Origin of the sequence: Streptomyces kronopolitis, assembly GCF_014646275.1 — a bacterium.
Taxonomy (GTDB): domain Bacteria; phylum Actinomycetota; class Actinomycetes; order Streptomycetales; family Streptomycetaceae; genus Streptomyces; species Streptomyces kronopolitis.
Window position 1 is genome coordinate 1 of record NZ_BMND01000026.1, and the last position, 56,175, is coordinate 56,175.

At 72.2% G+C, this 56,175-nt stretch carries 50 protein-coding genes, 1 tRNA gene and 1 pseudogene (1 of these 52 only partly in view); 22 read left to right on the forward strand and 30 right to left on the reverse strand.

Annotated elements, in window-relative coordinates:
• Positions 1-354: 354 nt before the first annotated feature.
• Positions 355-678 carry a hypothetical protein gene (locus IEY78_RS24440; protein WP_189101866.1) on the reverse strand — a complete coding sequence of 108 codons (324 nt, stop codon included), beginning with the start codon at positions 676-678 and terminating at the stop codon, positions 355-357.
• Entirely contained in the window at positions 675-839 is a 165-nt protein-coding gene (locus IEY78_RS24445; protein WP_189101665.1) for a hypothetical protein, read from the reverse strand. The genes IEY78_RS24440 and IEY78_RS24445 overlap by 4 nt, the downstream gene beginning before the upstream one ends.
• A gap of 103 nt (positions 840-942) precedes the next feature.
• Here IEY78_RS24445 and IEY78_RS24450 point away from each other — a divergent pair, with 103 nt between their 5' ends.
• Positions 943-1,578 carry a TetR family transcriptional regulator gene (locus IEY78_RS24450; RefSeq protein ID WP_189101667.1) on the forward strand — a complete coding sequence of 212 codons (636 nt, stop codon included), beginning with the start codon at positions 943-945 and terminating at the stop codon, positions 1,576-1,578.
• Between the two features lie 69 nt (positions 1,579-1,647).
• Here IEY78_RS24450 and IEY78_RS24455 read toward each other — a convergent pair whose 3' ends face one another.
• Entirely contained in the window at positions 1,648-2,895 is a 1,248-nt protein-coding gene (locus tag IEY78_RS24455) for a M6 family metalloprotease domain-containing protein (RefSeq protein ID WP_189101669.1), read from the reverse strand.
• 418 nt (positions 2,896-3,313) lie between these two features.
• On the opposite strand from IEY78_RS24455, the gene IEY78_RS24460 reads away from it, so the two are divergent.
• Both IEY78_RS24460 and IEY78_RS24465 read left to right on the forward strand, forming a co-directional pair.
• Positions 3,314-3,976, forward strand: a complete 663-nt coding sequence (locus tag IEY78_RS24460) for a TetR/AcrR family transcriptional regulator (protein WP_189101671.1) — start codon at positions 3,314-3,316, stop codon at positions 3,974-3,976.
• A gap of 204 nt (positions 3,977-4,180) precedes the next feature.
• The gene (locus tag IEY78_RS24465) at positions 4,181-5,707 is read left to right on the forward strand and encodes an MFS transporter (RefSeq protein ID WP_189101673.1); all 1,527 of its coding nucleotides are present in this window, start codon (positions 4,181-4,183) and stop codon (positions 5,705-5,707) included.
• 189 nt (positions 5,708-5,896) lie between these two features.
• Here the strand turns inward: IEY78_RS24465 and IEY78_RS24470 are convergent, their stop codons facing one another.
• The 3 genes from IEY78_RS24470 to IEY78_RS24480 form a co-directional block, all read right to left on the reverse strand.
• Positions 5,897-6,394, reverse strand: coding sequence for a MarR family winged helix-turn-helix transcriptional regulator (locus IEY78_RS24470; protein WP_189101675.1), 498 nt, complete (start codon positions 6,392-6,394; stop codon positions 5,897-5,899).
• A gap of 489 nt (positions 6,395-6,883) precedes the next feature.
• Positions 6,884-7,465, reverse strand: a complete 582-nt coding sequence (locus IEY78_RS24475) for a hypothetical protein (RefSeq protein WP_189101676.1) — start codon at positions 7,463-7,465, stop codon at positions 6,884-6,886.
• A gap of 150 nt (positions 7,466-7,615) precedes the next feature.
• Positions 7,616-8,239: a GNAT family N-acetyltransferase gene (locus tag IEY78_RS24480; protein ID WP_189101678.1), complete on the reverse strand. Its 624-nt coding sequence runs from the start codon at positions 8,237-8,239 to the stop codon at positions 7,616-7,618.
• A gap of 187 nt (positions 8,240-8,426) precedes the next feature.
• On the opposite strand from IEY78_RS24480, the gene IEY78_RS24485 reads away from it, so the two are divergent.
• The gene (locus IEY78_RS24485; RefSeq protein ID WP_189101680.1) at positions 8,427-9,428 is read left to right on the forward strand and encodes a sigma-70 family RNA polymerase sigma factor; all 1,002 of its coding nucleotides are present in this window, start codon (positions 8,427-8,429) and stop codon (positions 9,426-9,428) included.
• 80 nt (positions 9,429-9,508) lie between these two features.
• Here the strand turns inward: IEY78_RS24485 and IEY78_RS24490 are convergent, their stop codons facing one another.
• Both IEY78_RS24490 and IEY78_RS24495 read right to left on the reverse strand, forming a co-directional pair.
• A complete protein-coding gene (locus IEY78_RS24490; protein ID WP_189101682.1) occupies positions 9,509-10,852 on the reverse strand; it encodes a L,D-transpeptidase in 1,344 nt (447 codons plus the stop codon).
• An 81-nt stretch (positions 10,853-10,933) separates the two neighbouring features.
• Positions 10,934-12,211, reverse strand: coding sequence for a CaiB/BaiF CoA transferase family protein (locus IEY78_RS24495; RefSeq protein ID WP_189101684.1), 1,278 nt, complete (start codon positions 12,209-12,211; stop codon positions 10,934-10,936).
• Positions 12,212-12,482: 271 nt separating this feature from the next.
• On the opposite strand from IEY78_RS24495, the gene IEY78_RS24500 reads away from it, so the two are divergent.
• Complete coding sequence (locus IEY78_RS24500) at positions 12,483-12,809, forward strand: hypothetical protein (protein WP_189101686.1); 327 nt, start codon at positions 12,483-12,485, stop codon at positions 12,807-12,809.
• A gap of 16 nt (positions 12,810-12,825) precedes the next feature.
• Here the strand turns inward: IEY78_RS24500 and IEY78_RS24505 are convergent, their stop codons facing one another.
• Positions 12,826-13,449, reverse strand: coding sequence for a Yip1 family protein (locus tag IEY78_RS24505; RefSeq protein ID WP_229700148.1), 624 nt, complete (start codon positions 13,447-13,449; stop codon positions 12,826-12,828).
• An 85-nt stretch (positions 13,450-13,534) separates the two neighbouring features.
• Between IEY78_RS24505 and IEY78_RS24510 the strand changes: the two genes are divergently transcribed.
• A complete protein-coding gene (locus IEY78_RS24510; RefSeq protein WP_189101688.1) occupies positions 13,535-14,251 on the forward strand; it encodes a VIT1/CCC1 transporter family protein in 717 nt (238 codons plus the stop codon).
• Positions 14,252-14,360: 109 nt separating this feature from the next.
• Here the strand turns inward: IEY78_RS24510 and IEY78_RS24515 are convergent, their stop codons facing one another.
• The 4 genes from IEY78_RS24515 to IEY78_RS24530 form a co-directional block, all read right to left on the reverse strand.
• A complete protein-coding gene (locus tag IEY78_RS24515) occupies positions 14,361-15,488 on the reverse strand; it encodes a P1 family peptidase (RefSeq protein ID WP_189101855.1) in 1,128 nt (375 codons plus the stop codon).
• Positions 15,481-16,314, reverse strand: a complete 834-nt coding sequence (locus IEY78_RS24520; RefSeq protein WP_189101690.1) for a L,D-transpeptidase family protein — start codon at positions 16,312-16,314, stop codon at positions 15,481-15,483. The genes IEY78_RS24515 and IEY78_RS24520 overlap by 8 nt, the downstream gene beginning before the upstream one ends.
• Positions 16,315-16,764: 450 nt before the next feature.
• On the reverse strand, positions 16,765-17,922 hold the full coding sequence (locus IEY78_RS24525) for a low temperature requirement protein A (RefSeq protein WP_189101692.1): 1,158 nt from the start codon (positions 17,920-17,922) through the stop codon (positions 16,765-16,767).
• 103 nt (positions 17,923-18,025) lie between these two features.
• Positions 18,026-19,060 (reverse strand): methyltransferase, encoded by a 1,035-nt coding sequence (locus tag IEY78_RS24530; protein ID WP_189101694.1) that lies wholly within the window; start codon positions 19,058-19,060, stop codon positions 18,026-18,028.
• Between the two features lie 243 nt (positions 19,061-19,303).
• Between IEY78_RS24530 and IEY78_RS24535 the strand changes: the two genes are divergently transcribed.
• A complete protein-coding gene (locus tag IEY78_RS24535; RefSeq protein WP_229700149.1) occupies positions 19,304-20,686 on the forward strand; it encodes an amidohydrolase in 1,383 nt (460 codons plus the stop codon).
• 88 nt (positions 20,687-20,774) lie between these two features.
• Positions 20,775-21,851: a MerR family transcriptional regulator gene (locus IEY78_RS24540; protein ID WP_189101696.1), complete on the forward strand. Its 1,077-nt coding sequence runs from the start codon at positions 20,775-20,777 to the stop codon at positions 21,849-21,851.
• A gap of 138 nt (positions 21,852-21,989) precedes the next feature.
• Here the strand turns inward: IEY78_RS24540 and IEY78_RS24545 are convergent, their stop codons facing one another.
• From IEY78_RS24545 to IEY78_RS24555, 3 genes are read right to left on the reverse strand one after another with little or no spacing between them, the layout of a single operon-like run.
• Entirely contained in the window at positions 21,990-23,204 is a 1,215-nt protein-coding gene (locus IEY78_RS24545) for an NAD(P)/FAD-dependent oxidoreductase (RefSeq protein WP_189101698.1), read from the reverse strand.
• A 56-nt stretch (positions 23,205-23,260) separates the two neighbouring features.
• Complete coding sequence (locus tag IEY78_RS24550; protein ID WP_189101700.1) at positions 23,261-24,127, reverse strand: sulfite exporter TauE/SafE family protein; 867 nt, start codon at positions 24,125-24,127, stop codon at positions 23,261-23,263.
• Positions 24,112-24,912 (reverse strand): GntR family transcriptional regulator, encoded by an 801-nt coding sequence (locus IEY78_RS24555; RefSeq protein ID WP_189101702.1) that lies wholly within the window; start codon positions 24,910-24,912, stop codon positions 24,112-24,114. The genes IEY78_RS24550 and IEY78_RS24555 overlap by 16 nt, the downstream gene beginning before the upstream one ends.
• Positions 24,913-25,135: 223 nt before the next feature.
• Here IEY78_RS24555 and IEY78_RS24560 point away from each other — a divergent pair, with 223 nt between their 5' ends.
• Complete coding sequence (locus IEY78_RS24560) at positions 25,136-26,680, forward strand: MBL fold metallo-hydrolase (protein WP_189101704.1); 1,545 nt, start codon at positions 25,136-25,138, stop codon at positions 26,678-26,680.
• 59 nt (positions 26,681-26,739) lie between these two features.
• Here IEY78_RS24560 and IEY78_RS24565 read toward each other — a convergent pair whose 3' ends face one another.
• Positions 26,740-28,440 (reverse strand): MFS transporter, encoded by a 1,701-nt coding sequence (locus tag IEY78_RS24565; RefSeq protein WP_229700150.1) that lies wholly within the window; start codon positions 28,438-28,440, stop codon positions 26,740-26,742.
• Positions 28,441-28,844: 404 nt separating this feature from the next.
• Between IEY78_RS24565 and IEY78_RS24570 the strand changes: the two genes are divergently transcribed.
• From IEY78_RS24570 to IEY78_RS24585, 4 genes are all read left to right on the forward strand, one after another.
• Positions 28,845-29,378 carry an AMP-binding protein gene (locus IEY78_RS24570; RefSeq protein WP_229700151.1) on the forward strand — a complete coding sequence of 178 codons (534 nt, stop codon included), beginning with the start codon at positions 28,845-28,847 and terminating at the stop codon, positions 29,376-29,378.
• Positions 29,379-30,786: 1,408 nt separating this feature from the next.
• Entirely contained in the window at positions 30,787-31,356 is a 570-nt protein-coding gene (locus IEY78_RS24575) for a hypothetical protein (protein ID WP_189101708.1), read from the forward strand.
• A gap of 424 nt (positions 31,357-31,780) precedes the next feature.
• Positions 31,781-32,350, forward strand: a complete 570-nt coding sequence (locus IEY78_RS24580; RefSeq protein WP_189101710.1) for a MepB family protein — start codon at positions 31,781-31,783, stop codon at positions 32,348-32,350.
• Between the two features lie 69 nt (positions 32,351-32,419).
• The gene (locus IEY78_RS24585) at positions 32,420-32,683 is read left to right on the forward strand and encodes a hypothetical protein (protein WP_189101712.1); all 264 of its coding nucleotides are present in this window, start codon (positions 32,420-32,422) and stop codon (positions 32,681-32,683) included.
• Positions 32,684-32,724: 41 nt separating this feature from the next.
• On the opposite strand, the gene mscL is transcribed toward IEY78_RS24585, so the two are convergent.
• The 5 genes from mscL to IEY78_RS24610 form a co-directional block, all read right to left on the reverse strand.
• On the reverse strand, positions 32,725-33,222 hold the full coding sequence (mscL, locus tag IEY78_RS24590; protein ID WP_189101714.1) for a large conductance mechanosensitive channel protein MscL: 498 nt from the start codon (positions 33,220-33,222) through the stop codon (positions 32,725-32,727).
• Positions 33,223-33,991: 769 nt separating this feature from the next.
• Positions 33,992-34,825, reverse strand: coding sequence for an S-methyl-5'-thioadenosine phosphorylase (locus tag IEY78_RS24595; protein ID WP_189101716.1), 834 nt, complete (start codon positions 34,823-34,825; stop codon positions 33,992-33,994).
• Between the two features lie 253 nt (positions 34,826-35,078).
• Positions 35,079-35,429 (reverse strand): FmdB family zinc ribbon protein, encoded by a 351-nt coding sequence (locus IEY78_RS24600; RefSeq protein ID WP_189101718.1) that lies wholly within the window; start codon positions 35,427-35,429, stop codon positions 35,079-35,081.
• Positions 35,430-35,544: 115 nt separating this feature from the next.
• Positions 35,545-36,846, reverse strand: coding sequence for an MFS transporter (locus tag IEY78_RS24605; RefSeq protein ID WP_189101720.1), 1,302 nt, complete (start codon positions 36,844-36,846; stop codon positions 35,545-35,547).
• A gap of 307 nt (positions 36,847-37,153) precedes the next feature.
• Entirely contained in the window at positions 37,154-38,671 is a 1,518-nt protein-coding gene (locus tag IEY78_RS24610) for a potassium/proton antiporter (RefSeq protein ID WP_189101857.1), read from the reverse strand.
• Between the two features lie 183 nt (positions 38,672-38,854).
• On the opposite strand from IEY78_RS24610, the gene IEY78_RS24615 reads away from it, so the two are divergent.
• Positions 38,855-41,566 (forward strand): penicillin acylase family protein, encoded by a 2,712-nt coding sequence (locus tag IEY78_RS24615; protein WP_189101722.1) that lies wholly within the window; start codon positions 38,855-38,857, stop codon positions 41,564-41,566.
• Between the two features lie 74 nt (positions 41,567-41,640).
• Here IEY78_RS24615 and IEY78_RS24620 read toward each other — a convergent pair whose 3' ends face one another.
• Positions 41,641-42,273, reverse strand: coding sequence for a 5-formyltetrahydrofolate cyclo-ligase (locus tag IEY78_RS24620; protein ID WP_189101745.1), 633 nt, complete (start codon positions 42,271-42,273; stop codon positions 41,641-41,643).
• Between the two features lie 80 nt (positions 42,274-42,353).
• Between IEY78_RS24620 and galU the strand changes: the two genes are divergently transcribed.
• From galU to IEY78_RS24655, 7 genes are all read left to right on the forward strand, one after another.
• Positions 42,354-43,256, forward strand: coding sequence for a UTP--glucose-1-phosphate uridylyltransferase GalU (gene galU / locus IEY78_RS24625; protein WP_189101747.1), 903 nt, complete (start codon positions 42,354-42,356; stop codon positions 43,254-43,256).
• 4 nt (positions 43,257-43,260) lie between these two features.
• Entirely contained in the window at positions 43,261-44,601 is a 1,341-nt protein-coding gene (gene glp / locus IEY78_RS24630) for a molybdotransferase-like divisome protein Glp (RefSeq protein WP_189101748.1), read from the forward strand.
• Between the two features lie 59 nt (positions 44,602-44,660).
• The gene (gene moaC / locus IEY78_RS24635) at positions 44,661-45,143 is read left to right on the forward strand and encodes a cyclic pyranopterin monophosphate synthase MoaC (protein ID WP_189101750.1); all 483 of its coding nucleotides are present in this window, start codon (positions 44,661-44,663) and stop codon (positions 45,141-45,143) included.
• Entirely contained in the window at positions 45,140-45,643 is a 504-nt protein-coding gene (locus tag IEY78_RS24640) for a MogA/MoaB family molybdenum cofactor biosynthesis protein (RefSeq protein ID WP_189101752.1), read from the forward strand. The genes moaC and IEY78_RS24640 overlap by 4 nt, the downstream gene beginning before the upstream one ends.
• Positions 45,644-45,657: 14 nt before the next feature.
• Positions 45,658-46,269, forward strand: a complete 612-nt coding sequence (locus IEY78_RS24645; RefSeq protein ID WP_189101754.1) for a GNAT family N-acetyltransferase — start codon at positions 45,658-45,660, stop codon at positions 46,267-46,269.
• Positions 46,270-46,424: 155 nt separating this feature from the next.
• Complete coding sequence (gene sepX, locus IEY78_RS24650) at positions 46,425-47,468, forward strand: divisome protein SepX/GlpR (RefSeq protein WP_189101756.1); 1,044 nt, start codon at positions 46,425-46,427, stop codon at positions 47,466-47,468.
• A gap of 75 nt (positions 47,469-47,543) precedes the next feature.
• Positions 47,544-47,616: transfer RNA gene (locus tag IEY78_RS24655), tRNA-Ala, on the forward strand.
• A gap of 256 nt (positions 47,617-47,872) precedes the next feature.
• Here the strand turns inward: IEY78_RS24655 and IEY78_RS24660 are convergent.
• Positions 47,873-49,549 carry a hypothetical protein gene (locus tag IEY78_RS24660; RefSeq protein WP_189101758.1) on the reverse strand — a complete coding sequence of 559 codons (1,677 nt, stop codon included), beginning with the start codon at positions 49,547-49,549 and terminating at the stop codon, positions 47,873-47,875.
• Positions 49,550-49,616: 67 nt separating this feature from the next.
• Positions 49,617-50,543, reverse strand: a complete 927-nt coding sequence (locus tag IEY78_RS24665; protein ID WP_189101760.1) for a hypothetical protein — start codon at positions 50,541-50,543, stop codon at positions 49,617-49,619.
• Positions 50,544-50,587: 44 nt separating this feature from the next.
• Here IEY78_RS24665 and eccCb point away from each other — a divergent pair.
• Positions 50,588-51,718, forward strand: a pseudogene (gene eccCb, locus IEY78_RS24670) (type VII secretion protein EccCb); the annotation flags it as partial.
• Positions 51,719-52,285: 567 nt separating this feature from the next.
• On the opposite strand, the gene IEY78_RS24675 reads toward eccCb, so the two are convergent.
• The 5 genes in view from IEY78_RS24675 to IEY78_RS24695 are tightly spaced (each overlapping or abutting the next) and all read right to left on the reverse strand, a layout consistent with a single transcriptional unit that may run on beyond the window.
• Positions 52,286-53,140, reverse strand: coding sequence for a class I SAM-dependent methyltransferase (locus IEY78_RS24675; RefSeq protein WP_189101762.1), 855 nt, complete (start codon positions 53,138-53,140; stop codon positions 52,286-52,288).
• Entirely contained in the window at positions 53,134-53,964 is an 831-nt protein-coding gene (locus tag IEY78_RS24680; protein ID WP_189101763.1) for an alpha/beta fold hydrolase, read from the reverse strand. The genes IEY78_RS24675 and IEY78_RS24680 overlap by 7 nt, the downstream gene beginning before the upstream one ends.
• Entirely contained in the window at positions 53,961-54,599 is a 639-nt protein-coding gene (locus IEY78_RS24685) for a LysR substrate-binding domain-containing protein (RefSeq protein ID WP_189101765.1), read from the reverse strand. The genes IEY78_RS24680 and IEY78_RS24685 overlap by 4 nt, the downstream gene beginning before the upstream one ends.
• Entirely contained in the window at positions 54,592-55,335 is a 744-nt protein-coding gene (locus IEY78_RS24690) for a DUF6182 family protein (RefSeq protein WP_189101767.1), read from the reverse strand. The genes IEY78_RS24685 and IEY78_RS24690 overlap by 8 nt, the downstream gene beginning before the upstream one ends.
• A protein-coding gene (locus IEY78_RS24695) for a hypothetical protein (protein WP_189101769.1) crosses the window boundary here: on the reverse strand, positions 55,332-56,175 show its 3' portion. Its footprint extends 308 nt past the window's final position; 844 of the gene's 1,152 nt are visible here — the last part of the coding sequence; its start codon lies off the right edge, out of view — the gene reads right to left on this strand; it ends in the stop codon at positions 55,332-55,334. The genes IEY78_RS24690 and IEY78_RS24695 overlap by 4 nt, the downstream gene beginning before the upstream one ends.

Genomic DNA, 56,175 nt, shown 5'->3' on the forward strand with positions numbered 1-56,175 from the left:
GCGATGGGCAGAGTGTTCCGGGAACGGGAGCGGAGCGTTTTCGGCAGCTTCCGCGGTAAGCCTCTGACCTGGGCTTCTAGGGTTTCCGTCAAGCCCCACGGAGCATGGGCTTGGACCCCTGACAGGGTAGCTGATGGGGGCGCTGGAGGTTGCTTGTGTTGGGGGTGTGGTCCGGGGTGGGGGCTGGGGCTTGGGGTGGTGGGGTTGGGCGTTTGTGTGGACGCGGGGGCATTTCTGGGGGAAGTGCCGTTGGGGAGGGGTGGTTGGGGTCCCGGTGTGCTGCTGGCGGTGGCCGAGTCGTCGGCCACCGCCAGGGGGGTGTGCGCCTGTCGATAGCGCAGTCGGGTGTCCCGGTCAGCCGCCGATGTGCCAGCTGACCGTGCCGTCCGTGGTGGTGAGGAGGGCCAGGAGGAGGAGGTCGGCGGCGCCGAGGGTGAGGCCCAGGAGGGCGCGGCCGCGGCGGGTGGTGCCGCGGGCCAGGGCCAGGGTGCCGAGGACCAGGGCGCAGGGGCCGAGGAGGAGGTTGAGGACCAGGGTGCCGAGCAGGCCGAGGATGAAGGAGGCCACGGCCATGCCGTCCGCGTGGGAGCGGAGGCGGGAGGCGGGCCGGTGGGGGGTCCGGGGCTCGGGGGCCGGGGTGGGCGGGAGTGTCCGGGCGGCTTCGCTGAGCGTGGTCATCGGGAGGTCACCTCGTGCTGGTGGCGGCGTTCGCGGAGGAAGAAGACGAGCAGCCAGCCGGCGATGACGGCGGCCGCGACGAGGGTGACGGGGAGGGGGAGGTGTGCCGCGGTGCCCAGCAGGATCCCCATCAGGAGGAGGGCTGCGACGAGGAAGAGCATGATCTTCCTTTCCGGTTCCAGAGGACAGTTGTTCACTCAGTTCCCTCAGTCTACGACCGTCCAGGAGTGGAGTAGTTCGGAGAACGGTTGTTTACTGGATGACATGAGTCACAGTCTTGGAGTGCGGCAGGCCCAGAAACAGAAGACCCGTCAGGCGTTGCTCGACGGGGCGCTCGGGCTGCTGGAGGAGCAGAGCCTGAGCAGCCTGGGACTGCGCGAGGTGACGCGGGTGGTGGGGATCGCCCCGACCGCGTTCTACCGGCACTTTCGCGACATGGGGGAGCTGGGTGTCGCGCTGGTCGAGGAGGCGCTGGGGAGCCTGCATGTGATGGTGCGCGCGATCCTCGCCGAGCAGGACGGGGCCGAGGAGCGGATCGACCGGACGGTCGCGGTCGTGGAGCAGCACGTGCGCCGGTATCCGCTGCACATCCGGTTCGTGGCGCGTGAGCGGCACGGTGGCGTACGGGCCGTACGGCAGGCCATCGCGGGGGAGCTGGACCGGTTCGCGGAGGAGGTCGCGGCGGCGCTGAAGACGCAGCCGGTGTCCGAGGGCTGGTGCGATGACGATGTGCGGATGCTGGCGGAGCTGTATGTGGACCGGCTGGTGATGACGGCCGCGGCGCTGCTCGATGCCGAGGCGGACGGTGTGGAGGGCGCGGCCGGGCAGGTGGTGCGGGTGGCGCGCCGGCAGCTGCGGCTGATCAGCATCGGCCGGCGGCACTGGCGGGAGGAGAAGTAGGCAGACCGGTGGGGGAGGGGGAGGAGTGAGGGGGCTCGTCGGTTTGGTTTCGCGTGGGGGCCCGGGGCGTCAGTCGCGGGCCGGGGTGACCCGTACGCGGTAGGTCCCGTCAGGGTTCTCCGTGAGGACGGTGACGGCCGCGCCGCTGGTGCGGTCGGTGAAGGTCTCGCCGGGGCCGAAGGTGGCGTCGGTCAGTTCCGGATCGACGTATTTGTTGTCCCGGTAGCAGCCGCCGCTGTGCGGGGTGGCGTCCACGATGCGGAGCGGCCCGCGGCCCGAGGGGACGTGGGTGGCGACGCGGTAGATGAGGACGCCGGGCCGGCAGACGGCCGGGTCGAGCAGGCCGCGGATGCGGGCCTCGACGACCAGGGCGGTGCGGTGGGAGGTCGGGATGACGACGATCTTGGTGCCGCCGGGGGTGGAGAGGGGCGTGAGGGTGTGCTCGCCGGGCGTCCCGTGGCGTGGCGCGCAGTGCACCTGCTCGGCGGAGAGCCAGCCGAGCTTCCACTTGTGCCAGCCGACGAAGTCGTTGCTCGGCCCCCAGTCCTCGTCCATCGGGTCCCAGTGGCCCGCGGGGGGCGAGTCGTCGCGGTCGTCGGTGTAGTAGAGGTCGGGCAGGCCGAAGCTGTGGGCGTTCTCGTGGTTGAGGACGCGGAAGGCGCTGGCCCCGGTCTGCCGGCTCCAGATGAAGGACGCGTTCCGGAACGGCACCCCGTCTGAGGTGTGCAGCCCCATGTCGCCACCACTGAAGGTGACCGACAGGACCGTGCGGGTCGCGGGCGGGCCCGCATTGGGGGTGGCGATGACGTTGATGACGTCGTAGTCGCGGAAGTCCACGAGCGGGTCGACGGCGCGGACCAGCTCCCGGGACAGGGCGTGGTAGCCGCCGTCCGAGGCCGGGTCGAAGCTGGCGCCCCGCCCGATGCCGTACGCCGCGAGCGGCCGTGACATCCGGATCCACCGGTATATCGGCATGGGGCGGTAGGTCAGCCTGCCGTAGGAGCTGATGCGGAAATACTCCGTCGCGGCCGGGAAGAACTCGGCGAAGCGGGCCCGGGGGGAGAGGGTCGCGTGCGCGTCCGGGAAGTCGATGAAGAGGGTGAGCGCCCGTACGGGACCGGACGATCGGGCGAAACCCCTAGGGGTCTCCGCGGACTCGGCGACGTCGTCGCTGATGCCGCGCAGGGCACACGGGCCACTCGGCGAGGCGCCGGGCCCGGTGGGTATGGCCACGGCGCTGGGCGGAGAGCCCAGGGCTATCGCCGCGGCAGCGGTGGCCGCTCCTGCGGCCAGCACCGCGGAAACCTTGTGCTTCATACCGATCACCTTGTGTCGCCGGGTGATCGCTCGCGCGCGGGATTACGTCAACCGGAGTCATGGCGGGGCCGGACGGGTCGGGCCTGGGCAGGGCGGTCCGGAGGAGCCCGGTGGGTCGGGCCGGAGGGGGCCCCGGCGGGTGGGCCGGAAGGGCCCGGTGGGTCGGTCCGGAGGGTCGGTCCGGAGGGGGCGGCCTCTTCCGGGGGCCGGGTGGCCGGGTGCCCGTGACCGGGGGCTGAGGCGGGGCGTCGGTGGGGGTGTGGTTCAGGTCACGTCAGGGCGTGAAATATCCGGGGAGGCGATCCCCGTTTGACCAGACGTCCGGATGAAACGGGGGGCGATTCCCCGGTTCGGCAGACCGCCGTCCGGAGACCCGCGTGGTCCGAGAAGTGCTGAGAGATGAGAGGAGTGAGCCGCCGTGGCCGCCACCACCGCAGGGGCGAAGTCCGGGACGGAGGGGCAGCAGCCCCGCCTGCGGGCCGATGCCCTGCGCAACCGGGAGCGGATCATCGCGGCCGCCCGCGAGACGATGGTCGAGTTCGGGGCCGAGGTCCCGCTCGATGAAATCGCTCGACGCGCGGGTGTCGGTAATGCGACGCTCTATCGTCACTTCGCGGATCGCCTGGAGTTGATCCACCACGTCACGCTGTCCGTCATGTCCCGCACCGCGGACCGAGCGGAGAGCGCCCTTGCCGAGGAGTCCGATGCTTTCCAAGCGCTGAGGCGCTTCGTGCACGCCGCAGTGGAGGAGCGGATCGGGGCGCTGTGCCCCCTGCTCTCCGACGGCGTCGACCGCGACCACCCCGACCTGCTCGCCGCGGGTGATCGTCTGGAGGCGGCCATCGAGGCCGTCATGGGCGCCGCACGCGACAGCGGTCAGCTGCGCACGGACATCGCCGTCGGCGATCTGATGGTCGCGCTGACCCAGCTGACCAGGCCGTTGCCGAGCAGCGGCTGCATGGACTTCGACAAGTTCGTGCACCGGCATCTGCAGCTGTTCCTGGACGGTCTGCAGGCGCCCGCCCGTTCCGAACTTCCCGGGTCCGCGGCGACCCTGGAAGACCTCCGGCGCCGCTCGTAGCCCGGCACCGCGCCGTCACACCTCCCACGTCCCGCCCGTCCCACCGCCCCACCCCGCCCCACCGTCAAGCTCGTCCGTCCGCTCCTCCGTCCCGTCCCGTCCCGCTTCCGTGCGTCCCTGCGTCCCCGCGTCCTGACGGCCGCCCGGTGCGCCGGTCCCGCTCCTGCTCTTGTTCGCTCACCGCACCACTAGGTGGATCCCGTCATGCCTGAAACGCCCACATACGTCGACCCGCGGCGCTGGAAAGCGCTGATATTCATCGCGCTGGCCCAGCTGATGGTCGTGCTCGACGCGACCATCGTGAACATCGCGCTGCCCTCCGCCCAGCAGGACCTCGGCATCACCGACGCCAACCGGCAGTGGGTGATCACCGCCTACGCGCTGGCCTTTGGCGGGCTGCTGCTCTTCGGCGGGCGCATCGCCGACCTGTGGGGACGCAAGCGGACCTTCGTCACCGGACTCATCGGCTTCGCGGTCGCCTCCGCGCTCGGCGGGGCCGCCGCCGACCAGGCCATGCTGATGGGCGCGCGGGCGCTTCAGGGCGTCTTCGGCGCGCTGCTGGCACCGGCCGCGCTGTCCCTGCTGGCCGTGACGTTCACCGAGGCCAAGGAGCGCGCCAAGGCGTTCGGCATCTTCGGTGCGATCGCGGGCGGCGGCGGCGCCGTGGGCCTGATCCTGGGCGGGGTGCTGACCGAGTACCTGAACTGGCGCTGGACGTTCTTCGTGAACATCCCGTTCGCGGTGATCGCCGCGACCGGTGCCCTGCTGGTCATCCGCGAGCCCGCGGAGAGCCGCAACACCTCCCGGCTGGACGTGCCCGGCGTCATCCTGGCCACCCTCGGCCTGGTCTCGCTGGTCTACGGCTTCACCCGCGCCGAGTCCGACGGCTGGCTGGCCGCTCCGACGCTCGGCCTGTTCGCCGCGGCCGTCGTGCTGCTGCTGACGTTCGTGCTGGTCGAGTCCAAGGTGAAGGCGCCGCTGCTGCCGCTGCGGGTGGTCGCGGACCGCAACCGCGCCGGCATCTATGCCTCGCTGGGCCTGGCCGTGATCGGCATGTTCGGCCTGTTCCTCTTCCTGACCTACTACCTCCAGATCGTGAAGGGGTACACCCCGGTGACGACCGGTCTGGCCTTCCTTCCGATGATCGTCGGCATGATCACCGGCTCGACGCAGATCGGTGCCCGGCTGATGACCCGGGTCCGGCCGCGGCTGCTGATGGCGCCCGGTTTCACGGTCGCCGCGCTCGGCATGCTGGTGCTGACCCAGATCGACCTGGACACGTCCTACCCCGCGCTGATCCTGCCCGGCTTCCTGCTGATGGGCCTCGGTATGGGTACGGCGTTCATGCCGGCCATGTCGCTGGCCACGCACGGTGTCCAGCCGCGCGACGCCGGTGTCGCCTCCGCGATGGTCAACACCTCGCAGCAGGTGGGCGGCGCGATCGGTACGGCCCTGCTGAACACCATCGCGGCCAGCGCCACCACCGCGTACGCCACCTCGCACGCGGCCGGTGCCCGCTCGCTCGACCTGCTCAAGCTCCAGGCGATGGTGCACGGCTACACCACCGCCATCTGGTGGGCGGTCGGCATCCTGGCCCTGGCGGGCGTGATCGCCTTCACCCTCATCAACACCGGGCGTCCCGGTGGCGGTTCGCCGGTGGCCTCGTCGCAGGACGGCGAGGGCGCGGCGCTGGGCGAGGACGAGGTGCCGGTGCCGGTGATGGCGCACTGAGCCCATCGGGCCGGCCCCGTCGGGGGTGATCCCGTAGGGGCTGGCCCCGTAGGGGTGGGGTGCGGGGTCGGGGGCGCTCGGAGCGTCGATGCCCCCCGGCCGTGCACTCTTACCGCATTCCTACCTTGCTCCTACGTGTGCCGGGGGTGCGTCCCGTAGGTGCCGGCTTCTTCCGGCTTCGCCGAATCGTCAGCGGAGCCAGGGGAGGTCGGCACCTTTCGGTTGCAGCCCCTCGGTCATGACCTGGCAGATCTCGGCCAGTTGCCCGACCTGCTCCGGGGAGAGCCGGTCGAAGATCGCGGCGCGTACGGCCGCGACATGGCCGGGGGCGGCCTTCTCCAGGACCCGCATCCCCTCGTCCGTGAGGTGGGCGTTCTGGCCCCGCTTGTCGGACGAGCAGTTCTCCCGCTGCACCCAGCCGTTGCGTTCCAGGCGGGCGATCGCGTGGGAGAGGCGGGAGCGGGTGATCTTGGCGTTCTGGGCCAGCTCGGTCATCCGCATCCGGCGGCGGGGGGAGCGGGAGAGCTGGACGAGCAGGCCGTAATAGACGTGCGGCATTCCGGCGTCGCGCTGCAGCTGACGGTCGAGGTGATCCTCCAGGAGCATGGTGGCGTGGAGGTAGCACTGCCAGGCGTATTGCTCCTCGTCACTGAGCCAGTGCGGCTCGGCTGCGGCTTCGCTGCTCATAGCATCCACTCTCTCACCACTCGGAGAGCTCTTTAAGTTTTAACAACGCCGTATGTGGACTTTCGGCGGCGACCGATCGCCGATGTCTGAATGTTCACGTTCTCGCCTACTGCCCAGTGTGACGCCATGAGGTGGTGAGGGGTGTAGCGCCGACTTCGCCGTCTCGGCCCGGCGTCTTAACTTCGCCATCTCGGGGACCGTGTGCGTTCATTCGGATACTCAGCGTGTCTAGTTGGGGTCGTGGTGCGACGGCGCGGCGGCTCGGTGCCGTGATGCGGTAGTCCGGGGGTGTGGTGCGGGTGCGGTGTGACAGTTGCGCGTCGGTCGACGGGCGGTGCGGCTGAACTCGGCATCGACGTAGGGGAGTTCGGCGGGAGTTCAGCGATGACTCAACTGACCGCTCAGGGCTGGTAGTTGAGCCGCGCGGTCGGCAGGCAGAAAGAGGGCGGGGCCCGTGCCCCGCCCTCGGCGGCTCAGTGGCTCGGTGGCTCAGTGCGTGGCGACCGGAAGGCTGTGGGACCGGCGGGCCTTGTGGGGGCGGTGTTCGCCGTGCGGCTCGCGGACGCGGTGGGTGCGGAAGACGTAGAGCGCGACGACGAACATCACGGCGCCCATGGTGAAGCCGAAGGCGCACGACTTGAGGATGGCTTCCCCGCCGAGGCTGTAGCACCAGCCCAGCGAGCCGCCGAAGACCACGCCGTAGGCGATCGCCCGGGTCTCGGTCAGCATGGACGACTGGAAGTGGGCCACGATCAGCCCGAGCGCCCCGGAGACCACGAACGCGGCCAGCCCGTACAGCATGGCCGGGCCGCCCTTGGTGCCGTCGGTGTGCGTGCGAAAGATCGTGAAGAGGCCGAAGGCGAGCGCCGTGATGATCGGCAGCGCCACCTTCGCCGGGACCCGCCCGGCCATTCCCGCCATCCCCGCCCGCCCCGTGGTCCGCCGCGGGGAGCCGGTCCGCCGCGGGGAGCCGGCCCGGTCGGTGGCCTGGGTCGTCGCGCCGTGTTCGGTCTCCACGGTGCCGTGCGAGCGGGCGGCCCGTGCGCCGTGCCGCCGAGCGATCCGGTCCATGACGGGCTCCTCTCGGTTGCCCCGCTGCCTTCCCATCCAGGCGACACCCGGGGGGCGTCCCCGTCAACCGGAGCGGCGGGCGGCGGCTGCGGCCCCGGCCCGGTCCCGTCCGCCTGTGACCGAGGGCCCGGGCCGTTCGTGCGGGCCGGTTCAGTCCAGGTCCTTCTGGTACCAGGCCACGTCCCAGTAGCGGCCGAATTTTCGGCCCACCTCCGTGTACGTGCCGAGGTGCCGGAAGCCGAATCGGGTGTGGAGCCGGGTGGAGGCCGTGTTCGGTGGGTTCCCCTGGGTGATCCCGGCGTACGCGCGGTGCACGTCCTCGTGGGACAGCGCCTCGAACAGGGCCTCGTACAGCAGCGTGCCGACGCCCCGGCCGGATGCGTGCGATGCGCAGTAGACGGTGACCTCGACGGAGGTGGCGTAGGCGGCCTTCGGGCGGAGCGGGCTGCTGGTCGCGTAACCGAGCAGGGCGCCGCCCGGGAGGCCGCTGCCCGGGAGGCCGTCGCCGGCGGCTGCGGGGGCCCCGGGGGAGCCGCTCACCGGCCCGTTGTGCGGGTTTTTCGTCCGTTCTGTCGCCTCCTGGGCAACCAGAAGCCGGTGCGGGCCGTCTTGGGGGTGGGAGAGCAACCACGGGCGGCGCTGTTCGGGGGTGAAGGGTTCCGTGTCGAACGTGATGCAGGTCTCGCGAATGTAGTGATTGTAGAGATCGGTAAGGGCCGGCAGGTCCGCCTCGGTGCCCGCTCTGACCTGCACTTCCCCGTGTCCCCGCAGCATGCGACCCCCCTGAACGGTGCCGCAGGGTACTGCATGATCAGAAAAATAGCGGGGCTCCGTGGGAATTCTGTCCGGATTCCAGCCGTTGTTTCCTTCGGACGGGCAGCTCGACAAGCATCGGTCTCCGATGGACGATCCGGCCCGCCCCACCGTCCCGCGACCGACTCATCGCAAAGGGAGCACACGCATGGCAACCCGTGCCGTCGCCCGGCGTCAGGACAGCAGCAGCGCGTCTGACGGGGCCCGCAGTGTTCGCGCAATAGGCGGGGAGATCGCCGACCGCGACCTGGTCGGCATGTACCTCGACGAGATCGCGCGTACGCCACTGCTCGACGCCGCCAAGGAGGTCGAGCTGTCCCAGACCATCGAGGCGGGCGTCTACGCCCAGCAGATCCTGGACGGGGAGGTCACCGACGGCAATGCCGCGGGTGCCAGCCCCGAGGAGCTGGAGGCGCTCGCCGGGGAGAGTGCCAAGGCCAAGGATGTCTTCATCCGCTCCAACCTCCGGCTGGTGGTCGCGGTGGCCCGCCGCTACCCGCGCGCGGGCCTGCCCCTGCTCGATCTGATCCAGGAGGGCAACGCCGGTCTGGTGCGTGCCGTGGAGAAGTTCGACTACGCCAAGGGCTTCAAGTTCTCGACGTATGCGACGTGGTGGATCCGCCAGGCCATCACCCGTTCCATCGCCGACCAGTCGCGCACGATCCGGCTGCCCGTGCACCTCGTGGAGGAGCTGGGCCGGATACGCCGGGTGCAGCGCGAGTTCAACCGTGAGAACGGCCGTGACCCGGAGCCGGCGGAGGTCGCCGGCGAGCTGGGCTCCACGCCCGCCCGCGTCACCGATGTCCTCGACTGGGCGCGCGACCCGGTCAGCCTCAACATGTCGGTGGACGACGACGGCGACACCCAGTTCGGCGATCTGCTGGAGGACACCTCAGCGGCCTCGCCCGAGCAGTCCGTCCTGACGCTGCTGCGCAGTGAGGAGCTGGAGGACCTGATAGACCGGCTCGACCACCGCACCGCCTCGATCATCAAGGCCCGCTACGGCATCGAGGACGGCCGTGAGCGCACCCTGACCGAGGTCGGCAAGCAGCACGGCCTGACCCGTGAGCGGATCCGCCAGATAGAGAAGCACGCGCTGCTGGAGCTGAAGCGGATGGCGCGCGACACCGGATTCGACGCGGCGGCGTAGCCCACCACGACGAAAGGCGGTGGCCGGCCCCCCAGGGGGAGCCGGCCACCGCCTTCACCTGTGCGCCGTGGGCGCCCGTGTCAGACCGCGCTGCCCGCCTGCCACTGGGACCACGACATGTTCCAGCCGTTGAGGCCGTTGTCCGGCTTGACGGTCTCGTCCTTCGAGTTCTTCACGATGACGACGTCGCCGATCAGCGACTGGTTGAAGAACCACTTGCCGGGGGTGTCACCGCCGCCGCCCTTCTGGTCGCGCAGACCGACGCAGCCGTGGCTGGTGCCGGAGGCGCCGAACACCGACGGCGAGCCCCAGTAGTTGCCGTGGATGAAGGTGCCGGAGGCCGACAGCCGCATGGCGTGCGGGACGTCCTTGATGTCGTACTCGCCCTTGCCGTCGGAGTTCTTGAAGCCGACGGTCGAGCCGTCCATCCGGGTCTGCTCGAACTTCTCCGAGATCACCATCTGGCCGTTGTAGGTCGGGTGCTCGGGGCTGCCGCCGGAGATCGGGATGGTCTTGTAGGTCTTGCCGTCGCGCTTGACCGTCATCTGCTGGGTGTTCATGTCGACCGTGGAGACCTGCGAGCGGCCGATGGTGAACGACACCGTCTTGGACTGGACGCCGGAGATGCCCTGGCCGCCCTTGACCCCGTCCAGGTCGATCTTCATGGTGACCTTGGAGCCGGCCTTCCAGTAGTCCTCGGGCCGGAAGTCCAGGCGCTGGGCGCCGAACCAGTGGCCGACGACCTTCTGGCCGCTGCTGGAGGTCACCGTGATGTGGGACTGGACGTCCTTCTTGTTGGTGATCGCCTTGTCGAAGTTGAACGACACCGGCATGCCGACGCCGACGGTCTTGCCGTCGTCGGGCGTGTAGGAGCCGATGAAGCTCTGCGCGTTGGAGACCGTCGTGAAGGCGGAGTTCTCGGTGGCCGTGCGGCCCTTGGAGTCCTTGGCCTTCGCCACGATCCGGTACTTGGTGCCGCGCTCCAGCTGCACGCCCGGCTTCCAGGAGGAGCCGTCGGGCGATATGGCACCGGCGACGTCCTTGCCGTTCGCGTCGGTGAGCTTCACCTCGGTCAACTTGCCGCCGGTGACCTTCACCCCGGTCTCGTTGATGCTGGCGTTGGTGGCGCCGTCGTCCGACGAGACCTTGATCTTGGCGTCGGAGGCGTTCTTGGCGGCCGCGGCGTCGGCGGCGGCCTGGCCGTTCTTGCCGTCGTCATTGCCCCCGGCCGAGGCGTCCCCACCACAGGCGGACAGGGACAGCGCACCCGCCGCGAACAGGGCCGTCACGGCGAGCGTGCGGCGCATCCGGCGGTGCCGGCGCGGCGTACCGGGCGCCGGCTGCTCGTCCGACAGGAGCAGCTGGTGCGGGGTGCGGGACCGAGCGGGCGCGGGGTTGTCCGGCGTTGTCACGAGCTGCTCCATACAGGGGGGTTGTGGTTCCGTGCTGGTAAACAGCACGAGCGGGCGGATTTGGTTGCGGGTGCGGCCTGCTTGTGAGGAAGGTCACGTGCGTGGCGGTAGGGGGTGGTCGGCCGACCCTGACAGCCAGGTTCGCAGCGCGGGGCCGTGTTCGTCCAGGCGGGGTGGCGCGAAGGGTTGGGCCACCGGGGTGCCCGAGAGGCGGAGAGGGCTGGTGACTTGGGGGATCCGGCCCTCGCCGACCGGGGTCACCGGATCGAGTCCGAGCCGCGCCGCCAACGACAGGGCCTGGGAGAGGGTGTTGACGGGGCCGCAGGGGACCGAGGCCGCGGTCAGCCGCTCGGACCAGGCCTCCGGCGTGTCGGCGGCCAGTAGGTTTTCGAGTGCTTTGATGAGGTCTGTACGGTTTTGTACGCGATCGTGGTTGCGGGCGAAGCGGGGGTCATCGGCCAGTTCCGGTGCGCCCATGGTCCGTACCAGCGCCCGGAACTGCCGGTCGTTGCCCGCCGCCACCGCGAGCGGCTCCCCGTCCCGGCAGGTCAGCGTCTCGTACGGGGCGATGCTCGGATGGCGGTTGCCCATGGGGGCCGGATCGAGGCCGGTGGCCAGATGGCCGGACGCCTGGTTGACCAGCGAACCCAGCAGCGAGGAGAGCAGGTTCACCTCCAGCAGCTGGCCCTCCCCGGTGCGGTCGCGGTGCCGCAGCGCGGCGAGGATGCCGGTGGCGGCGTCCTTCGCGGTCAGCACGTCCACCAGCGCGACGCCGGTCTTCAGGGGTGGCCCGTCGGGCTCGCCGGTCAGGCTCATCAGCCCGCCGACGGCCTGCACGACGAAGTCGTAGCCGGGCAGCCGGGCGCCCGGGCCGGCGCCGAAACCGGTGATGGTGCAGTGCACCAGGCCGGGGTTGGCGGCCCGGGTGGCGGTGTGGTCCAGGCCGTAGCGGGCGAGCGAGCCGGGGCGGAAGTTCTCGATGAGGACGTCGGCCCGCCGGGCCAACTCGCGGGCCGCGGCCGCGTCGTCCGGATCGCCCAGATCCAGGGCCAGGCCGCGCTTGGAGCGGTTCGCGGCGTCGAAATACGCCGCGGTGCGGTGCTGCCCGGGGCCGCCGCCGTCCGGCTCCGGGCCCTCGGGGGCGAATGGCGGGCCCCAGGCGCGGGTGTCGTCGCCGGTCCCCGGCCGCTCCACCTTGATCACCTCGGCGCCGAGGTCGGCCAGCGTCGCGGCGGCCAGCGGCCCGGCCAGCACCCGGCTGAAGTCCGCGACGAGGATGCCGTCCAGGGCGCGCGCGGGCGGCGCGCCGGGCGAACCGGCGGCAGGAGGCGGCGAGGTGGCGTCGGCGGGCGGCCGGGGCGGCTGCGGCACGGGGCGTTCTCCTCACGTCGCGGACGGGGTGCCGCCATCGTCCGGGACGATCTTCGCCGGGGGAAGGCGCCGGCGTGTCCAACGGGGTGGGGCGGTCCCTGCCAGGGTGGCGACCCGGGCCGCCGCAGGAAGGTGTCGAGCCGGAAATGTAGCGAAATGCCATAGGAGATGCGTCACTTCGGGACTTAAGTCCCAAGAGCCCCTGTCGAACGTCCCGGGGCGTGGTGTCTACTGGCGTCAGCCCAGCGCCTCATCCGTCCGGGAGGACCGCATGCTCCCCGCCTCGATTGTGCAGCAGATCGCCCTCGGCGTGGTGTTCGCGCTGGCCGTCGTCTGGACCGCCGGGCTGATCAGAATGCTGCGCCGGGGCCGGTACGAGGCGGCCATGTGGCGCGACCGGCAGGAGATGCGGGCCCGGTACGCGCCGCGGGGGCGGTCCGCGTGGCCGGGGCCGGACGCCCTGCCCGGCCGCCCGGAGCTGCTCGGTTCGGTGCCGCGGCAGACCGGTCCGGCCGGTCCGCCCGCGGAGTGCGTGGAGCTGAGCGAGGCCGAGCGCACCGCGTTCGAGGGGCTCGTCCGGCGGTTGACCGGCCCCTAGGGATGTCCGGGCGGCCTCAGCTGCCCGGGCTCAGCCGCAGCAGGGCCAGCGCGGTCAGCATCTGCACGGACACGGCGGCCGCCGACTTCCACGTCGGCAGGTGGTGCTGGCCCCGTATGAGCAGCACCGCCAGGAGGTAGCCGAAGCCCCAGGTCGTCCAGGTCGCGGCCTGCACGAAGGTGGCGTCGGTCGGCAGCCAGGCGGCGATCGCCAGCCGCGGCAGATCCGTCACCCAGAACAGCACGATGAACAGGCTGGCGGTCGGCGCGAACCGGCCTATGCCGCCGAGCGTGCGGGCGATGGCATGGGCGACCGCGCCCAGCACCAGGCTGGCGGTGAGCACCCCCGCCTCGGCCAGCCCGACGAGTTGCAGCGCCGCGTTCGGGTCGGCGGCCCACTGGGTGTGGAAGGCGTCCATCGACACCACCCCGATGCCGCCGCTGATCAGCGACAGCAGCACCGCGGCGCTCCAGGCGCTGCGGTCCCGCGCCTCGTCCAGCACCTCCACCGGCCGGTACCACAGCCCGAATATCAGCCGGTGCCACCACAGTCGGCGGCGTGGTGCGGGGGCGCGCGGAGCTGGCTGGAGGAGCGTGGGCGGCGGGTGCCGGTGAGCGGGGGAGGGGGGTGGTGCGGGCATAGAGCCGTTTCTACCACCGGCCAATTCGCCGCGGTGCGGGGGCGTCGGGCGCGACCACGGCCGGTACGGATGAGAGGCTCGGCCGATGACTGCGCAGACACCGGAGCACGACGAGGCGCACGGCGGCGGACTCGGCAGCCGGCTCAACTGGCTGCGGGCCGCGGTCCTCGGTGCCAACGACGGCATCGTGTCCACCGCCGGACTGGTCGTCGGCGTCGCCGGCGCCACCGACGAGCGGGCCGCGCTGCTGACGGCGGGGCTGGCGGGGCTGCTGGCCGGGTCCATGTCGATGGCGGCCGGCGAGTACGTCTCGGTATCCACCCAGCGGGACTCCGAGAAGGCCGCGCTGGCGACGGAGAAGCGGGAGCTGGCGACCGAGCCGCAGGCGGAACTCAGCGAGCTGACCGAGCTGTTGGAGGGCAAGGGGCTGGACGGCCGGCTGGCCCGGGAGGTCGCCGAGCAGCTCACCGAGCACGACGCGCTGCGCGCCCACGCCGAGGTGGAGCTGGGCATCGACCCCGACGAGCTGACCAACCCCTGGCACGCGGCGGGGGCGAGCTTCCTCGCGTTCACGGTGGGCGCGCTGCTGCCGCTGCTGGCCATCGTGCTGCCGCCTGCCGGGCAGCGGCTGTGGATCACGGTGCTGGCGGTGCTGGTGGCGCTGGCGCTGTGCGGTTGGAGCAGCGCCCGGCTGGGCGCCGCACCGGTGCGCCGCGCGATCCTGCGCAATGTCGCGGGCGGGGCGCTGGCGATGGGCGTGACGTATGCGGCGGGGTCGGTGCTGGGGGCCGTCGGGGTGTGACCGGACGCGTGCGCCGTGGTGGCGCGCTCGGCGGGGGACGGTCCCGGGGGCGGTCCGCGTCACCGGTACGAGTGAGCGGCCGAGGGCGGCTCGACGCCCCTCGCGCGGATCAGGCCCGGCCCGCCCCGTAGAGGTCGCGGTACGACGGGAAGAGTCCGCCGGGGCCGTCCACCGTCTCCGCCGCCAGGGCGCCGCGGACCACGGCCCGGGCCACCACGTCCGCGCCGGCGGCCAGGATCTCGTTCAGCGCCCCGACCTCCGCGTGGAGGCCGAAGGCGGCGTCGGTGCGGGCCTCTTCGGGCACCAGCGGGCGGGCGGCGGTGGACAGCGCGAAGACCGTGTCGCCGTCGTTCAGCAGGTGGACGGGGCGGATGGCGCGGGCCAGCCCGTCGTGGGCGGTGCCGGCGAGCTTGTGGGCCTGGGCGCGGGTGAGGGCCGCGTCGGTGGCGACCACCGCCAGGGTGGTGTTGAGCGGCGGACGCACGGACGCGGCCGAGCGGGCCAGGGACAGCTCCGCGGCCTCGGCCAGCCGGCGCAGCGCGGCCGCGTGCACCCCGGGGTCGGGCAGGTCGGTGCCGCCCTCGTACAGCCGCCCGTAGAGCGCGCCGGTGCGGGGGTCGGCGACGGAGCCCACGGCGTTGACGGCGGCCAGCGCGGCGACGGTGGTGCCCGACGGCAGGACCGCGCTCGCGGTGCCGATGCCGCCCTTGAGGCCGCCGGCCACCGCGCCCGTGCCGGCACCCGTGTTGCCCTCGCCGACCGGGCCACCCGGCGCGGTGACCGCCGCGGCCGTGACCGCCGCCCGGCCCAGCGCGGCGTCCGGCCGGGCCCGCCAGTCGCCGCCGCGCCCGAGGTCGAACAGCGCCGCGGCCGGCACCACCGGGACGACCTGGGCGGGGTCGGGCCCCACCCGGAAGCCGCGGCCCTGCTCCTCCAGCCAGGCGACGACACCGGACGCGGCGTCAAGACCGAAGGCGCTGCCGCCGGTCAGGACGACCGCCTCGATGCGCTGGACGAGGTTGCGCGGGTCCAGCGCGTCGGTCTCCCGGGTGCCGGGCCCGCCGCCGCGCACCTCCACGGCCGCGACGGCGCCGCCGTCGGGGGCCAGCACCACGGTGGTGCCGCTCAGGTGCCCGTCGCCGGTCCGCTGCGCGTGGCCGACCCGCAGGCCGAGGACGTCGGTCAGGGCGTCCTGCGGTCCCGCGGGGTGCGGCGCGCCCGGTGGCTGCTCAGTAATCGGCCGGTCCCATCACGATGACCGGGTGCAGGCTCGGGTCGAGGTCGCGCAGCAGTTCCTTCATCACCTTGGGCTTGAGGCTCACACAGCCCTGGGTGGGGCCGTCGTGGTCGACGTGCAGCCACACCCCGCCGCCCTTGGCGTCGCCCCAGGGACGCTGCTTGTCCAGGGGGGAGGTGCCGGCCTCCCGGTTGTAGTTGATGGCGATGACGTAGTCGAAGGCGCCGGCCAGCGGCTCGCCGTCCACCCCGGTGCCGTCGGCGACGAAGCTGTTGTTGCGGTCGTAGGGCAGCCGGGTGCCCTCGGGGGCGGTCAGCCGGCCGCCGGCGTCGGTGAGCGCGAAGACCCCGATGGGGGAGCGCAGGTCGCCGTAGCGGTGGTCGTCGGTCCAGCCGTGGGCGGCGTTGTGCGCGCCCCAGACGGGGCCCGGCACCCAGTCCTCGGAACCCTCCGCGCGGGTGTAGAGGACGACCCGGGACTGGAAGGAGTCCATCCCCTTGCCGGTGACGACCAGCACCTGTCGGGAGTTGGCCGGTATCCGCTTCCTGGCGGCGTCGCTCAGGCCGGGGATCTGCCGGGCGGCGGGGCCGTTCGGTGCGGCGTTCGGGGCGGTTTTCGGCGCGGCCGCGGGAGTACGTGGCGTGTCCGGGCCGGAAGCCGTCGCGGACGTGGTGCTCTTGGCGTCGGTCCCGCCGTTGTGGTCGTCCCCCGAGGCCGGCCACGCCCACAGGGCGGTCCCGACCAGGGTGGAGACGGCGAGACCGCTCACGGCCTTGCTGCGCCGGGACAGTCTCGTCCGCGCGCGGGACTGGGCATGGCGGGCCATGGCTGGCGTCTCCTCCAGTACGGACGGCGGTCTGCCCGGGGCTTTCGGTGGTTCTCCCACAGGCCACTCCCTGTCATAAAAAGGGCAATCTGCACCCTACCGCGTCGGCGTCGGTGCGCCTCCGCTGGCCCCCGCACCCCACGGCGAACACCGGCGTGCGGCGGGGAGAAGTGGGGTCCATTGGTGGGTAATTGACGGCCTGTGGGCGGGTTGTGCTCGGGGGCCGGCAGTCCCGCCGCGCTGGTGGCGGGCCCTCGCCCGGCCGGGGGACGAAGATGGCTCGATCTGATGCAGAATCAGGGCGCGGGCGGGGCTGTACGGCCGTTCGGCACGCTTATGGCGCAGCGGCGCGACGCGCCCGGGGGAGGGCGGCCGCCGGGGCGTGTCCCGGCCGCTCCCGAGATCGGTGCCGGTCCGCTCCCCGAGACGGGTGACGGCGCGGGGTGCCGGCTACTCCACCGGCGCCGCGCCCTGACGGGACGTGAGGTGGACGCCGGCCGCGACGGCCGCGGCCGCCACCAGGCCCGCCGCGGGCACCGCCGCGCGCCCGGCGAGGGTGCACGCCAGGACCAGCAGCGCCGACACCGGCAGCACCAGCTGCTGCGCCGCGCCGCGCTTGTGGTGCCGGGAGTGGATCAGCCACACCGTGCACAGGAAGACCGCGTAGGGCACCGTGACGCACGCGGCCGCCCCGAACGCCGACAGCCGCGCCCGGCCGGACGACTCCTCCACCACGACCTCGATGCCCGCGCCCACCGCCGCCGCCGAGCCGAAGACCAGGTAGTGGCCGTAGCCCCACAGGAACGCCTGACGGTTCGAGCGCAGGTGGCGGTGGACGGGCACGGCGAAGTAGATCCAGTACGCGGCGAACACCAGCAGCAGCCCGCCGCCCGCGAGCGGCAGCAGACTGCTCGGCTCGTCGTGCTCGTCCAGCGCCGACTGCGCGGCGAGGGTGGCCGCCGCGATCGTCTCGCCCAGCACGATGAGGGTGAACAGGCCGTAGCGCTCGGCGATGTGATGGGCATGCCAGCTGGTCCGCCAGGCCCGCTCGGCCAGCCCGGGGACGGCCAGCTCCAGCGCGCCCACGCACAGGAACACCCAGGGCACGTCCCCCTGCGGCAGGAGCAGCAGCCCCAGCCAGCCGACCTGGCACACCGTCACCCCCAGGGCGTAGGACAGCGCGGTGCGCCGCTCGGCGCCCCGGCTGGCGTGCGCGGCCCGGAGCCACTGGGCGACCATCGCCAGCCGCATCACCAGGAACCCGAACCACACCAGGGTGAAGTCGCTCCCGGTGAAGGCCCGCGGCACACCGGCCGCCAGGATCAGCACCCCCGCCATCTGGACCAGCGTCACCACGCGGTACAGCGGGTCGTCGGTGTCGTAGGCCGAGGCGAACCAGCTGAAGTTCATCCACGCCCACCAGATGGCGAAGAACAGCATCAGATAGCCGAAGAGGCCGTGGCCCGGATCCCCCTCGGCCAGCGCGTGCGCCAGCTGCCGGCCCGCCTGGGCGATCGCTACGACGAAGCACAGGTCGAAGAACAGCTCCAGCGGGGTCGCGGTGCGGTGCTCCTCGTCGCGTCGGCGCGCCCGCATGCGGACCGGCACATCGGCTCCTCTCGTCGGCCGCGGGGGCCGCCCTCAGTACAGCGCGGGCGGCCACCGCCGACGACGAGGGGAGCGGGGGCGGCGTGTCGTGCGGGCCCGGCGGCTACTCGGCGACCGCCTCCACGATCGAGGGGAAGGCCGAGGTCGGCAGCACCCGGGTCAGCCGGAAGCCCTCGGCGGACAGCAGCGTCGCGAACTCCTCCGCGGTGCGCTCCCGCCCGTCCACCACTGCCAGCATCGCCACGTCCAGGGTCTTGCCGAAGTGCGGGGCGTTGCCCGGCGGCAGCACGGAGTCGATGACCAGCAGCCGGCCGCCGGGCGCCATCGCCGCGCGGCAGCTGCGCAGGATCCGCCGGCAGGCCTCGTCCGGCCAGTCGTGCAGCACCTGCTTGAGGACGTAGACATCCCCGCCCTCCGGTACGGACGCGAAGAAGTCACCCTCCCGGGTCTGCCAGCGGCCCTTCAACTCGTCGCCCTCCAGGAGGTGGTGGGCCAGCGGCGGCGCCTGGTCGAAGAGCACCCCGGTCAGCTGCGGATGGCGGCGCAGCACGGCGCGCAGCAGCCCGCCGCGGCCGCCGCCGACGTCCACGACCGTGCCGCCGGTCGCCGGGAACGGGTAGATCGCCGCCACCGCCTCGTCGACCGGTGCGGACAGCGACGACATCCCGTCGTCGAAGAGCCGCCGGGTGTCCGGATCCGACTGCAGATGGGTGAAGAGGGGTGCCCCGTGGAGCCGCTCGAAGGAGGTGCCGCCCTCGCGCACCGACTCCGGCAGGTCGGCCGAGACCTGCCGGAAGAGGTCGTCGGTCATCATCATGACCGCGTCGTGCAGCGAGTCGGGGACGCCGGTGCGCAGCGGGGCGGCGGCCGGCGTCAGCCGGAAGGCCCCGGCGGTGTCCTCCCGGAAGATGCCGCGGGTGGCGAGGTAGCGCAGCACGCGGCGCAGGTGCGGGGCGTGGGTGCCGGTGGCGGCGGCCAGCTGCTCGGCGGTGCGCGGGCCCTCGGCGAGGTGGTCGGCGATGCGGTGCGTCGCCGCGGTGCGCAGCGCGGCGGAGAAGAGATGGCCCATGGCCTGGTCCATCAGGTGGGCCGTGAGGTCGCGGGGCTCGCCGGTCGAGCGGTCGGGGGAAGTGGCCAACGTCAGCCTCCAGTCAGCGTCTTGGGCTTGCTGGTCCCGGTCGCCGGGATGATCCACGGTTGCAGCCGAGCGGTCCGGTGTCACGGGCGGCCTCCGGGTCAACCGCGAAGTCCGGCCAGGGGAGGGCGAGATGGAGCTCGGGGATCGACGCCGGCGGCCGGGCACCGGCCCTAGGGGGCGCCTCCGGGGGATGTCGGGGGCGGTCTCTCGATGCGGGGCGGCCGTCCATGGTCGAATGCGCGTATGAGCGACCGCGACACGACAGGCACGACCAGCCCGACCGATGACGCCGAGCACCGCAAGGACCCCGCCCCGGCCGCCGTGCTGGCCCCCCTCGACGACCGCCTACCGGACCTGGTGGCCCTCTACGAGGACCTGCACCGGCATCCCGAGCTGGGCTTCGAGGAGACCCGTACGGCCGCCGAGGCCGCCCGCCGGCTGACCGCGGCCGGCTATGACGTCACCACCGGCATCGCGGGGACCGGCGTCGTCGGCGTGCTGCGCAACGGACCCGGCCCCGTGGTCCTGCTGCGCGCCGACATGGACGCCCTGCCCGTCACCGAGAACTCCGGCCTGGATTACGCCTCCACGATCCCCGGCCGGATGCACGCCTGCGGGCACGACGTCCATGTGACGTGCCTGCTGGGCGCCGCCGATCTGCTCGCCGCCGGCCGCGGCCACTGGTCCGGCACGCTGATCGCGCTCTTCCAGCCGGCCGAGGAGGTCGGCGGCGGCGCCCGCGCCATGATCGACGCCGGCCTCTACTCCAAGGGCCTGGTCCCCACCCCCGACGTGGTGCTGGCCCAGCATGTCGCCCCGCTCGCCGCCGGGCTGATCGCCTACTGCCCCGGCCCCTGCATGGCCGCCGCCGACAGCCTGGAGATCACCTTCCACGGCTCCGGCGGCCACGGCTCACGGCCCGAGACCACCGTCGACCCGATCCTGATGGCCGCGTCCTTCGTGCAGCGGGTGCAGTCCGTGGTGGCCCGCGAGGTCGCGCCGAAGGACCGGGCGGTGGTCACCGTCGGCTCCTTCCAGGCCGGGGACTCCGCCAACGTCATCCCCGACCGGGCCGTCGTACGGCTCAGCATCCGCACCTTCGACGAGGCGGTGCGCAGCTCCGTGCTGGCCGCCGTCGACCGCATCGCGCGGGCCGAGGCCGCCGCCTCCGGCGCCGAGCGCGCCCCCGAGACCGAGGTCCTGGACACCTTCCCGGTCACCGTCAACGACGCCACGCCCCTGCGGCAGGTCAACGAGGCGTTCACCGCACTCTTCGGCGAGCAGCGGGTGTTCGCCTACGAGCCGGCCACCGGCAGCGAGGACGCCGGACTGCTGGCGACCGCCGCCGGGGCGCCGCTCTACTACTGGTGGCTGGGCGGCTGGGACCCCGAAGAGTTCCATGCGGCGCTGGCCGCCGGACGGCTGGCGCAGGACATCCCCTCCAACCACTCGCCGCACTTCGTCCCGGTCGTCCGACCGACCCTCACCATGGGCGTGGAGGCGCTGACCGCCGCGGCGCTCGACCAGCTGGCGCCACCCGCGGCGGACACCGGGGGCGAGCCGGCCGGGCAGGCCGCCCGGAGCGGGGCGGTGCCCGGCGTCGGTGGGGCGGCGCCCGGCGTTTGACCTTGTCCTTGGGGCAGGCCCCAGCATCGGCGGTGCCGGGCGAGGTGCCCGGCACGAGGAAGACGGACAGGTGGACGGAGGCACGGGCATGACGCCGTATGAGGACGGTCAGCTGCTGACCATCGGGGCGTTCGCACGGGCCTGCCGGCTCTCGCCCAAGGCACTGCGCCTCTACGACGAACTCGGCCTGCTGACCCCGGCCCGCGTCGATCCGCACAGCGGCTACCGCCACTACGCCCCGGCCCAGCTGGAGCAAGCGCGGCTGGTGGCCTGGCTGCGCCGGCTCGGGATGCCGCTGGCCCGCATCCGCGAGGTGGGCGACATGGCCCCGGCCGCCGCGGCCGGCGCCGTCGCCGCCTACTGGGCGCAGATCGAGGCCGACACCGCGGCCCGCCGGGACCTGGCCGCCTTCCTCGTCGACCAGCTGAAGCGGAAGGACACCGGAATGACTCCGTCCCGTACGCCCCTGACGATGCGCTGCGCCGCACTGACCGACCGGGGCCTGGTACGCCCCGTCCAGCAGGACGCGGCCTACGCGAGCCCCCGGCTGCTGGCCGTGGCCGACGGCTACGGCCCGCGCGGCGGCCCGGCCGCCACCGCCGCCATCGACGCCCTCAAGGCCCTGGAACACCAGGACCTGGCCTCGGCGGACCTCGCCGGCGCCCTGGAGGAGGCCGCCCGCCGCGCCCACCGCGCCGCCCCCTCTGCCGACGAGGCGACCGGCAGCACCCTCACCGCGCTGCTCCGCTCCGGCAGCCGGCTGGCGCTGCTGCACATCGGCGACTCGCGGGCCTATGTCCTGCGCGACTCCGGCCTGTTCCGCATCACCCACGACCACAGCCCGGTCCAGTCGCTGATCGACGAGGGCCGGCTCACCCCCGAGGAGGCACCGTCCCACCCGCAGCACGGCCTGCTGCTGCGCGCACTCGACGCGGACACCGAGTTCACCCCCGATGTGCAACTGCTCGAAGCGCACCCCGGGGAGCGCTATCTGCTGTGCACCGACGGCCTGACCAATGTCCTTTCCCCGGACACGATCCAGGCCGCGCTCACCACCGCCGACACCCCCGACCAGGCCGCACGCGACCTCATCCGGCTGACCCACGAGGCGGGCGCGCCGGACAACGTGGCCTGCGTGGTGGCGGAGATATCGGCGGCGGCGTAGCCCGGGGGGCGGGTGCGGCGGGCGGCCGGTTCCGGCGGCCGCCGCGCCCGCCCCCGGGTGGTCCGGCCGGTCACGCCCCGGTGCGCCCGGCTCCCTGCCGCCAAGTGGCAGGCCCGCCCCGCCCCCTGAGCCCGACCCCTAAGCCAGCCCCTTCAGCATTCCCTTGAAGTAGAGCTGCGGCAGTCCGTAGCGCTTGAGGAACCACATGTCGGTGCGTTCGCGGGTGGTGTCGAGGAAGGGGATCGACGGGGTGGGCCGCAGGTCGTAATCGAACTCGGCGAGCAGCATCTTGTGGCGGGCGGTGACCAGGGGGCAGGAGGTGTAACCGTCGTAGCGGGCGGTGGCGGGCCCGCCGCGCAGCCCCGCGAGGAGGTTGTCGACGACCACCGGTGCCTGCTTGCGGATTGCCGCCCCCGTCTTGGACGTCGGCAGATGAGCGACATCGCCGAGGACGAACACGTTCGGGAAGTCCGGGTGCTGGAGGGTCTCCCGGTCGGTTCTGACGTAGCCGTGCGGCGAGTCGGGGTCGGCGAGCGGGCCGTTCGCCAGCCACTCGGGGGCGCGCTGCGGCGGTACGGCGTGCAGCAGGTCGTAGGCCACGGTCTCGGTCTTGCCGGTGGTGTGGTCGGTGATCTCCGCCTCGCGGGCGGCGCCGTCCAGCCGGGTCATCTCCGAGCTGAGCCGCACCTCGATGCCGTACCGCCGGGCCGTCTCCGTCAACGCGCGGTCGAAGACCGGCACCTTGAACATCGCCGGCTCCGGCAGCACCAGAATGGTGCGGATCGCGCCCAGGACGCCGCGCTTGCGCCAGTGGTCGGCCGCCAGATACGCGATCTTCTGCGGGGCGCCACCGCACTTCACCGGCCCGGACGGCATGGTGAACACCGCCGTGCCGCTCCGCATCCGACGGATCAACTCCCAGGTGAGCGGGGCCAGATCGGGCCGGTAGTTGCTGCTCACCCCGCCGTGGCCGAGCGCCGCGGACAGCCCGGGCACCCCGTCCCAGTCGAGCTGCAGGCCGGGGGCGAGGACCAGCCGCCCGTAGGACAGGACCCGGCCGGAGCCGGTGGTGACCGTACGGGCGGTGGGATCGACGGCGGTGGCGCGCTCGCGCAGCCAGCGCACCCCCGGCGGTATCACGTCCGCCTCGGTGCGCAGCGAGGCACGCAACGGGGCCTGGCCGCCGCCGACCAGCGTCCACAACGGCTGGTACCAGTGCGTCTCGGAGGGCTCCAGCAGGGTGATGCCGCGGATGCCGGCCCGCCGCAGCCGGGCGGCGACGGTGATGCCCGCGGTGCCGCCGCCGACGATCAGGACCTGGTGGTGGGACGGGGCGGCGGATGCCGGAGCCATGGGTACCTCCTTGGAGAGTGGGTGGAAAAGGTCGGGTCGGTGCGCGGCGCGCCGGGTCACGGGGTCCAGAGGTGCGGAACGGCGACGGCCGCCATCGCGACCGCGAGGACGGTGACCAGGCCGGCGAACGCCGTGGTCAGGGCCTGCGGGCGCAGGCGGGAGGTGAGGCGGTTGCCGAGGTTGCTGCCGACCGCGGCGCAGGCCGCGAACCCCGCCAGCAGCGGCCAGTCCAGGGTGCCGGTGCCGGCCCGGGTGCCCAGCGCGGTCAGCGAGTTGATGAGGATGACCAGCAGCGAGGTCCCTATGGCGACCGGCATCTCCAGACCCAGCACCAGGGTGAGGGCGGGGACGACGACGAACCCGCCGCCGACCCCGAAGAAGCCGGTGAGCAGCCCGACGGCGGAGGCGGTCGCGGCGACCCGGACCGGACGGGCGGGCGCGGGGGAGACCGATGAGGTCGCTCCCCGGGAATCCCTTAAGGGCCCGGCGGCCACGGCATCCGGGACCGCCCCCGGCGCCCCCGGCAGGCCCGGACCGTCCGCCTCCCGCGCGGCACGCAACCCCCGTACCAGCAGCATCGCCGCCACCACGAGCATCAGACCCGCGAACGCCGCCATCAGCACCGTGGGATCCAGCGCCGCACTCCACCGGGAACCGAGGTAACTGCCGGCCGTCCCCAGCGCCCCGAAGGCCGCGCCGGCCGCCCAGCGCACCCGCCCGGCGCGCGCATGGCACACCAGCCCGGTCACCGCGCCGACCGTGACGACGACCAGCGCCCCCGCGGTCGCCTCGTGCGGCGACTGCCCCAGCAGATACACCAGCGCGGGCACCGCCAGCACCGAACCGCCGCCGCCCAGCGCGCCCAGCAGCAGCCCGATCACCAGCCCGCACGGCAGCGCCGTGACGGCTATGAGGACGGACACGAGGCCCGCGGCGCCAGGGCGACGGCCCGGCTGTTGTCGGTCCACTCCGCGACGAAGGTGAACCGGTCGCCGCGCACCACCGTCTCGCGCCACTCCACGGGCCGCTCCCCGGCCCGCCCCAGCCGCTCGATGGCGAACGCCGGCTCCCGGTCGGCCAGTCCCAGCAGCCACGCCTGCCGGATGTCCGGCAGGAACGGATGGATCCGCTCCCGCCCGCCGGTGACCTTCACCCCGCAGCGCCGGGACAGCTCCCCGTAGAGCGAGGTGTGCCCGAAGTCGGCCTCCAGCAGCGGCTCGGCGGCCTCGGCGGGCAGATACGCGGTGTCGTGGGCGAGCGGTTCGCCGTCCGCGAGCCGCAGCCGCTCCAGGACGATCAGTGGCGCGTCCGGGATCAGCCCCAGATGCTCCGCGATCGTCCCGTCCGCGGTCCGCTCCAGCCGCAGCACCTCGCTGCGCTGCTCCACGCCCTGCCCCTCCAACTCACGGAAGAGGCTGTAGAGCGAGCCCAGCGGCTGCTGTATGCGGCGGGTGTCGAGCCGGCTGGCGCGGCCGCGTTCGGCGATCACCAGCCCGTCGGCGCGCAGCTTGCGCAGCGCCTCGCGGACGGTGTGCCGGCTGACCCCGTACTCGCCGGTGAGCCGGTGCTCGGCGGGGAACTCCTCGTGGAACGCGCCGGCTTCCATCCGGCGGCGCAGATCGGCGAAGAGCTGCGCCCACAGCGGCAGCGGCGAGTGCCGGTCCAGGGGGCGCGGTGCGTGCGCGCCGTCCGGCGGCTCGGTCGTCATGGTCGGTTCCTCCGCGGACTGAAACGGGGTGGCGTGGCGTGGGCGAGGGGCGGACGGGGCCCGTGCGGCTGATACGGGGTCATATCCGGCGCCGGGAAGGCACCCCCGGCTTGTCGCCCGCCCTCGGGGTACCTAATGTACGTACATCCGTGCATCCGCACAACGCACCTGCCCGGACGGGTCCCGGCCACCGGACGGACCCGCACACCTCTGGAGGCCGACCGTGCACTTCGCGCAGTACTACCTCGACTGCCTCTCCCAGGCGTCGTATCTGATCGGCGACGAGACCACCGGACGCGCCGTGCTCGTCGACCCGCGCCGCGACACCGACGAATACCTGCGGGACGCGGAAGCCGCCGGCCTGCGCATCGAACTCGTCGTCGAGACCCACATCCACGCCGACTTCCTCTCCGGGCACCTCGAACTCGCCCGCGCCACCGGCGCCACCGTCTGCTTCGGCGCGGCCGCCGAAACCGGCTTCCCCATACGGCGGCTGAGCGACGGCGAGCGCCTCTCGCTCGGCGGGGACGACGGCGGGGGCGTCACCCTCACCGTCCTCGCCACCCCCGGCCACACCCTCGAATCCATCTGCCTGGTCATCCACGAACACCCCGACGACGAGGTGCCGTTCGGCGTGCTGACCGGCGACACCCTCTTCGTCGGCGATGTCGGCCGCCCCGATCTGCTGTCCGCCGCCGGACACTCCCCGCAGGACATGGCCGCCCGGTTGCACCACTCCCTGCACACCAAACTGCTGACCCTCCCGGACGCGACCCGGGTCTTTCCCGCACACGGCGCGGGCTCCGCGTGCGGCCGCAGCCTGTCCACCGAGACCAGCTCCACCATCGGCGACCAGCGACGCCTCAACTACGCCCTCCAGCCCATGCCCGAGGCCGACTTCATCCGCCTGGTCACCGCCGGACAGCCCACCACCCCTGGCTACTTCGCGCACGACGCGGCCCTCAACCGCGACGGCCACCCCCTCCTGGAGCCCGGCCCGCCGCCCGCCCTCACCCTGGACGAGGCCCTCGCGGCCCGCGACCGGCAGGGCGCCGCCCTCCTCGACTGCCGCCCGCTGGCCGCCTACACCCGGGCGCACCTGGCCGGTTCGTTCCACACGAGCCTGGACACGCGGTTCGCCGAGTACAGCGGCAGCGTGGTCGCCCCGGGCACCCCGATCGTGCTGCTCGCCGACCCCGGCGCGGAGCAGGAGGCCCGCCTCCGCCTCGCCCGCATCGGCTACGACCACGTCCTCGGCCATCTGCCCGACCCCGCCGCCGTACTGGAGCGCTGCCCCGCACTCACCCGCCGCAGCCAACGCATCCGGCATGAGGACTTGGTGGGGGAGCGGGGCCCGTGCTCGTGGAGCGGGGGGCTTCCGGTGGACGGCGGGATGGGCGGCAGGACGGATGGCGTGGCTTCGGATGGCGTGGCTACGGGGGGTGAGGCTTCAAGGCGTGCGGCTTCGGGGGGCGGGGAGCCGGCCGAGCGTCCTGCCACGGCCGGTGTGCGTGCGGACGGGGTGCAGTTGATCGACGTCCGCAATCCGGCCGAGTACGAGGCAGGGGCCCTCCCCGGAGCCCGCAACATCCCGCTGGCCGGCCTCCGCCACCACATCGCCGAACTGGACCCGGACCGCCCCGTGGTCCTCTACTGCCGCAGCGGCAACCGCTCGGTGATCGCGGCGGCCCTGCTGGAGGCACACGGCTTCGGTGACGTGTGCGATGTGGTGGGCGGGTATGACGCGGTGGCGGCGGGCGGGGGATGAGATCGCGGGCCGGTTGGTGAGCGGGGGCGGGGGCCGGGAGGGGTCTTGCGGGAGGGGGCTCAGCGGTCATCTCGGCTTGTGCTGGGGGTGCTTCCGGGGTGGGCTCGTGGGGGTGCGTGGTGTGACGGGTGGGGGCTGCCGTCGCGGTCTCCCTGGTCTCCGCGGTCTCCCTGGTCTCCGCGGTCTCCCCGGTCTCCCCGGTCTCCCTGGTCTCCCTGGTCTGTCGGGTCTCCACGGTCCGCCCGGTGGATGCTCCCGCCCTCGTCGCCCGGGGCCGGCTGGGCTGTTGGGCCTGCCCGGCGGATGCTGCCGTCGCTCCGGCCGGCCCGTCGGCCTACGCGTAGCGCCTCCCGATGGAGCACCAGCATCAGGACGAGGACGGCGGCGGCGCCCAGGCAGGCGGCCGCGGGGAGCGCCAGGGCGAGGCGCGCACCGGTGCCCGCCCCTGCACGGGTGACGCCGTCCGCCCCTGCACCCGCGACGCCGCCCGTCCCGTTACCGGCGAGGCTCCCCGTCCTGTCCCCGGTGACGCCACCCGCCCCGGCGCCGGTGACGGCGAGCCAGAGCCCCGCCGTGGCGGTCAGCACCGCCTTCGTCACCCCGGACGCCTCGCCCGCCCGCTCGCGGCGGACGACCGCCTGGGTGCCGGTGAGCGCCAGCCCGCCGGCCACCCCCAGCGCCACCGCGGCCCCCGTCGACGCCCACAGTAGGGCCACGGCGCCCGTACCGTACGCGGCCCAACCCAGCGCGACCGCCGCCGCGATCAGACAGCCGGCCATCACCGGCACGGCGGCCGTGGGGCGCACCCGACCGGCCGCCGGGCCGCCGACCGCCAGCGCGGCGGCGGGCGCGAGAAACCCCACCCCCGCGTCCCGCACCGACCACCCCTCGCCTCGCTGGAGCACCCACGGCACCACGTACAACAGCGCCACGGTCGCGGAGTTGGCGAACGCGCCGCCCACGGTCAGCGCCACAAACGGGCGGTTTCGGAACAGCGAGAGGTCCACCAACGGCGCGGCGGAGCGCCGCTCGGCCCGCAGGAACAGCGCGCCCAGCGCCACCGCACCCATCGCCCAACCCCAGGCCACGGGATGCTCCAGCCAGCGCACGAGGCAGACCAGCGCCCCCGTGGCGGCAGCCGCACCCGCGGTGTCGAAGGGCCGCCGGGCCTCCGGATCGCGGAACTCCGCCGCCCGGCGGGCACACAGCACGGCGGCCACGGCGAGCGGCACGGTCAGCCAGAAGACCGCCCGCCAGGAGCCGGACCGGGTGAGCACACCGCCGACGAACGGGCCGCACACGGTGGCCAGTCCGGCCAGCCCCAGTGCCCGGCCCGTCGCCCGGCGCGCGTGCTCCGGTGGGCAGGCATGGGTCAGCAGCGCGAGCCCGGCAGGCATCAGCAGCGCACCGCCCGCACCCTGCAACACCCGCGCCGCCACCAGCAGCGGCAGCGACGGCGCGAGCGCGCACAGCACCGCAGCCACGCCGAAGAGCGCCGCCCCGAACGTCAGCATCCGGCGCCGCCCGCAGAGATCCCCGAGGCGCCCGGCCACCGGCATCAGGGAACCGGCGGCGAGCAGATAGCCGCTGACGATCCACGGGGTGGCGGACGCGGGCCCGTGCAACTCGTCGCGGACGGCGGGCAGCGCCGGATTGAGCGCGAAGGCGTCCAGTTGGACACAGCAGGCGCCGGCGGCGAGGGCGGCCAGCGCCCAACGGGCCGAACGGTCCAGGCGAGGGCGCTTTTCGGGCGCGGGCATGACGGGCATCTGGCCGCCTCTCATCTGCCCTCCCGCAGAGGCGGGAGGGAACCGGAAGGAAGAAAAAGAAATGAGGTGAGAGGGGATGGAGTGCACCGGAGAGGGGCAGGAATGCCGGGACGCACCACGTGCACGGCCGGAGGGATCCGGAGCGATACGGCGTCGGAGTCTGTGGCGAGACGATGCCGGAGCCCGCGGGCCAGCTGCCGGAGGAGTCGCGGCGAGGCGCCGAGTAGTCGGCGGAGCCGTGGCGAGGCGCCGAGTGGTCGGCGGAGAGGCGCCGTGAGGGACCGGCGCGCTGTGCTGCCGCGTGGGTGCGGGAAGGGGCGGGCGCGGGCCCCGTACAACGGACGTTCAGCGATCGTTGATCGACGATCTAGAGGCTGAGCCGCATGTTGCGCCGTGTGACTTCAGAGCATGCAGATGACGCCAGGGAAAGGCAAGAGCCGCAGGCGTCGCGGATCGCCCTCACCTGGAACGGAGAGCCCGGACGCCGTGAGGAGCTGACGCACGGCATGCTCCTGGACCAGGCGGACCGGGCCGCGGCCGCGCTCTCCCGCCTCGGGGTACGGGCCGGAGACCGGGTCGCGGTGCACTTGCCGCTGGTCCCCGAATCCGTGATCGCCACGCTCGCCTGCGGGCGACTGGACGCGATACGCACCACGCTGCCGGTCTCGCTGACCGTGCCCGAACTGGCCGCGAGGATCCAGGAGTCCTCCGCCCGGGTGCTGATCACGGCCGACGCGGCGTTCTGGGACGGGGCCGTACGTCCGGTGAAGGCACTGCTGGACCACGCGCTGGCACGGGGCGCGGCCTCGGGCGCCTTGAAGGACCGGAGGGTGCTGGTGGTGAACCGCTGCTCGCGCCCGATCTCCTGGAAGCCCACCCGCGACCTGTGGTGGCACGACTCCCTGGGCATGCCGGCTGCACTGCGCTGAGGCCTGACGCCTGACGCCTGACGCCTGGTGTCTGGCTGCGCGGGCGGGTTGGGGGCTCTGCGGCCGGGGCGCCAGTGCTTGGGGGCGCTGGGGGGGAAGCCGCCTGGGCTGGGGAGCCGGGGCTGGGGGCTCTGTGGCCGAGGGCGCCAGCGCTGGGGGTGCTGGGGTTGGGGTCGGCGCCGGAGTAGGGGCAGGGGGCGGGGTCTGGCCCGGGGGCAGGGGTGGCCTGGGCAGGGGCAAGACCGGGGCTCGGGGCAGGGGGGCGGGGTCGTGCCTCGGGGACAGGGCCGGCCTGGCAGGGACGGGGCCGTGGCTGGGGGGCCAGGGCTCGGGGCCGCGTGGGGGCCCGGGGGTTGGGGCTGAGGGGCTGGGTCCGAGGGGGACGGGCCTGGCGACCAGGGCTGGGGAGGCTTGGCGAGGTTCGTGGGGCGAGTCTGCTGGCGACCGGGGCTGGGGGAGGCTCGACGAGGTCCGAGGAGAACGGGTCTGGCGACAGGAACTGGGGGAGGCTCGGGGAGGGGGAGCCCCGAGTCTCCCTCGCCTATGACCTCGCCCCCTCCCCTCCCCTCCCCTCCCCCCGCCCCGCCCCACTCCGCCCTGGCGCTAGCCCTCGGCCCGGCCACTGCCATTGGCCCTGCCACTGCTGCCGCCGCTGCCACCGCCACTGGCCCTGGCACTGCCGCTGCCGCTGCTACTGGGCCTGGCTCGGGATCTGGCCATGCCACTGGTCCCGCCCCGGTCTGGCCCTGGCCTTGGCCTGGTTCTGGAACCCCGAGGAGACGCGCGGATTTCGCCCGTCTACCAGGGGCTCTCACCCACTGAGGCCGCAAAACAGGACCATTGCCCCATAGCCCCCTAGTGTGGTCCTCGTGCCACAGCCATCAGACGCCCCAGCAGCCCCGGGAGCGGATCCCGGGCACATATCGGAGCTGCCCCGGCCCAGGCCGCCGGCGCTCCGCGCGACGCTGATGGGCTCGATCGCCGCACTCCTGCTGAGCGCCGCCATCGCTCTCGGCAGTCGCATGCTGCGGGACTTCGACTCCGCACTGCTCCTTTACGCCGTGGCCACAGTCTTCCTCGCCTTCGGCCTCGCCTACCGCTGCACCGCCCGTCGCAGTGATTGCCCGCCCGCCGTCTCCAACGACCGGACCACCGCACCTTCCTGCCCCAGGGCCCGCGCCCCGGAGACGGCCTCGCCAGGGAAGACACCGCCAGAGAGGAAGGCTCCAAGGCCGGCGCCTCTCAAGGAAGCCCCCGCGAGGAGAGCCTTCGCCGGATACCCAACGAGCCACTCAGGAAGACGACCGCCGCTCCCGTCCCTGCTCTCGGCTCCCGAAGGTTCCTAGGCGTCCGCTTGCCCGCTTACTGGATCGCTCGTCAACTCCTCCTCTGGGGTTGCCTGCTGGCCGTGCTCGCCACCATCTCGCTTGTCTGGGGATGGCTCACCTTTCACCGCGCTATCGCGCCAGGGCCCGGATATGACATGCGTATCTGGGGTTTCAGGGCCATCGGTTTCGACTCCTCCGGTGTCGTTGGCTGGATTGTCTTTCGCGGGCTCGACCTCGCCGCGCTGCTCGTTATCGCGGGGGTTGGTTACCTCCTGTGGCAGCGGCTGCGGGACCGTTCGGCTGCGCCGGGAGGACACGTCGCCCATGACCTCGTTGCGTTGCTCGCTCTCCTCGTCGTCTCCGTCAGCGGACTTCTGCTGACGTTCTCGGCGTTCTTTCTGCACGGCGGCGGCTATCGACTGCTCTCACTGCTGCATATGGCGTCCGTGGGGTTCACGCTCGTCTCTCTCCCGTTCGGGAAGTTCTTCCCTCGTGTGAGGCGGGTTGACGTGACGGCGGGAAGTCGTTCGGCCCCGCTGCTCGACAGGACGAATAGCCCTCTCCCTGGCGCCGTGGGGAACTCCTCGGCTCCGCCCCGTATTTCGTGCATTCATCGACCGGAAAGGCCGCTGTCCCATGGCTCGTCATGACGACGCACATTCCCGCCATTCGCTTCCCGGCTCCGACCGGACCAGGCCCCACAAACGCAGGCACGCCACACAGGGCCCGCCGACCCGGCCCCAGGACGGAGACCGTCCGCACCCCACCTCCACCCACGACAAGGGCCACTGACCCGAGCGGCACTGCGGCACCGCCCGTCCAGCCCCGGCAACATCCCCGCCCGTCCCGGCACCAGCCCCGGCCGATTCCCTGCCGTAGCCGTAGCCGTAGCCGTAGCCGTAGCCGTAGCCGGAGCGGGAACGGAACCGGTAGCCAGCGGCCAAAGGCCAACGGGCGGGCGTCCCGCCAGCCCGCCCTCCCCGGCCACTACCCAAACGGAATCCGTCCCCCCTCGTATCCCCCCACCGGTATCCCGCCGCCCCGAGCGGCGACCGGCGATGGCAGGATGCCGGAATGGCGACATATTCCGGGGGACCGTCGGACCACGGCCCCGCAACTTCCGCACCGTGGCCGGACGGGGAATCGCTGCACGGTGAACTGCTGGCGGCGAAGGCTTCGGTGTATGACCCGTGCGGATTCGTCTGCTCGCGGCCGGTGCCCGAGGCCGAGAGTGCCGAGTATGCGGCGCATGAATTCACTCTCGACGGCCTGTCCGTCAGATTCCGGGTGGGCAAGACCACGCCGACGAAGGTCGGACAGTTCGTCACGGTGTGGAAACGGAGTCCCGGCGGGCCGATCCAGCCCTTCGATTCCACGGACCCGGTCGATCTCTTCGTGATCAGCACCCGTGACGGCGGGCGGTACGGACACTTCGTCTTTCCGCGGGAGGTGCTCTGTCAACGAGGCATCGTTTCCCGTGACGGCTCCGGCGGAAAGCGCGCCTTCCGTCTCTATCCGCCGTGGGTGGAGACGACCAGCCGCCAGGCCCGGAGCACGCAGGCGTGGCAGGTGAAGTTCTTTCTGCCGATTCTGGAGGACGGCTCCGTCGATACGACCCGGGCGCGGGCTCTGTATCACCCGTGAGCGGCGGTCCCGGCCGGGGCGGCCCCCGCCGGTCGGGAGCCGCTCCCGATCCGGCCGTACTCTGGAGAGGTGAGCAGCAGCCCCGACCATGAGCCGGCCGACGAGCCCCAGGACGCCACCGGCGCCGAACAGGCCGCCGCGTCGCCGGCCGCCGCGTCCTCTCCGGCCGCGCGCCCGGCCCGTAAGCCCCCGGTGCGGCTGATCTTCGACGATCCGCTGAACCAGCAGTCCTCGGACGACACCGACCGCGGCTGGGGCGAGCGCTCCGGAGGCGGGGACGGCGCGGCCGACCTCGCCCGCTTCCTCGACGAAAAGCCGCCCCACCACCTCTGAGCGAGGCGGCTGGGCGGCATCGGCCGGCCGTTCGGCGCCTGCTACTCGTGCGTCTTCTGGATGCCGATGGTGCCCGAGGGCATCGACGTCCCACCGGTGCGCTGCGCGACCAGCGCGTCGCGGATCTCCGTCAGCAGCTCGATCTCGGTGGGGCCCAGCGGGGCGTCCTCCGCCGGCTTCCTGAGCAGCTGGCGCTCCTTCCACTTGTTGATCGGAAGGATCATGAGGAAGTAGACGACCGCGGCGGTGATCAGGAACGTCAGGGCGGCGCTGAGTACGGAGCCCCACAGGATGTAGATGCCGTCGCTGAAGGCGCCCGTCTTGGGATCCTTGGCGCAGGTCGCGGTCAGGCAGGACTGGTAATGATCGAGGTTCTGCGAGCCGAGCGCGCCCACGAGGGGGTTGATGATCCCCTTCACCACCGCGTTGACGATGTTCGTGAAGGCCGCACCGACGACGACCGCGACCGCGAGTTCGATGACGTTGCCGCGCATCAGGAATTCCTTGAATCCCTGAAGGACGCCCTTGCTCTCGCTCACCAGACAGCCTCTTTCCTTGCTCACTACACACGGTGCACCAACACTCAGCACCGCAACTTACGTCAGGGCAGGGCGGAGGTGTCCAGTCCCTACCGGCGCGGTGGGCGCGCCCCCGGGGGCACGCGGCAGCCGCCCTGCCATGCGCAGAAGTGTCACGTGCCGCGGAAGCCGAGGCCACTCGATCTTGGCGCATGATCACCGTCCTCCCGTGGCCGCCACCGAGGGACAGCCGTCGGCGGGAGCGGCTCGTACGGCGCCGTACGACGCGCCGCAGGCCAGTGCTGCCGCGGCCGTCGCCAGACCGGCGGCCAGCACGCGCCGCCGCGCGGTCCGCCCGAGCCGGGCCCGGCCGCCGCCGGCCCGCACCGGCGGGAAGTGCGGCACCTCACACGGCGGGGGAGCGGGAAGCGGAGGGGAGAGGGACCCGGGATCGACCAGGGGAGGCGAAGGGAGCCCTGGGCCGACCGCCGGGGGCGTAAGGCGTTCGGAGCTGATCAGGGGAGGGGAAGGCGAGCGGAACCCCGGATCGGTCAGAGAAGGGACCCGACAAGGGGAAGAGGAAGAGAAGGGAGCGGAAGAGAAGGAAGAGGGCGGCGAAGAGAACGAAGAAGCGGACGGGGTACGGGGCATCTGGGCACCGCCTGTGGTGAGGGGTTCGGAGAACCGGCGATCACCACCGTGCCGGAGTCCGCACCGGCCCGCTCCAGGCTGTGTACGACCCCGCGCCTGTGGACAACTCGGCCACCCCGAAGGGTGAGGCCGCGCGGGATCACGGCAGCTCGATACCCAGATCCCAGCCCGCGTGGGCGTCGGTGCACAGGCAGTTGCGGGCGGCGTTGTCGGGGAGGGCGGCGACCGCGTCGAAGAGGACCTCGCGCAGCCGGTCGACGTTCTGGGCGAAGACCCGGAACACCTCCTCGTGGGAGACGCCATGGCCGGTCTCGGTACCCGCGTCCAGGTCGGTGACCAGTGTCAACGACGTGTAACACAGGCTCAGTTCGCGGGCCAGCACGGCCTCGGGGTGTCCGGTCATGCCCACCACCGACCAGCCCTGCGCGGCGTGCCAGCGCGATTCCGCGCGGGTCGAGAAGCGGGGGCCCTCGATCACGACGAGGGTGCCGCCGTCCACCGGCTCCCAGTCCCGGCCGCGGGCCGCAGCGAGGGCGGCCTCCCGCCCCGTGGGGCAGTACGGGTCGGCGAAGGTCAGATGGACGACGTTGGGGGTGCTGCCGTCCGGCAGGGGCTCCCCGTCGAAGTAGGTCTGGGTGCGGGCCTTGGTGCGGTCCACGAGCTGGTCGGGCACCAGCAGCGTGCCGGGGCCGAACTCCGGGCGCAGCCCGCCGACCGCGCACGGGCCGAGGACCTGGCGCACGCCGAGCGAGCGCAGCGCCCACATGTTGGCGCGGTAGTTGATGCGGTGCGGCGGGAGATGGTGCCCGCGGCCGTGCCGGGGCAGGAACGCGACCTGGCGGCCGGCGATCTTCCCCAGGAACACCGAGTCGCTGGGGGCCCCGTAGGGGGTGTCCACCGCGACCTCGGACACGTCGTCGAGGAAGGAGTAGAACCCCGAGCCGCCGATTACACCGATCTCCGCGTCAGCCATGCCGGTCACACTATCCGGGCACGGCGGCCTGCGGCAGCAGAGTGACGCGGACGAAAGCAAGCCGTAAGGAATGCCCTAGGACGAGTCCGAGGCCGGGACCTGAGACAACCCGCAAGACGGATCCGCAAGGCCGACCTGCGAGGCCAACCCGCAAGGCCAAGCCATAAACCACCCCGCAAGCCCACCCCTAAGCCCACCCCGAAAAACAACAGACCCCGCCGTAGGTGACGGCGGGGCCCGGAAACGCTGGGGGTCAGGCGGCGGAGCTGCTGCCCGAGCTGCTGCCGGACGACGACGAGGCGGCGGCCGGAGCGGCGGCCTTGGTGTCGGAGCCGCCGGACGAGGAGCTCGACGAGCCCGAGGAGTCCGAAGAGGACGAGCTGCCGGACGCGCCGGAGCTCTTGGCGGGGCTGCTGCTGGACGACGAACCGCGGCTGTCGTTGCGGTAGAAGCCGGAGCCCTTGAAGACGATGCCGACGGCGGAGAACACCTTCTTGAGGCGTCCGTTGCAGCTGGGGCACTCCGTGAGCGCGTCGTCGCTGAACTTCTGCACCGCCTCGAGGCCCTCGCCGCACTCGGTGCACTGGTACTGGTAGGTCGGCACTGTTGTCTTCCTCCTGGCACTCTCACTCGATGAGTGCTAACGACGCTCCATTTTGCAGTATTCCCGGCCAGCAGTCCACCGTGACCGGTCCAACGGTGACCGACCGCACGTCCGCTCAGGCGCGCGCCAGCTCCCGCTCGCGGTCCTCGGCGCCGGCGGAAACCTGCGCCGGGAGGTGCCCGGCGGCCGCTTCGGCGCCCCCCGCGGAACGGCGGGGCAGCAGGTGGGCGCGGAGCGCCAGCAGCACGGTGCAGGCCAGCGCCGTACCGGCCAGCGGCACCAGGAATCCGGTGCTCGGCCCGAAGCCGTCCGCGAGCTGGCCGGCCGAGGTGGCCGCGGCCGCCTGGCCCAGCGCGACCGCGCCGGTCAGCCAGGTGAAGGCCTCGGTCCGGGCGGTGGCCGGCACCAGCGTCTCCACGAGGGTGTAGCCGGTGATCAGGGCCGGGGCGATGCACAGGCCGACGACCAGGCCGACGGCGCCCAGCAGCGGCACCGCGGTCACCGCCCACAGCGGGGTGGTGGCCAGCGCCAGCAGCCCGTAGGCGACCAGCAGCCGGCGCCGCGGGCCGACCTTCCAGGTGATCGCGCCGCAGGCGATGCCCGCGAGCATGTTGCCGCCCGCGAAGATCCCGTAGAGCACGCCGTTGATGCCGGGCTGCCCGATGTGCTGGGTGAACGCGGTCAGCGAGACCTGCATCCCGCCGAAGACGGCGCCGATGCCGAGGAACGCCACGATCAGTACGCGCACGCCGGGCACCGACAGCGCCGAGACGCGCGGCCGCTCGCCCGACCCGGGCCGGTGCACCGCCGGCTGGCTGCGCTTCTGCGCGGCGAACAGCAGCCCGCCGGCCAGCGTCAGCGCGGCCTCGGCGACCAGCCCGGCCGCCGGGTGGATGCCGGTGCACAGCGCGGTCGCCAGCACCGGGCCGACGACGAAGGTGAACTCGTCGGTCACCGACTCGAAGGCGGCGGCCGTCGGCATCAGCGGACCGGCGCCGAGCCGGGCCGCCCAGCGGGCCCGCACCATCGGGCCGACCTGCGGCGTCGAGGCGCCCGTGGGGACGGCCACCGCGAGCAGCGCCCACAGAGGGGCGTGCGCCAGGGCGAGGGTGATCAGCGCGGCGACGCCGGCGGCGTGCACCAGTACGCCGGGGAGCAGCACCGCGCGCTGGCCGAAGCGGTCGGCGAGCTTGCCGCCCTGCGGGGCGAACAGCGCCATCGCGACGCCGGTGGTCGCGGACACCGCGCCCGCGGTGCCGTACGAGCCGGTGGTGGACTGGACGAGCAGCACGATGCCGATCGTCAGCATGGCGAAGGGCTGCCGGGCCAGAAAGCCGGGCAGCAGGAATGTCCAGGCACCGGGGGTGCGCAGGAGTGTTCCGTAACCGGAGCGGGAGTCCTTGACCGCGGATGCCACGGCCGGGCCTTTCTGCCGCCTGGTAGCGCGCCGCCCGCGAGGTCGTCACGGATACGCGCCGAGAGCTGTCCTCTCGCGCAGGACCGAGTGATACCGCGTGGTCCGCACCGGAGAGGTGGCTGCGTGGGGCAGAGGACCGCGGCCGCCGAGCGGTCGCGCCAGCTCTGCATCAGGCAGAGTTGGTTCGTCGATGTGCGTCTTCATACTACAGGCCGCAGCGCGGGAAGCCCTGGGACAGGACAGGACTTCCCGGGTATTTCCTCCGAATCCATGGAGAGATGCGGCACATTCCGGACCCGTCCGGTCGTCAGTGCGAGCCGGGCCGCCGCCCCGCGGAGCCGTGGATGCCCAGCCAGCCGGCCAGCTTGCCGCCCTGGGAGACCGCCTGCAGCCGCCGCTCGGCCGCGTCGCGCACCGGGTCGGTGGCCACCACCAGCAGCTCGTCGCCGCGGCGCAGCACCGTAGTGGGCGCGGGGACGAAGCTGGTGCCGTCCCGGACGACGAGGGTGACGGCGGCGCCCGCGGGCATCCGCAGCTCGCCGACCTCGACGCCGTGCATCCGGGAGGCCGGGCCGATGGTGGTCGACAGCAGATGGCCGCGCAGCCGCTCCAGCGGCGCCGACTCGATGCCCAGGTCGGCGGCCTCCTCGCCGTCGCCCAGCCGCAGCCGCCGGGCGAGCCAGGGAAGCGTCGGCCCCTGGACGAAGGTGTAGATGACGACCAGCACGAAGACGATGTTGAAGACCCGTTCGCTGCCCGGCACATCGGTCACCATCGGGATGGTGGCCAGCACGATCGGGACCGCGCCGCGCAGCCCGGCCCAGGACAGCAGGGTCTTCTCCCGCCACGGCATCCGCCACGGCAGCAGCGCCGCGAACACCGACACCGGCCGGGCCACGATCGTCAGGATCATGCCGATCAGCAGGGCGGGCACGATGTCGTCGAGCAGGTTGTGCGGGGTCACCAGCAGGCCGAGCAGGACGAACATGCCGATCTGGCCGATCCAGCCGAGGCCTTCGGCGAAGCCGCGGGTGGCGGGGGAGTGCGGCAGCTTGGCGTTGCCGAGGATCACCGCGGCCAGGTAGACGGCGAGGAACCCGGAGCCGTGCGCCAGCGCGCCGAGCGCGTAGGCGGAGACCGCGATGGCCATGACGGCGATGGGGTACAGGCCGGACGCGGGCAGCGCCACGTGCCGCATGGCGTAGGCGCCGAGCCAGCCGATGGCCAGGCCGATGGCGGCGCCGATCGCCAGCTCCAGGGCGATCGTGCCGAGCAGCAGGTACCAGTGCTCGACCGGCCCCGCGGTGGAGAAGGCGACGACGAGGATCACCACGGGGGCGTCGTTGAAGCCGGATTCGGCCTCCAGGATGCCGGTCAGCCGGGCCGGCAGCGGCACGCTGCGCAGCACGGAGAAGACGGCGGCGGCGTCGGTGGAGGAGACCACGGCGCCGATCAGCAGCGCCTGGCGCCAGTCGAGTCCGGCGAGGTAGTGCGCGCCGGCCGCGGTGATTCCCACGCTCAGCGCGACGCCGACGGTCGACAGGGACGCCGCCCGGGGCAGCGCCGGCCGGATCTCCTTCCACTTCGTGCCCAGGCCGCCCTCGGCGAGGATCACGACCAGCGCGGCATAGCCGAGGAGTTGGGTCAGCTGGGCGTTGTCGAAGACGACGCCGCCGGGGCCGTCCTGGCCTATGGCGACGCCTATCCCCAGGTAGATGAGCAGGCTGGGCAGCCCGCTGCGCGAGGAGACCCGTACCGCGGCGACCGCGATGAGAAGTACGAGTGAGCAGATCAGCAGGAGTTCGTTGAGGTGATCGACAGACAGGAGCTGATCCTTCCTCGCACGGGTTACCGGGAACGGTTTTCCTTACCGTATCTAGTTACTGAGGCTAACAATTTACCATTACTTGAAGGTTGGATGTGCTGGCGGTGACTCCGCGTAGGGGTCGCCGAACCCGTGCGCCTATGGTTGCTCCAGCACTCCCACCCTGCCCCTCGAAGGACAGAGATGCCCGCCAACAAGTCCGGCCCAGTCCCCAGGAAAAAGAAGGGGCGGCGCGGCCGCCTCGTCGCGATCACGGTCGTGCTGCTGCTCGTGGCGGGCATCGGCTTCGGCGCGTTCTGGGGCGTCAGTACCGTCCGTGCCTCGTTCCCGCAGACCACCGGCTCGCTCAAAGTCCCGGGCCTGACCAACCCGGTGGACGTCACCCGCGATGCCAACGGGATCCCGCAGATCTACGCGGACACCGACGAAGACCTCTTCCGCGCCCAGGGGTACGTCCAGGCGCAGGACCGCTTCTGGGAGATGGACGTCCGGCGCCACATGACGTCCGGCCGCCTCTCGGAGATGTTCGGCAAGAGCCAGGTCAAGACCGACTCCTTCCTGCGCACGCTGGGCTGGCACCGCGTGGCGCAGAAGGAGTACGACACCAAGCTGTCGCCGAGCACCAAGAAGTACCTCCAGGCCTACTCGGCGGGCGTCAACTCCTACCTCAAGGACCACGGGGGCTCCGCCCTGTCCCTGGAGTACGCGGCGCTGGACTTCCAGAACGACTACAAGCCCGAGAAGTGGACCCCGGTCGACTCGGTGGCCTGGCTCAAGGCGATGGCCTGGGACCTGCGCGGCAACATGCAGGAGGAGATCGACCGGTCCCTGATGACCAGCCGCTTCACCCCGGCGCAGATCGACCGGCTCTACCCGGCCTACCCGTACAAGCGGAACAAGCCGATCGTCGAGGGCGGCGCGGTCGACCCCGCCACCAAGCAGTTCAAGCCCGGTGGCGCGGCGAACTCCGCCCCCGCGGGCGCCGCCGGGGCCGCGGCCGGCTTCCAGTCGCAGCTGTCCTCGCTGTCCAAGACGCTCGACAAGGTCCCCGCGCTGCTCGGCCCCAACGGCAACGGCATCGGCTCCAACTCCTGGGTCGTCTCCGGTGACCACACCACCACCGGCAAACCGCTGCTCGCCAACGACCCGCACCTGGCACCGCAGATGCCCTCGCTCTGGTACCAGATGGGCCTGCACTGCCGCACCACGAGTCCCAAGTGCAACTACGACGTCTCCGGATTCACCTTCTCCGGTATGCCGGGCGTCGTCATCGGCCACAACCAGGACATCTCCTGGGGCATGACCAACCTCGGCGCGGACGTCACCGACCTGTACCTGGAGAAGGTCAGCGCCGGCGGCTACCTCTACGACAACCGGCAGCGGCCCTTCGTGACCCGCAAGGAGACCATCAAGGTCGCCGGCGGGGAGAGCCGCGAGATCACCGTGCGCTCCACCAACAACGGGCCGATCGTCTCCGACCGCGACAGTGAACTCGCGGGCGTCGGCAAGGACGCCCCGGTCGGCAACGCCGCACCGGACCGCGGCGACGGCTACGCCGTCTCGCTGCGCTGGACCGCGCTGAACCCCGGCAAGTCCATGGACGCCGTCTTCGAGATGAACCGCGCCAAGGACTGGACGAGCTTCCGCAAGGCCGCCGAGCACTTCGAGGTGCCGTCCCAGAACCTGATCTACGCCGACACCAAGGGCAACATCGGCTACCAGGCCCCGGGACAGATCCCCGTCCGCGGCAAGGGCGACGGCAGCTACCCGGCGCCCGGCTGGGACCCCAGGTACCGCTGGACCGGCTACATCCCGCAGAAGTCCCTGCCGTACGAGTACAACCCCAAGCGCGGCTACATCGTCACCGCCAACCAGGCCGTCACCGACGAGAAGTACCCCTACCTCCTCACCAAGGACTGGGGATACGGCTCCCGCAGCCAGCGGATCAACGACCTGATCCAGTCGAAGATCAAGGACGGCGGCAAGGTCTCCACCGATGACATGCAGGCCTTCCAGAAGGACAACAGCAGCGAGATCGCCCGGCTGCTGACGCCCTATCTGACGAAGATCGACATCAAGGACAAGTACGTCCGCGACGCCCAGCAGCTGCTGGACGGCTGGGACTTCACCCAGGAGCCCGACTCCGCCGCGGCCGCCTACTTCAACGCCGTCTGGCGCAACACCCTCAAGCTCGCCTTCGGCAACAAGATGCCCAAGGAGCTGCGCCCCGAGGGGCAGTGCCTGACCGTCCGCCCGGCCGACGAGACCGGACCCGCCGACGAGAACGACAAGTACGTCCGCGAGTGCGGCGAGCGGGCCGGCGACACCGCCCAGCCCGACGGCGGCGACCGCTGGTACGAGGTCGTCCGCGGCATCCTGGACGACCCCAACAACGCCTGGTGGAAGACCGAGGACCGGCCCGGCCGCCCCGGTGACCAGAACCGCGACCAGCTCCTGGCGCACGCCATGGCCGACGCGCGCTACGAGCTGACCGCCAAGCTGGGCAAGAACATCGACAACTGGAGCTGGGGACGGCTCCACCAGATGTACCTGAAGAACCAGACCCTGGGCACCGACGGACCCGGCGCCCTGCAGGGCCTGTTCAACCGCGGCCCCTGGAACGTCGGCGGCGGCGAGGCCGCGGTCGACGCCACCGGCTGGAACGCCGCCGGCGGCTACAAGGTCACCTGGGTCCCGTCGATGCGGATGGTGGTCAACCTCGCCGACCTCGACAAGTCCCGCTGGATCAACCTGACCGGCGCCTCCGGGCACGCCTACGACGCCCACTACTACGACCAGACCGACAAGTGGGCCAAGGGCGAACTGCTGCCCTGGGCCTACAGCGAGGACGCCGTCAAGAAGGCGGCCAAGGACACGCTGACGCTGTCGCCGTAGGGGCCGAGGGCTCAATCACGCAGGGGCGGACCGGAACTCTCCGGTCCGCCCCTGCGGCTTTGCGGCCGCGCCGCTCAGCCCTCCGCGCGGGCCCCCGGCGCGGCGAACCGGTGCACCGCCGACGGGGTCACCGCGGCATGCACCCGCCGGTCGTGCGGCTCGGCCGGCACCTGAGCCAGCACCTCCGCGTCATAGAGCAGCACCACCAGCGACGCCCGCGCCCCGGCCCGCTCCAGCCGCGCCAGCACCCGGTCGTAGGAGCCGCCGCCGCGCCCCAGCCGCAGCCCGCCGCGGTCCACCGCGAGCCCCGGCAGCAGCACCACGTCCGCCGCGGTGACGGCCTCCGGGCCCAGCCGCGGCCCCGCCGGCTCCAGCAGCCCGCGGCCCGCCCGGACGAGCCGCCCGGCGCCCTCGTAGCACGCCCAGTCCAGGTCGTTGTCCGCCAGCAGCACCGGCAGCAGCACCCGCACCCCGGCCGCCCGCAGCCGGTCGAGCAGCGCGCGGGTGGAGGGCTCGCCGCCGATCGAGACATACGCGGCGACGGTGGGCGCGGCGCCGGGGGAGCCGGCGCCGGACAGCTCGTCCAGCTCCAGTGCGCGCCGGGCCAGCGCCTCGCCCGTCGACGCGAGGACATCCGCCGGCAACGCGCTCCTCACCTCCAGGAGGGCCCGCCGCAACCTGCGCTTTCTATCGTGATCGACGCTCACTGTGTGCCCTTGCTCCCGCTCTTGTGGCTTTTCGCCGTACCCTCATCATCATTCCGATAGGGCCGGTTATGGTGGCGCGCATGACCCCATCGCACACGCGGATCAGCAAGGCTGTCATCCCCGCAGCCGGCCTCGGCACCCGGTTTCTCCCCGCCACCAAGGCCACGCCCAAGGAGATGCTCCCGGTCGTCGACAAGCCCGCCATCCAGTACGTGGTGGAGGAGGCGGCCGCCGCCGGACTCTCCGACGTCCTGATGGTGACCGGCCGGAACAAGCGTCCCCTGGAGGACCACTTCGACCGCAACTACGAACTCGAAGAGGCCCTGCACCGCAAGGGCGACGAGTCCCGCCTCGCCAAGGTCCAGGAGTCCAGCGACCTGGCGACCATGCACTACGTCCGCCAGGGCGACCCCAGGGGCCTGGGCCACGCCGTGCTGTGCGCCGCACCACACGTCGGCGACCAGCCCTTCGCCGTCCTCCTCGGCGACGACCTGATCGACCCCCGCGACCCGCTCCTGGCGCGCATGGTCGAGATACAGGAGCAGTACGGCGGCTCGGTCATCGCCCTCATGGAGGTCGACCCGGCCCAGATCCACCTCTACGGCTGCGCGGCCGCCACCCCCACCGGCGACGACGACGTGGTCGGCGTCTCCGACCTGGTCGAGAAGCCCGACCCGGCCGAGGCCCCCAGCAACCTCGCCATCATCGGCCGCTACGTCCTCGACCCGGCCGTCTTCGAGGTGCTGCGCAAGACCGCCCCCGGCCGCGGCGGCGAGATCCAGCTCACCGACGCCCTCCAGGCGCTGGCCGCCGACCCCGCCCTCGGCGGCCCCGTGCACGGCGTGGTCTTCAAGGGCCGCCGCTATGACACCGGCGACCGCGGCGACTATCTGCGTGCCATTGTCCGACTCGCATGCGAACGTGAGGACCTCGGCCCGGACTTCCGGTCCTGGCTTCGCAGTTACGTGACCGAGGAGATGTAAGACGTTGAACGGCACCACCGGCCAGACCCGCCACCAGGACCGCGTCTGGTCGGTGGCCGAGCATCTCGACGACGTCCTGTCGAAGATCGCCCCCCTCGACCCGATCGAGCTGCAACTCCTCGACGCCCAGGGCTGCGTCCTGGTCGAGGACATCACGGTCCCGGTCGCCCTGCCGCCGTTCGACAACAGCTCCATGGACGGCTATGCCGTCCGCGCCGCCGACACCGCCGCCGCCGACCGTGACGCCCCGGTCTCCCTCACCGTCATCGGGGACATCGCCGCCGGCCACGGCGAGCTGCCGGCCGTCGGCCCCGGCCAGGCCGCCCGCATCATGACCGGCGCCCCGGTGCCGCCCGGCGCCGATGCCGTCGTCCCCGTCGAGTGGACCGACGGCGGAGCGGGCGAGGGCCCGGCCGCCGCGATGCGCGCCCACAGCGCCGCCCCCGAGGACGCCGGCGGCGAGGTCCGCGTCCACCGCCCGGCCGCGGCCGGCGCCCACATCCGCACCCGCGGCAGCGATGTCACCGAAGGCGAGCAGGCCCTGCGGGCGGGCACGGTCCTCGGCCCCTCCCAGATCGGCCTGCTCGCCGCCATCGGCCGCGGCACGGTCCGGGTGCGGCCCCGCCCCCGCGTCGTGGTGCTGTCCACCGGCAGCGAACTCGTCCAGCCCGGCGAGGCGTTGGGCCCCGGCGAGATCCACGACTCCAACAGCTTCCAGCTGACCGCCGCCGCCCGCGCCGCCGGAGCCCTCGCCTACCGCGTCGGCGCCGTCGCCGACGACGCCGACACCCTCCGCTCCACCCTCGAGGACCAGCTCATCCGGGCCGACCTCCTCGTCACCAGCGGCGGCGTCAGCGTCGGCGCCTACGACGTGGTCAAGGAGACCCTGACCGCGCTGTCCGCCACGGAGGACGACGGCTCACCGCTCGCCGGGGGGACGGTCGAGTTCCGCACCCTCGCCATGCAGCCCGGCAAGCCCCAGGGCTTCGGCCTCATCGGCCCCGACCGCATCCCGCTCCTGGCCCTGCCCGGCAACCCCGTCAGCTCCTACGTCTCCTTCGAGCTGTTCGTCCGCCCCGCGCTGCGCGTCCTGATGGGACTGCCCGACGTCCACCGCCCCACCCTCCGCGCCCGGATCACCGACGGCATCGCCTCCTCGCCCCAGGGCCGCCGCCAGTTCCTGCGCGGCCTGCACGACGCCGACGCCGGCACGGTCGCCCCCGTCGGCGGCGCCGGCTCGCACCTCATCAAGGCCATGGCTCATGCCAACGCCCTGATCGTCGTCCCCGAGGAGACCACCGAGGTCCCCGCGGACAGCGAGGTGGACGTCGTCCTGCTCGGCTGACCCGCCGCCGCCGGAGGTACGGTGTCGTCCCACAGGCGGCAGTTTTGACCGGGAGAACGATGAGCAGCGGCCAGCACCACCTCACCCATCTCGACGCGGCGGGCGCGGCGCGGATGGTGGACGTCTCCGCCAAGGACGTCACCGCCCGCACCGCCAGCGCCCGTGGCCGGGTCCTGGTATCGCCGCAGGTCATCGAGTTGCTGCGGGGCGAGGGCATGCCCAAGGGCGACGCCCTGGCCACCGCCCGGATCGCCGGCATCATGGGCGCCAAGCGCACCCCCGACCTGATCCCGCTCTGCCACCCGCTGGCCGTCTCCGGCGTCACGGTCGACCTTTCCGTCACCGACGACGCCGTCGAGATCACCGCCACGGTCAAGACCACCGACCGCACCGGCGTCGAGATGGAGGCGCTGACCGCGGTCTCCGTCGCCGCCCTCACCGTCGTCGACATGGTCAAGGCCGTCGACAAGGCCGCCGTCATCTCCGACGTCCGCGTCGAGGAGAAGACCGGCGGCAAGTCCGGCGACTGGAGCCGGTCATGACACCCGCCCGCGCCCTGGTCGTCACCGCCTCCAACCGGGCCGCGGCCGGCGTCTACGCCGACCGCGGCGGCCCGCTGCTCGCCGAGGGCCTGACCGCCATGGGCTTCGAGGCCGACGGCCCCCAGGTGGTGCCCGACGGCGACCCGGTGGAGGCCGCCCTGCGCGACGCCGTCGCCTCCGGCCGCTACGCCGTCGTCCTGACCACCGGCGGCACGGGCCTGTCGCCCACCGACCGCACCCCCGAGGCCACCCGCCGGGTCCTGGACTACGAGATCCCCGGCATCCCCGAGGCGATCCGCGCCGCCGGCCGGACGAAGGTCCCCACCGCCGCCCTCTCCCGCGGCCTCGCGGGCGTCGCCGGCACGACCCTGATCGTCAACCTCCCCGGCTCCACCGGCGGGGTCCGCGACGGCCTCGCCGTCCTCGCCGACCTGCTGCCGCACGCCGTCGACCAGATCCACGGCGGCGACCACCCCGCAGCGCCCGGGAGCCCGAGCTGAACGCGTCCTGGCCCGTGGTCCTCACGGACGGGGAGGTCATCCTCCGCCCGATAAAGATGCGCGACCAGCGGGCCTGGCGCGAGGTCAACCGCCGCAACCGCGACTGGCTGCGCCCCTGGGAGGCGACCGTCCCGCCGCCCCCGCCCGGCCTCGTCCCGCCGCACCGCCCCACCTACCGCCAGATGGTCCGCCATCTGCGCGCCGAGGCGCACGCCGGCCGGATGCTGCCGTTCGTGATCGAATACCGCGGCCGGCTCGCCGGACAGCTCACGGTCGCCGGGATCACCTGGGGCTCCATGTGCGCCGGCCACATCGGCTACTGGGTCGACCAGGGAGTCGCCGGCCGCGGCGTCATGCCGACCGCCGTGGCGCTCGCCGTCGACCACTGCTTCCGCGCCGTGGGACTGCACCGCATCGAGGTCTGTATTCGGCCGGAGAACACCCCCAGCCGCCGGGTGGTGGAGAAACTCGGATTCCGCGAAGAGGGCATCCGCCCCCGCTATCTGCACATCGACGGCGCCTGGCGCGACCACGCGGTATACGCCCTCACCACGGAAGAGGTGCCCGAGGGCCTGCTCAACCGCTGGCGGCGGGAGAGACCCGGGTACTCCCGGCCCTCCTCGTAAATAAAATAAATGTTCGAATAATGTCGCCGATCGACCCGATAGGCGACCACGCCGATCTCTACCATCACAAAAAAGTTCGAGATATCAGCCAGATCGTGCGACACACCGGCTCAATTGGCGGATGGCCCCCTGCAAACCCCTCTACCGTGTGAGGCGTGAGAAGCAGCGGCCTCATCTACGCAGTCATCGTCGGGGCCTGGGCTGCCTACTTGGTGCCGATGTGGCTCCGTAGGCAGGACGAGCTGAACGAGGCCCGTCCGACCGAGCGCTTCAGCACCGCCATCCGGCTGCTGTCCGGACGCGCGGCGATGCAGCGCCGCTACGACAAAGAGCGTGGTGGGTACCCGTCCGACGATGCGGGCGACGAAGTGGACCCGGACGCTCCGGCCGACGAGGCCGCCGCCCGGCCCTTCGGCGACCCCGCTCCGGCGGACGCCCCCGAGGCCCCGCGCACCCGGGTGCAGGCCGCCGCACCGCGCCCCTCCGCCGCCGAGCGGACCAAGCGCGCCAAGGTCCTCGCCCGCCGCCGGCGCACCACCACCCTCCTCTTCCTCGCCTTCACCGTCGGCGCCGTCGTCGCCGCGGTCGGCGGCATGCCCTTCCTCTGGGCCCCCGCCCTGCCCGCCCTGCTCCTGACCGCCTACATCGTCTATCTGCGCACCCAGGAGCGCCGCCGCTTCACCTTCACCATGGACCAGCGCAAGGCGGAGGCGGCAGCACAACGACTGCGGGAGGGCCGCCGACGCCCTCACCAGGCGGCCGACCAGCCGCCCACCGACGACCACCCGGCCGACGCCCGCGCTGACACCCCGGACGCCGCCCCGGAACCGCCCCGGCCCGCCACCCCTGTCCACACCGCCGGCCGCCGCGCCCTGGTGGAGGAGACCGACCACGCCGAGTGGGTCGACCAGCAGCGCGAACGCGAGCGCCCGCGCCCCGCCGCCGGCAGCTGGGAGCCCGTCCCGGTCCCCCTCCCCACCTACGTCACCGCCCCCGTCGCCCCGCGCGCCACCAGCCACGTCGACCTGGACGCCGAGGACGCCTGGAGCTCCGCCCGCTCCAGCGCCGCCCCCGACCACCCCCAGCCCGACACCCCCCACCAGGACCGCCCCACCCACCCCGGCCGCCGCACCCGCGGCCGCACCCCGCTCTTCGACCAGTACGAGGACGAGGACCGCCCGCGCGCGGCGAACGAGTGACGCCCCTCCGCTGACCAGCACCGGAAGCGATTTCCGAGCACCGCGACCGAGATGCTAGAGTTTCACTCGTCGCAAGGGCCTGTGGCGCAGCTGGTAGCGCACCTCGTTCGCAACGAGGGGGTCAGGGGTTCGAATCCCCTCAGGTCCACAGCGGGGCCGTTCGCGGGTTAGCCCCCGAACTGTTCACGAGATCCCGGTCAGACGGTCACCGTCTGACCGGGATCTCGGCGTTTGAGCTCCTGATTGTGTGAAAGTCAGCCTGCCGGGCCGCCGGGAAGCGCGGCGGTCCGCGTCGGAACGGACCGGGGGTCGGGATGCGGACATGCCGCGGGGACCGCAGGCGTGGAGGCAGGCTCCCGCGGTCTCGCGACGTGTCGATCTTCAATTGCCCGGAACGTGCCCGCTCAGGGGCTACGGCTCAGCGCTTGGGAGCGGTGAGGGACCGTCAAGCTGATCGTGGGGTAGGGCAGAAGGGCATCGTTCGGCTCGAGGTCGAGGCCGGTGATCGCGCTCTGCTTGCTCGCGGCCAGGTACTGCTCGAGTTCCATGATGTTGTGGACCATGACGGTGATGGCGGACAGGAGGGCTTGGGCGACACGGCCACGGGGCTGACGTCTCTCGCGGGCGTGCAGGGCGGAGTCGATGGACTTCAGCCGCCCGTTGCCACCTTCGATGTGAGCACGCAACGTCTGGTAGGCCAGGGCCCAGGAGGGCGTCTGCCAAGGCAGCTCCTGACGCGTGCGGGGCATGACGTGCGCTTGCACGGTGACGGAGGACTGGCGGCAACATTTGGGGCGCTCGCCGAGCGGAATGGTCGGCGGCTCCACGGTGGGCCGACTGGCGGGGTGCGCGGTGCGCTCCCTACGGGCATCGAGGTTGATGACGACCGGTACGGGCCCCGTCTTCGGCGGTGTGCCGCGACCCTCACGCTCCTGCGCCCAAGGGCAGTTGAGCTTGGTGCTGGGGCAGGCGAACCGCTCGGTGCCGCGATCGTTGAGTGTGTCCTTGCGGGTGAGCGCGTACGCCTCGATCTCCTGCAGCCGCTCTCGAAGCGGGATGCGTTCACGCTCGTTCTTTGCGCTGCGGATCTGCGAGTACAAGTCGAGCAAGCGGCGTGGCGTGAGGGGGCAGAAAAGTCGGCCGACTTTCGTGATTGCGCCCTGGTGATGGCCTTCCGCCTTGGCGGAGGTGACTTGGGGCTCAGTGAAGTCGAGCACCGGCATGTAGCCGAGGGCGCGCATCGGTCGGTGGAAGTTCTCGGGGAGGAGCTTGGTGTAAGCGCGGTCGGCCGCCGTGAAGCCACGGAGCTCGGTGAGCTGCGCCAGCACAGCGCTGACGTAGTGGGCGTGGCGGCCCATGTCCTTCTCGGGCGTGTGCAGCACCATGCCGAGGATCAGCTGGGGGTAGCGGCCGGCTCGGTCCGGGTCGGCGTGGGCCGCGATGGCGAGCGTGGCGCTGTAGCCGAACTCCCGGTCGCCGCCCCCCTTGTAATGCCAGTTGGCGCTCGCCTCCAGAGCCGAGCGCTTGCGTGTGTGGGGACGGGCCCAAGTTGGCGCGCAGGTGGTGTCGATCGCAGTGTCGCCGCGCCAGTGACGCATCAGACCTTTCGCGAAGGCGATGCGGGCCGGGGCGGTGACCAGCCGATTGGCGAGCTCTTCCAGACGGCGGAGCGCAGGCTGTCCGTGTTCACCGTTCCACTGAGAGGCCACTTTGCGACCTGCCGCCCTGGGCAGCCGACTGCGGCGCTGGTGCGGTGCAGCGTCCAGCAACCGGTTCATGCGGGTCCAGGCGCGGTGGAAGCGCTTGTAGAGCGCGTTGACCGCGTCCTGGTCCTCGATGTCGCAGGTCGGAATGGCGAGGTGGGCGCGCAGCCGCTCGCTGGTGCCGAACGTCATGATCTCGAAGGCGTCGTCGAGGTTGCTGCTGGTCCTTTCGTAGCTTGCGCAGACCAAACCGAGCAGCACCAGACGGACGGGGTAGCCGGGCGGGCCTGGCAGCCCGGCAAACTGTGCCTCGATCATTTCAACGACGCCGCTCTGATGGAGCGTGCGCCGAAGCTTCATGACCTTGCTGTCGGCCATCTCGGACGGCTCGTGTGAGCGCGGGTACGGGCGGCGGGGGCGGCCGTTGCCAGGTTGATAGCGGGGGTCATCGGCGGGAGTTCTCATGCCGAGCCGCGCAGCATGCGGGCGGTGGCCGCGGTGGTGAGCGGGGGACCGAGGCTCGGTAGGGGGCCAGGGCGGCGGTCGACTTCATCCCCGCCGCCCTGGCGATGACATCTTCTGGGACACGTTGACGCAGGAGCTCAACGATCCAAGTGCTGCGCAGCCGGGCCAGCTTCAGTTCGGGAAGCCCCGATGCACCCTTCAGCGTCCGCTTGGCCCAGTTGGACACACCGTTCTTCGGGTCGGCGACCTGTCGTTGGGGCAGGAACAGGTATCCGTCACCTGCGGCACACGCCCTTGCGGCGAGGGCCTCCTCCCACATCGCTCGGCAGACCACCAGCCGGTCGCTGCCTGGTACTGCGACGACCACCGCCTCCGACGGCAGCACGGTGATGTCGGTGCCGCGGGTGGCCAGTACCTCGCTACGTGCCAGTCCGCAGCCGGCGCCGAGGGCGAGCAGGGCCAGGGCGCTGCCGCCGAGTGTGGACGTAGGGGGCAGTGTGCGGGTCCACATCAGGTAGCGGGCGAGTTCAGGCGGGGTGTACGGGGCTGCGCGCTGGCGCTTGGCGCTCATTCGGGGTGTCGGCTGCTGGCCGTACTCCAACCACAGCAAAGCCTCGCGGATGCGCAGGAGGATGCTCCGGTACGTCTGGACGGAACTGCCTTCGAGTTTCGTCCGTGCGAGCAGGTAACGCGTCATCACCTCTGGCGCCAGCCAGGCCAGCGGGTCGCGGGCAATGCCGACGCGCTCGGCGTACACAGCCAGACCGGAGAGCGCCAGCATCACTTTCGGCACTGGATATGGGACGGAATCGCAGGTCGCGGCTGCCACCATGCGAACGCCATCGGCGACCAAGGGCCACTCGGATGGCTTTTCCAACGGCTGGTAGCCGAGGATCGCGCCGCTCATAGCCGTCTCCAAAGGAACGCACCACGAAAAGTGGTTGGGGCACCTTCAAACGGCAGCACGAGCAGCTGATTCCCGACATCGAGGCAATGGCCGTGCGCGGACTCGCCTTCGGTGTCCACCTCGTTCTTGCCGCCAGCCGCTACAACGAGATCCGACCCGCGCTCAAAGAGCAACTCGGCACCAGGCTGGAACTTCGGATGGCCGACCCCCTGGATTCCGAGCATGACCGGAAGCGCGCCCGCAACGTGCCCACAGCCCGTCCCGGTCACGGCCTTGCCCGGGGCGGCCTGCACTATGTGGCTGCGCTGCCCCATGCCGGCGGCGTCGACTCGGCGCTTGATCACTCCGGCGCCACATCGGACCCCGCCGGACTGGTCGCAGCCATCACGTCGAGCTGGTCGGGCCCGGTGTGCCCACCTGTGCGCATGCTCCCGGAGCGACTGCACGCCGATGCTCTTCCCAAAGCAAGTGAAACACCTGACTTGGGCTTCGCGGTGGGGTTGGACGAAGCGACCTATGCCCCCGCCTACATCAACTTCGATACCGACCCGCTCCTCGTCATTTATGGCGAAAGCGAGTCTGGGAAGAGCACCTTGCTTCGCCTGCTGGCCCGGCGTCTCGCTGAGAGACACGAGCCCCGTGAAGCGCTGGTGATGGTCGGGGATTACCGACGTGCTCTGCATGGGCAACTCCCTCAGGGCCATGTGCTGCACTACGCACCCGCTTCGGCGTCCCTTGAAGAGGGACTCAACCGACTCGTCCCGCTGCTACAAGCCCGGATGCCTACCGCCGACGTAACTGCCGAGCAGATGCGTGCCCAGAGCTGGTGGCACGGCCCTGAAGTCTTCGTCATGGTCGACGACTACGACCTCGTCGCGCTCCCTTCCGGCAACCCCCTCGAAGCGCTGACCGAATACCTTCCTTACGCCCGTGACATCGGCTTGCGTGTGATCGTCGCTCGTTCCACGGCCGGCGCGGCCCGCACATCTTTCGATCCGGTCACCCGGCGCCTCAAAGAACTCGGTGCAGTGGGCGTCATCCTGTCCGGGGACCCCGGTGAGGGGCCCCTCGTAGGCAGCACCAAGGCCGTTGCCATGCCGCCTGGGCGGGCTCAGCTCGTCACTTCCCGGCAGCACCCTCGCGTTATCCAGATCGGCTGGTGCGCCCTCGAATGATCCGCAGTCATGACCGCAGCCGGAGCTGTGAGGGGAACGTCGAATGCTTTTGTTGGAACCGAACCTCAGCGATGTTTGATGCGCGTACGGAATACGTGCTCCTCCCTCCGCGCCTGTGCCACGCCGTCCGGAAGAGAAGCCCACCGCCGACCAGCCACTGAGCCCAGTGGATAGCCAAGGTGGCGAAGCGGAGCGCCGCCAGGCGCACAGCAACTTGGGCGTATGACTCTGCCAATCCGACGGGGGAGCGCGGCAAACCCAATGCATGGAGGCTGAACCTGGGCACGGAAGGAGTGCTACACGCTCTTGGCTGTCGATCACGACGAGAGTGGCCAAGCGCCGGAATCGAGGACAGGGAGATGCATGGGACCACCTGCACCAGGTGGCTGAATAAGCAGCCACCTGGTGCATCCAAAAGGCGGAAGAGCTGAGATAACAGCGGCTTGCGCAGCAGGCGGGCGCCTGACCGAACAGGGGAAACCGGCTGGTGCGGGCGGGCAGCGTGAGGTGGCATTCGCCGGCACAGGCCGTCTCGGCTCCTCGTCGGTGGTTGGGGAACGGTCGCCGTCAGCGGTGGGCGGCGGGTACGGTGCCGACGGCCAGTACGTTGCCTTCGCTGATGTAGCCGTCGGGGTCGTTCAGCGGGTGGTCCGGCGCGGCGGGGTCGGTGAACCGTTGCCACTCCTTGCTCAGGCCGAGCGTCAGGGCCTGCCCGGCGAGCTGGGCACAGGCCGCGGCGTAGAAGTCCGTTGCGGCGGGGGTCAGGGGTGTGTGGTGCTCGATCAGGATGGTCTGCTGGCGCACCTCGGTGAGTCCGGCCTGCTTGAGGTGGCGGTACAGCTCCCGTGTGCGCAGCAGCTGGCGGGCGTAGCCCGGTGCGGCGCCTGCGGCGCGGAAGAAGTCGCTGAACAGGTAGGGGTCGGCGGGCCGTGCGGTGATCAGGTGAGCGTCGAGGTCCTTGACGGCCACGGTGCCGCCCGGGCGTACGACGCGGCTGAACTCGGCGAGTGCAGCAGCCAGTTCGTCGTCGTCGAGGTACTGGACGGTGTTGGAGCACCACACGCCGTCGAAGGAGTCGTCCGGGTAGGGCAGGTCGAGCAGGCTTGCCCTGCGCACCTCGACGGGACAGGGCAGCTGCCAGTCCTTGACTCGCCGCGCGGCGAGCGCGACATTCTCCTCCGCGAGGTCGACGGCGGTGACCCTGCCGCTCGCGCCGACGAGGGAGCCTAGCTGCGGCAGGAAGTCGCCGGAGCCGCAGCCCGCGTCGAGCACGTGCTGTCCCGGCCCGAGGCCGGACTGGTTGAGGAGGCTGAGGTAGGGACGCTCGCAGGCGCGGAAGTGGGTGTCGACGATGGCGTGGTGAGTGAAGCCAAGGCCGGTCGACGAGGTGTAGCCCCAGTCCTTGTGATCTTCGGTCAGCATGACGGGGCTCCGTTCCCGGTGCCGACGCCGGTGGGTGTCACGGGGCGGTCGTGGTTCGTGGCAGCGATCTCGTCGATGAGGTCGCGCAGGGCCGCGGTGACCGCTTCGGGGGCTTCCAGGGGCTGCAGGTGTCCGGCGTCCGCCACGGTGACGAGACGCGCGTGCGGCAGGGTGTCAGTGACGTGGCGGGACTCATCGGCGTCCACCAGTTCGTCCTCGGCTCCGGCGATCACCACGGCGGGCACCCGGGCGGCGCGCAGCACGTCGGTTGAGTCGGGGCGCGCCGCGATGGCCTGTTGGGCCCAGGCCAGGGCAGCCGGGTCGGCAGCGTGGGCGTCGGCCAGGACGCGGGCCAGGACCTCGGGGCTGCGCTGCCGGGTCGTGGCGCCGAGGAGCGCGGGTGTGGCGCGCTCCACGACGGCCCGCCCGGTCTGCTCGTCCTGGACAAGCTGGGCGAACTGCAGGCGCTGAGCAGCGGCTTCGGGGCTGTCGGTGGTGGCTCGCGCGGACAGCAGGGCGAGTCCCGCGACCCGGTCGGGAAAGCGCCTCAGGAACGCCATCGCCGCGTAGCCGCCCATGGACGATCCGGCCAGGACCGCCCGGTCGATGCCGTGCTCGTCGAGTGTGCGAGCTAGGTCATCGGCCACCACGTCGAGGGACGGCGGCGCGTCGCCGAGCGGGGTGGCGCCGAAGCCCCGCTGGTCGGGGGCGAGGACTGGGTGGCCAAAGGCGCGCAGGGTGCTCGCTTGGTCCTCCCACATCGTGGCGTGCAGTGACAGGGCGTGGAGCAGCACCACGGGTACGCGGGTCGCCGAGGCGCTCATCGGGCGGCCCCCGCTTCTGCCGCGGAGATGAACTCGCGTACGTGAACGGGGAGTTCACGTTCACGGCGCCAGGCCACGGTGACCGGGGCGGGCGGCAGGTCGTGGATGGGTACCACGCGGATGCGGGGCGGTGCGATGTCGGCAAGCGACAGGAGCGAGATGTGCACCGCCTCGCACTGGGACACCAGGCGCATCATCTCGGGGATGGCACTGACCAGATGGCTGCGGCGGATAGGGCGGCCCGCCGGGGTGCGTGGCGGTACGACCTCGTCCCACACGTAGCCGGGGAAGCTACCGGGCCGGGCGAAGGTGTCGTAGTCGGCGAGTTCCTCGATGGAGACCGACTCCCGGGCGGCGAGCGGATGGCCTGCGCCGACGACGACGGCTCGGGCGTCCTCGGTGAGTACCCGACTGGTGACCAAGTCGGGTTCCGTGAGCCCGAACTTGATCATCATCAGGTCCAGTTCGTCTGCGCGTACGCCGCGGAATGGGTCGGCGACGTCATACTCGCTCAGCCGCACGGCGGCCTCGTCCCATCCGGCGAGCCGGATGATGTGGGACGCCACGTCGGCGGAGCCGTGGTAGCCGAACCGGATGACCCGGGTGTCGGTGGCGTTCGGGGCCGGTTCAGGCAAGGAAGGCCTCCTCGGTCAGTCCGGCGGCGGCCTTCAGCCGGCCGGGGAGCTGGTGTTCGGTGACGACGCGCACGCTGGCCAGGTGCGCGGGCAACCCGGCCATGCGGGGCACCTGACGCAGGATCAGTCGGTCGCCGGGGGCGATGAGGCCGTCCAGGACCGCTTCGACGAGCACGTGGTTGACGTGCACGAGGGCCTCGGAGACGGTGCAGTCGACGGTGGCGACATACAGCTCGCGGTACACGCTGGGGCGGCTCCCGAGGCGGGGCTCACCGGGGATCTCGACGAGGGTGTCCGGGCGGGCCGGCAGGGCGGCTGGGCCGTCGAAGAGTTTCAGGAGCCGCCGCAGTCCGGCCGTCTCCGCAGCGGGTCCGGGCGCGGTCCACGCCGCTGAGAGGTCGGGGGCGAGGTGCACGAAGGCGAACCGGTCGCGCAGGTGCGCCGGGTTGCCCGCGAGGAACACGGTGCGGGTGAACGAGGCGCGCCAGGCGGCCACTCGCTCCGGCCCCACCCCCAGGGCGAACGCGCAGGTGTCGCGAGCCCATTGGGCGAGGTCGAGGCTGCGCAGCACCACGGCGGCCAGGGCGCTCGCGTCGGTGTCCTCGGCCGCGATGTCGCGCTGGGCCGCCAGGAGGCCGTCGTAGGTGTCCAGGTCGTGCCGGGCGGCGAGGTCGGGTCGTGCGGCCCGGATGCGTCCTGCGGCCTGTTTACGCAGGCCGTGCTGGATCAATGTCATGAGAACACCGTCGTCAGGAGGTCCGAGGCGGGTGCGGCGCGGCGCTTGCCGAGCAGGCCGGAGGTCAGCCGGTAGGGATCGATGTACAGGTGGTCCTTGCGGTGCTGGGCGAGGCGCTCCGCAAGCGGTCGCGGCGGCTTCTGCGGTGCCGACGCGAGGAGCTGCTCGGCCCGCTTGAGGCTCTGGTGCAGCAGGTCGGCGCGGAAGGACTGCTGTCGGCCCGGCCCGAGCATGGCGATGAAGTACAGCCGCATGCCCAGGCGGACGGCGGCCGCGTCGTGCTCGCCACACACGGTCCGCAGGAGCGCGCCGGCGTGCACGTCGCGCCAGCCGCCTTGGCGGGCCGAGCGGATCTTCCCGTCGATGGGCACCCTGCCGAGGCTCACCCGCCGCACGCTGGGGCCAAGTGCCGTGAGGACCCGTTCCAGCTGCTGGTAGTCGGGGGCGAGCTCACTGTCGTAGAGCAACACCACTTCGTCGAAGTCTACTGCGAGGGGCAAGAGTTCACGCAGCGCGCAGGCCAGGTAGTTGGGGCGGCCGTCGGCCGTGACCAGCTGCCGCAGCGGCAGCCCGAAGCGGGTGAGGTCCAGGTAGACGGGCCCGCCGACCGCGCGATGGTCCAGGCATATACCGAGGTCGGTGAGGCGGTCCAAGGCGGCGTCGAGGGTGAAACCGGGCGGCTGGTGAAGCAGCAGACCGGGGTCGTGCAGGCCGAGTGCGGCGTAGTGCTCGCTCCACAGCCTCAGGACGCGGGCGCTGGCGGGGTGCACCCAGCCGCGCTCGGCCGCTTCGGCGTAGGGCCGCAGGGCCTGGACCGGTGCGCGCTGCGCCGCGCGGAAG

What these genes read in the sequence shown, in the direction of transcription:
- galU (WP_189101747.1), top strand. Translation starts at nt 42,354, where the DNA reads ATGACCCCATCGCACACGCGGATCAGCAAGGCTGTCATCCCCGCAGCC.
- IEY78_RS24485 (WP_189101680.1), top strand. Translation starts at nt 8,427, where the DNA reads ATGGCAACCCGTGCCGTCGCCCGGCGTCAGGACAGCAGCAGCGCGTCT.
- IEY78_RS24465 (WP_189101673.1), top strand. Translation starts at nt 4,181, where the DNA reads ATGCCTGAAACGCCCACATACGTCGACCCGCGGCGCTGGAAAGCGCTG.
- IEY78_RS24565 (WP_229700150.1), bottom strand. Translation starts at nt 28,440, where the DNA reads ATGCCCGCGCCCGAAAAGCGCCCTCGCCTGGACCGTTCGGCCCGTTGG.
- IEY78_RS24480 (WP_189101678.1), bottom strand. Translation starts at nt 8,239, where the DNA reads ATGCTGCGGGGACACGGGGAAGTGCAGGTCAGAGCGGGCACCGAGGCG.
- IEY78_RS24500 (WP_189101686.1), top strand. Translation starts at nt 12,483, where the DNA reads ATGCTCCCCGCCTCGATTGTGCAGCAGATCGCCCTCGGCGTGGTGTTC.
- IEY78_RS24580 (WP_189101710.1), top strand. Translation starts at nt 31,781, where the DNA reads ATGGCGACATATTCCGGGGGACCGTCGGACCACGGCCCCGCAACTTCC.
- IEY78_RS24450 (WP_189101667.1), top strand. Translation starts at nt 943, where the DNA reads ATGAGTCACAGTCTTGGAGTGCGGCAGGCCCAGAAACAGAAGACCCGT.
- IEY78_RS24555 (WP_189101702.1), bottom strand. Translation starts at nt 24,912, where the DNA reads ATGACGACCGAGCCGCCGGACGGCGCGCACGCACCGCGCCCCCTGGAC.
- IEY78_RS24505 (WP_229700148.1), bottom strand. Translation starts at nt 13,449, where the DNA reads ATGCCCGCACCACCCCCCTCCCCCGCTCACCGGCACCCGCCGCCCACG.
- IEY78_RS24520 (WP_189101690.1), bottom strand. Translation starts at nt 16,314, where the DNA reads ATGGCCCGCCATGCCCAGTCCCGCGCGCGGACGAGACTGTCCCGGCGC.
- IEY78_RS24470 (WP_189101675.1), bottom strand. Translation starts at nt 6,394, where the DNA reads ATGAGCAGCGAAGCCGCAGCCGAGCCGCACTGGCTCAGTGACGAGGAG.
- IEY78_RS24595 (WP_189101716.1), bottom strand. Translation starts at nt 34,825, where the DNA reads ATGGCTGACGCGGAGATCGGTGTAATCGGCGGCTCGGGGTTCTACTCC.
- IEY78_RS24475 (WP_189101676.1), bottom strand. Translation starts at nt 7,465, where the DNA reads ATGGACCGGATCGCTCGGCGGCACGGCGCACGGGCCGCCCGCTCGCAC.
- IEY78_RS24545 (WP_189101698.1), bottom strand. Translation starts at nt 23,204, where the DNA reads ATGGCTCCGGCATCCGCCGCCCCGTCCCACCACCAGGTCCTGATCGTC.
- IEY78_RS24490 (WP_189101682.1), bottom strand. Translation starts at nt 10,852, where the DNA reads ATGGAGCAGCTCGTGACAACGCCGGACAACCCCGCGCCCGCTCGGTCC.
- IEY78_RS24535 (WP_229700149.1), top strand. Translation starts at nt 19,304, where the DNA reads ATGAGCGACCGCGACACGACAGGCACGACCAGCCCGACCGATGACGCC.
- IEY78_RS24445 (WP_189101665.1), bottom strand. Translation starts at nt 839, where the DNA reads ATGCTCTTCCTCGTCGCAGCCCTCCTCCTGATGGGGATCCTGCTGGGC.
- IEY78_RS24455 (WP_189101669.1), bottom strand. Translation starts at nt 2,895, where the DNA reads ATGAAGCACAAGGTTTCCGCGGTGCTGGCCGCAGGAGCGGCCACCGCT.
- IEY78_RS24690 (WP_189101767.1), bottom strand. Translation starts at nt 55,335, where the DNA reads ATGACATTGATCCAGCACGGCCTGCGTAAACAGGCCGCAGGACGCATC.
- moaC (WP_189101750.1), top strand. Translation starts at nt 44,661, where the DNA reads ATGAGCAGCGGCCAGCACCACCTCACCCATCTCGACGCGGCGGGCGCG.
- IEY78_RS24510 (WP_189101688.1), top strand. Translation starts at nt 13,535, where the DNA reads ATGACTGCGCAGACACCGGAGCACGACGAGGCGCACGGCGGCGGACTC.
- IEY78_RS24540 (WP_189101696.1), top strand. Translation starts at nt 20,775, where the DNA reads ATGACGCCGTATGAGGACGGTCAGCTGCTGACCATCGGGGCGTTCGCA.
- IEY78_RS24640 (WP_189101752.1), top strand. Translation starts at nt 45,140, where the DNA reads ATGACACCCGCCCGCGCCCTGGTCGTCACCGCCTCCAACCGGGCCGCG.
- IEY78_RS24665 (WP_189101760.1), bottom strand. Translation starts at nt 50,543, where the DNA reads ATGAGCGGCGCGATCCTCGGCTACCAGCCGTTGGAAAAGCCATCCGAG.
- IEY78_RS24660 (WP_189101758.1), bottom strand. Translation starts at nt 49,549, where the DNA reads ATGGCCGACAGCAAGGTCATGAAGCTTCGGCGCACGCTCCATCAGAGC.
- IEY78_RS24675 (WP_189101762.1), bottom strand. Translation starts at nt 53,140, where the DNA reads ATGCTGACCGAAGATCACAAGGACTGGGGCTACACCTCGTCGACCGGC.
- IEY78_RS24440 (WP_189101866.1), bottom strand. Translation starts at nt 678, where the DNA reads ATGACCACGCTCAGCGAAGCCGCCCGGACACTCCCGCCCACCCCGGCC.
- IEY78_RS24615 (WP_189101722.1), top strand. Translation starts at nt 38,855, where the DNA reads ATGCCCGCCAACAAGTCCGGCCCAGTCCCCAGGAAAAAGAAGGGGCGG.
- IEY78_RS24680 (WP_189101763.1), bottom strand. Translation starts at nt 53,964, where the DNA reads ATGAGCGCCTCGGCGACCCGCGTACCCGTGGTGCTGCTCCACGCCCTG.